Source organism: Streptantibioticus parmotrematis (genome assembly GCF_019890615.1).
Classification (GTDB): Bacteria; Actinomycetota; Actinomycetes; order Streptomycetales; family Streptomycetaceae; genus Streptantibioticus_D; species Streptantibioticus_D parmotrematis.
On record NZ_JAINVZ010000013.1, the window covers coordinates 115,344 to 173,014 of the forward strand.

Genomic DNA, 57,671 nt, shown 5'->3' on the forward strand with positions numbered 1-57,671 from the left:
CTTGATAGTCGATCAGCCGCCCCACAGAGAAGAATCCCGCGGCGCCGCACGCGGATCGACACCGGGACACAGTCGCGTCGGCGAGGACATCGGCGGTCACCTTGGCAAGCGCTGAGGCGCGCATCGCCGTGGCGGAGGGGCGGGTGCCGCACCCACCTCCCGGTGGTATGTGCCAGCAGTTCCGGGTCGCGCGGCGGGCTACGACGGTCGCCGCCAGCGCGTCCGCTGCGGCGCCGAACAGCAGTCGCTGCTGGCCGAGGAGGCGGATGGATGGGAGAGCGCCGCCGAGCCGGTCGAACGTTGTGCGGCGTTGCACGTACGGAAGGGCGAGGGCGACGCTCGCCCGTGCCACGGCCGCGAGCCCCGCCGTGACGGCGCCCCAGGCGAAGCGACTCATCCCGAGACTGCGCTGGGTTCGGGCAGTAGGTCCGTCCAGCGGATCGTGGAAGGAGCCGTCCTTCGTGATGAAGGCGCCGTCGTTGAGCCAGCGCCGATAAGGCACCCTGACGTGTTCGAAGCGGACCGCCGCGTAATCCATTGGAAGCAGCGAGGTATGCGGGTATGGATCGATCAGGACTCCGGGGCGGGGGCCGGCGTCGTCTCGCAGGGGGACGAGGAAGAGGGCCGTCCCACGATCCGCTCCGCCGACCCGCAGCCGCGCGCTGACCACGCCGACTCTGGCCACACCCTCCAGACCGACACTCGCAGGGTGCTTGGCCGCTTCATGGGTAGGGGTGTGCAGGATGAATTCGCGGGCCTCAGGGTCGAAGTGAGCCTCGGTGCGAACAGCGTTGCTGCTGTTGCCGTGCCCCAGTTCGGTCATCAGCGGGGTACCGATCCACCGCCCCGAGGAGAGTTCGGCCAGGTCGGACTCGTCGGCACCCTGGTCCAGTGCGGGCCCGATCGTCATGCAGTGGTGCAAGAACATCGCGTGGAACAGCCGTGGGTCGACCACTGCGCTCAGTTCCAGCAATGTGCGCAACCGGCCGTGGTCCGCCAGAAGGGGCTGGTCGTCGTTGAGCCGAGCCTGGAGGTGGCGTAGCCCCAGGTACGGGGAGGCCAGGTATGAAGGGTCGCCGACCGCGTTGGGCGGGACGAGGATGGGGTCGGTGAACATCTCAACGAACTCGTCGTAGTGGGTGGTGGTCACGGTCGTCGTCTACTCCTCGGTCCAAAGGTCCGTCCGGGTCTCAGGGGGCATGCCAGCTGGGCGTCGTCCGGCTCCCGGCTGGTCGGGGGCTCCGTCCGTGCCGGTGCCGTACCAGCGCCTGATCATCTCGGCCGGCACTGTCACGTGATCGGTCAGCATGGTGAAGTGGTTGCCGGGTATGCTGAGCTGGCGGTGCGGCAATTTCCATGGTCTGCTCTGCCAGTCCGTCGGGACCTCGGGCACTGGTTCCCGCGCCCGCAGCAGCAGGGTCGGAGTCCGGATCGGGCCGGGCTGCCACCCCGTGAAAAGCTGAAGGTAGCCACCGGACGCGGTGAGCCGTTCAGTACTGAGGCCGGACGTTGTGAGCGGCTGCCCCAGCGCTGCCGCGCTGCTCAGCAGTCGCGGCAGTAGTTGGGTCCATAGGAAGTCGTCGGGCCAGTAACTGTCGAGGAGGACCACACCGTTCGCAGGACGCCCCAGCTCTTCGAGGTGGGCCGCCACCGCGTGGGCGACCAGCCCGCCGGAGGAGTGCCCGCATAGCAGCAGCGGCCCTGAGCTCATGAATCGGTCCAGGACGGTGGTGTGTGCGGCCACCAGGGCGTCGAGGCCGCGTGGGAGGGAAGAGCCGACTGGGAAGCCTGGGTGGGGAAGGGCGAGCACCTGGCAGCTGTCGTGCAGGGAGCGCGCGAGCCGAACATATTCGTGTGGTCCGGCGGCCGGCAGCAGCGATGGGAAGAAGATCAGGGCCGGGCCCGTCTCCACCGTGCCCAAGCGCACCGGCTCGGACGCATGCTCGCAGGCGGCGTCGGCCGTGAAAGTCGGCCGAAGCCGCGCCGCTGCGCTGACCAGATCCAAGGCCGCTTCTCCGTGTCCGGTCCGGCAGGCGTGCTGGTAGAGGGCCGACAGCGTGTCGGGCAGCCCTGGTGAGCGCGGTAGTGGTAGGCAAGCTTCGGGCAGTGTCGGCTGTGTCGCCGAGCGATCCCTTGAGGAAGACGGGAGTTGTTCGTGAGTGCCGGTGCGTTCCTGCAGCAGTCTCCACAAGTGGGAGGCCAGTGCGCGGGGTGTGCCTTGATCGAGAACGACGGTGGCTGACAGTGGCATGCCGAGAGTTCGTGCCAGCCGGGTACGCAGTTCGGTGGCGGCCAGCGAGGCGGTTCCGAGTGTCAGGAAGGCCGCGTCGGCGTCGATGCCGGTGACGTCGCCGTGACCGAGGACTCGGGCAGTATGGGCGAGGACCAGGACGAGTAGACCTTCCACCGTCCTCGGAACCGAAGCGGGCTTGACCGGGGTCTCGGTGACCGGCGGCCCGGCCTCGGAGCCTGATGCTGGTCCGCCCGGCAGCCAGTAGTGCTTGTGCTGAAAGGGATAACAGGGCAACTCGACGTGACGGCTGGGAAGGCCGGCGAACGACTCCTGCCATGCGACGGGCACTCCGCTGGTGTAGGCCTCCGCAGCCGACAGCAGCAGACGTCGTCGGCCACCTTCGCCGCGCCGCAACGTGCCGACAGCGGTGACAGACCGGCCCGCCGTGTCGGCGGCCTCCTGGATGTGCTGGACCAAAGCGGGGTGTGGACTGATCTCGATGAAGGCGGTGTGCCCGAATTCCATCAAGGCGTGGACAGTCCTGTGAAACTCCACTGGCCGACGCAGATTCCGGTACCAGTACCGGGCGGTCAACTCCTGGGAGTCCAGTTGGCCGGCGACGACGGTGGAGAAGAATGGGATCTTGGCGGCTCCAGGCCGTATCCCGTCGAAGTCCCGCAGCAGCCGCTTCTTGATGCCGGACACCGAGGCACAGTGGGAGGCGTAGTCCACGTCCAGGGGCTTCGTGTATACGCCTCGTCCGCGTAGTTCGGCCACAAGCTCCGAGACCGCCTCCGCGGCGCCGGACACCACGGTGGAACTCGGACCGTTCTCCACTGCCAAGGACAACCGGCTTTCGAACCTGGCCAAATGGGGCGACAGCTCATCCCGGGAAAGGGCGACGGCCGCCATCCGTCCGCCCGCCAATTCGCGGACTGCGAGGGCCCGTCGCGCGACTACGAGGACGGCGTCCTGCAATGACAGGGCTCCCGACACATGGGCGGCTGCGATCTCCCCTTGGCTGTGGCCGACCACCGCGTCCGGGCACAGACCTAGCGAACGCCACACCTCGGCGAGGGCAACCATGACCGCGAACAACGAGCACTGCGCGACCTCGACCCTCTGCAGAGAGGGGTGCCCCGGCGCCCCTCTAAGAACCGCGGTGACGGAGAAGTCGACATGCGGGGCGAGAGCCTGTTCGGTCGCCGCGATCGAGCGCGCGAAGACCTCTGAATCACTGAGCAGTTCTCCAGCCATTCCCGCCCACTGCGCGCCTTGTCCGGGAAAGACGAAGACCACCTTGCCCGTGGGAAGCGCCGTACCGACCACTGCGTCATCGGACACGACACCTTTGGCGACCGCGTCGAGGCCTGCGCGCAGACCCGGTTCGTCCGGTGCCACGACAACCGCCCGGTGTTCGAATCGCGACCGGGAGGTGGTCAGCGCTCTGCCCACCTCCCGCGGGTCCGCTCTGCCCACACGGGTCACCAGCTTCGCCGCGAGCGCGCGCAGAGCCGACGCGCTGCGCGCGGAGAACACCCACGGCACTGGGCCGCCGACCGCCGAATCTGGTCTGGTCGGCGTAGGAGGGACCGGTGGAGCGGCGGGAGGTTCGCGGAGGATGACGTGGCCGTTGGTGCCACTGATCCCGAAAGCCGAGACTGCAGCGTACCGAGAGCGATCCGAACGAGGCCAAGGCCTGGCGCGTGTCAACAGTCTCAGTGGCCCTGGGGGATCCGCAGTCACCGGCGCGCGGGGCCGGCCGGTGTGCAGGCTGGCCGGCAGCATCTCGTTCTGCAACGCCAAGACGGTTTTGATGACTCCGGCGATGCCGGCTGCGGCCTGGGTGTGACCGATGTTCGACTTGAGCGAGCCCAGCCATACCGGCCATTCCACGTCACGGTCGGCACCGTAGACCGAGCGCAGCGCTTCGGCCTCGATCTGGTCCCCCAGCGGCGTGCCGGTCCCATGTGCCTCGATCACGTCGACCTGCCGGGCAGTGACGTGGGCGTCGGCCAGGGCCCGGCGCAGTACCTGCTGCTGCGCGATTCCGTTCGGTGCAGTCAGTCCGTTGCTCGCACCGTCCTGATTCACAGCGGAGCCGGCGACGATGGCGAGCACCGGACGGCCGTACCGTCGGGTGTCGGACAGTCGGCCCAATATCAGGACGCCGACGCCCTCGCCCCACGCCGCGCCATCCGCTTCAGAGGCGAACGCTTTGCAGCGGCCGTCGGGCGCCAGCACGCCCAACCGGCTGAAGTCGACGAACGGAGCCGCAGTGCCCATGATCGTCGCGCCTCCAGCCACAGCCAGGGAGCACTCTCCGCGACGCAGCGCTTGTACGGCGAGGTGCAGGGCGACGAGGGAGGAGGAGCAGGCCGTGTCGACCGTTAGGGCGGGACCGGTCAGGCCCAGTGTGTAGGAGATTCGGCCGGAGGCGACACTTCCCGCATTCCCGGTCATCAGCAAGCCGTCGTAGGCCGCGGGCGCCTCGGTGAGGCGAGGCGCGTAGTCGGATGCCATCTGACCGATGAAGACACCGGTGTCGGAGTCCCGCAGAGAGGTGGGATCGATGCCTGCCTGTTCCAGCGCCTCCCAGGTGGTCTCCAGCAGCAGTCGCTGCTGAGGATCCATGGCCAGCGCCTCACGTGGTGGGATGCCGAAGAAGCGCGCGTCGAAACCGGCCGCCTCGGCCAGGAAGTGGCCGAGACGGGTGACGGAGCGGCCTGGACGAGAGGGGTCCGGATGAACCAGGGCGTCGATGTCCCAGCCACGGTCGGTGGGGAGCGGGCCGACCGTTTCCCTGCCCTCGTCAAGCAACCGCCACAGGTCCTGTGGGCTGTGTACACCGCCTGGCAGCCGACAGCCCATCCCGACGACAACGACCGGGTCGTCGTCGCCCGGACCAGCCGCAACGACGGCCTCGGCTGGCCGGTCGGCGGTGATCGGCCGACTCGTACAGGACCCCATGGCTAGCTCTACCAGATGGCGACCCAGCGCCTCGGGTGTGGGATGGTCGAACACTGCGGTTGTCGGCAACGGCAGACCAGTCGTCGCGGACAACTCGATAGCCAACCGCACGGCGCCCATTGAGTCGAGGCCCAGTTCGCGGAACCTTCGTCCGGCAGCTGCCTCCTGTTTGACGTGGAGTATCGCGGTGAGCTTGTCTCGAATCAACGCCAATGCAGTCAGGTGCCGTTGGGCAGCAGGCTCGGCGATGACCCGCTCTCGCCAACTTCCGTCCTGTGGCAAGGCATGCGATGTGTTGCGTTCGAGGAGTTCGAGGAGTTCGAGTAGTCGACCGCGGGCTACTTTGCCACTGGGAGTGAACGGCACCTCGTCGACGAGGACCAGTTCCACCGGCAACATGTAGCCCGACACGCCCTTCGCTTGGAGGTGCGCCCGGACGGTTGCCAGGTCGAGGACGGCGCCGGAACGCGTCGCGGCGATAAGGCACGGGTACTGCCCGAGCCTCGCGTCCGGTCGGCCCACGAGGGCCGCCGCCGCGAGTTGCGGCATGTCATCGAGTAGCCCTTCGACTTCCGGCGCGCTGAACTTGACGCCACCGACGTTGATAACCTCGGCTGTCCGCCCTCGGAGGCTGAAGGTGCCGTCCGGGTTTCGCGTGGCCAGATCACCGGTGCGGAGCCAGCCGTCCGGCGTGAAAGCCGCCCGGGTGAGATCCGGTTGGCCCAGGTAACCACGGAACAGGTGCGGTCCACGGTATTGCAGTTCTCCAGGATGGCCGTCACAGCGAACCCGACCGTCGTCGTCCACGACGCGTGCGCTGCTTCCAGTTAGCGGACGGCCGACGCTGCCGACTGCGACTTCGGGCGGATCGTCGGCGCGGGTCACCATCCCTGCGCCTAGTTCGGACATTCCCCACTGAACGACAGTGGCCGCGCCTGTCAACCTCCGTACGTCGGTCACGAGCGAGCCTGACACCGGTGCGCCGCCCGTCCGTACCTCTCGCAGTCCGAGACGTCCGGGTTTCGGTTCGTAGTCCAACTCCCTTGTCAAATCCCGCAACTGGGCAGGCACCGCGAAGAGCACGCTGGCACCGGTGCGAACCATGAGGTCACGGCAGAGTTCGGCATCCCAGCGCGGGAGCAGGGCTTGGCGACTTCCGGTGAGCAGGGACAGATGGACGGACAGCAGCCCGAACAGATGGGTGAACGGGCTGGCGCTCATCATCGTGTCGCCTTTGCCGGTCCCGCCCTCCAGTGCCACCTGCGCGGCGTTCGCCAACAGTGCACCGTGGTCGTGCATGCAAAGCTTCGGCTGTCCGGAGACGGTGCCCGATGACGGCAACAGAACGAACGGCGCGTCCGGAGCTAGAGCGGCCTCCTGAAGGCGGGCATCACGGTGACCTTCGACCAAGGAGGCGAACGTTCCCTCATCCGCGCCCGGTCCAGGCCCGGGGCTCGGCGAGCCAGGTCCGCCGACGGTCAACACGTGGTCCAAGGAGGAGGCCTTGAAGCGCAACCGGTCGCTCAAAAGCTCGCCGTCGACGGCTCGCCGTGCGGCCGGCAAAATGAGCAGGCGGGCCCTCGCGCGCTGTATCAGAGCAAGCAAATCGCGCTCCTGGTAGGCGAGGTGGAGAGGCATCAGTACCGCGCCTATTTCGGCGACGGCGACGTGAGCCACCAGGAACTCCCAGCAGTTCGGAAGGTGGACGGCGACTACGTCGCCGGTGTCGATACCCAGGTCTCGCAATCCTGCGGCCAGCGCGCGGGATTCGCCGCGCCAGTGGCTCCAGTTTCGCGGCTCACCGGAGCCCAGGACGGCCGGGGCGGCACCGAAGGTCTCCCGAGCTGACTCGAAGACCTCAGGCAGGGTCCGACCGTGTTGGTCCGACGGTGCCGCAAAATTTGAGAGATAGTCACGGACTGTGATCACCGCAAATCCTCGGTCTGTTGTAGTCGGCGCAGGGGAGGAGGCGAAGAGGCACAACGAGAAGTCGTGTCGCTTCGACGAGGCTCAGCTGTGTCTGCGATCAGCGCTAAGCGACGCAGGGTAGTTCGAGATGTGAGCTAACAAGCCATGATCTTCCGGTGGTCGGACACCCCCCCGGATACGAAAGGGCCTCGGAGCCTCGCAGTAGGCATGCGCCGACGGAGCTTGCCGATTTCCTGGGGCGCGGTGTTGTCCCGGGGCGATGTGATTAGGGAAGCGCGGAGCGGCCGACGGCGACCTGATCCTGGGCCCAGGCAATTTCCCACACCCCCTCGGAAGGAACCAGTGCCGCTTGGTACCCCATGACCAACCCAACAACCGACGGCCGGGAATAGGTCACCTCAAGAGCGGACCGCGACGAGAGCAGCGTTGGCGCCGGCAGCATCGAGTGGTATAAGCGAGGGCTCTTCGAACCCGGCCTCGGTCAGCCACGTCTCATAGTCTGTTTGGGAGTAGTTCTGGCCGCCATCGGTCAGGACGAGCATGTTCATCCCCATGAGCGCCGCACTGCGGGGTCCGGTACGTTCCGGGTTGAGAACGAGTTCGCACACCATAACGGTGCCACCTGGTCGCAGCGCCGTGTGGCATTTTGCCAGTATACGGCGGTTGGTGGTCTCGTCCCAGTTATGGAGGATCATGCTCAGGAGGATGAGGTCGTATCCAGTCGGCAGCGGCTCATCACTGTGAAAGTCCCCGGTGAAGGTGGTAACAGCATGGTCCATACCTGCGGCCGCGATTTTCTGCTGGGCGATATCGCACACATGTGGGAGGTCGAAGACTGTGCCTGACAGGTGAGGATGGCGGCGGCACAACTCTGTCAGGAATGCACCAGAACCTCCGCCGACGTCCAGCACCCGCGAATACCCCGTGAAGTCGCATGTGTCGCCAAGCACCTTTGCTGTGAAGGTGGACAGGGAATGCATCGCCTCCAAGAAGAGATCCCTCATGACCGGGTCCTGCGGGATAAATGGAGACTCTTGGGCTTCAGGATCCCATGCGGTAGGCTGATTCTTGCGCAGTGCGTCGACGATATGGTGCCAGGCCGGGTACTCGCGTTGGTCGCTGAATCGGACGAAGCTACCGAAGTAGAAAGGGCGGCCGATTACTAGAAATTTTTCCGCCAGGGCAGTGTTGCGATAGCGATCGCCTGACTTCTCCAGCAGCCCAAGGGACGCGCACGCGGCCAGCAGAGCGTCGGTCGGCCGACGTTCGAGCCTGAGGACGGTGCACACCGCTTCGCAGGTAGCGGGGCCGCGTCGTGAGAAGTGTGTGAACAACTCGAGTCCGATCGCGGCAGTGAGGGTTTTAAACCCCCAGAACCCGGTCACCAGTTCCATCAAAGGGATGGGCGTCAGATCGTTGTCTTTCCGTGCCGTAACTCGCGACTCTTCCACTGCTGTGGCCTCCATAAGCATCGGCATTCTTCAGTACCACGGGAATCGACAACGGTGTCGGTGAGATATTCGGTACACGATGGATTGTGTGGCTCCGCGGCCGTGGGGTGTACCACGGATGTCCAGTTGTCTTGATAGCACCGCGTGTGTCGACCCGCCAGCCCCTTGGCGTGGGCCGCGATAGACGTTGCTGAGACGGCGACACATGGCGTGTGATGGCTTGACAGGAGAAGGCACACCGCTGCTGAACTGCGGTAACACCGTTGACTTCTGGGGGCATGGGCAGGGGCTATCGCGTGTGCGTGCCATTACGGGTCGTCAAGACGGGTACGCAGAGGCGGACAGATCGGGGACGTGGTCCCTGTACCAGCCGCAGGGTGATACTGCGAAGATGCCGACCGATGGTCACCAAAGCGCCGATCATGCTTGTCGCGTCGCTGTTTGAGTGGCCTCCGGCTGGGCTTGCGCGCCGATCTGTGTGCGCCGTTCATGGGAAATACGGAAACGCATGGTTAGCTCCGCTGGATCTACTCGCCGGCCAGCGAGACGGACTATCCGAGTCCGGGGGAGCGGGAAGGGAGTGCAGGATGGTTCGGACCCACGAGTCGCTCGTAGCCAAGTGGGCGGAGAACACTGTGGTCGGCGACGACGGATTCCGCGCGAGTGAAGCCGAGGCGGTGGTGCCGGCGCTCGGTGCCACCGAGGTGAAGATTGTCACCCCGCGAGAGACGCCGACCGCCTGGTGGATCGGCCATCACGTGGTCGAAGAACGGCAACCGGGTGTGAGTGCCCGCCGTGGGCTCTCCGTTGCGGAGCTGCTGAGCCACCTCGGTTGACGGCCGCGCCCAGGATTCCACTACCACCCCACCTGCGGTGCCGGGGTCTTGGGCGTGCATGCACCCATGCGAGAGGGACCGCCCAGCCCCAGCCTTCACCACCTCGGGAGACACTTATGGGCTTCGGCGACGACCTCGACGCCGTGCTGCGCAAGGCGGAAGTGCTCACCTCCGTAGGTCAATTGATCGGAGCCCTTGAGCAGCTTTCGGCGCCCGTGGAACTGGCGCCGGGTGGTTTCCTCGCATGGGACGTCGGCCGGTACGCTCTTCCACGCTCCTGGGCACCCGCGGTGCCGGCCTTGGATCGCCTCTTCGGCCATCCCCAGGTGCTGGGCCTTGTCGTTGCGCGGGGCGCCGCCGCGCTGGGGCTTCTGGCACCCCGTATCGGCCGCCCGGCCAGGGCAGCGCTATCGTCCGCGATGTGTCTGACGTCGTACGGCCTGCAGGCCCGCACTCGATACGGGTTCGACGGGTCCGACCCTCTGGCCTTCGTTACCTACGCCTGCGCGGCGTTGGAGAAGGCGAGTGGCGGTGACCGGCGAGCCAGGGAGGCAGTGGTGGCCTTCCTAGCGGCCCAGGCTTGCCTGTCCTACGCCACGTCCGGGGCGGCGAAGCTGGCTTCCCCGGTGTGGCGGGACGGGTCAGCCATTCCGCGGATCTTCCGCACTGAGGCCCTCGGCGACGCCTTTCTCCACCGGGCGGTACGTGATCGACCGTGGCTCGCGAAGACGCTCTCCTGGTCGACCATCGCCGGCGAACTGGCCTTTCCTCTCGTGCTTGTGGCGCCCCGCCCGGTCGCCCGAGCCATCCTCGCTGCCGGCCTGGCGTTTCACCTCGGCAACGCGCGCTTCATGGGACTCAACCGTTTCGTCTGGTCTTATTGCGCGACGTACCCGGCCATCGCGCATGTGTCGCGTTCGCTTGGACCTCCAGGCAGCAGGCGGAGGTGGGAAATTGCGCCAGCCGTCGGTCTCGCGGTACGGGCAGGACGTCCCGTAGGCGTAGCGGAGGCCTCGTCACGCGGTATGCCGCCCTGCGGTGCCGTTGCCGCGCTCGCCCTTCTGACATGTGCGGGGGCCGGCGCCGCCGCGATACGGCTGGCGCGGACACAACGGATCGCCCGGGCGCATTCAGCGCCCGGCAGGATGGTGCGCTTCGGTCACCGCGACGTACATGTTCTCGCGGACACGGGCTCGGACGGTCCGACTGTGGTGTTCGAGAGTGGGATGGCCTGCCCCGTCACAGCCTGGTCGTGGGTGCTCCGCGGTCTCGGCCCCGATGTCAACTATGTGGCCTACGACCGGCCCGGCCTTGGCTGGAGCGCACCGGCCCGTTGGGCGCGGGACGCTGAGTGGAACACTGAGGCGCTGGTCGCGTTGCTCGCTCGGGTGGGAGCGAAGCCGCCCTTTCTCCTGGTGGGGCATTCGGTAGGCGGAGTATTGATTCGCTGCTTTGCGCGTCGTCACCTGGAGTTGGTTTGCGGCCTGGTGTTCGTCGACTCCTCACACCCCGAGCAACTTCACCGTTCCGCCGGACAGCGGGAGACGCTCCCCTGGGTTCGGCAGCGGTTAACCACCCAGTGGATTCAAGCAGTTATCGGCGCATCGACTGCGGGTCAAGCCGACGCATCAGTAACTGGTCCCTTCAGCTACCTGCCGGGCGAGACCGCAGGGATGACCGAAGCGCGCATGTCTGTGCCCGCAACTTGGTGGTCCGCCGGCCGGGAATTGCGCCAATGGAGCCGCTCCTGGTCGCACGACGCCTCGCGGCTCAAGACATTGTCGTCGACTCCGGTAGCGGTGCTGACGGCGGGGCGAACGGCCCTTTCGGATCCGGCTCACCTGGGGCTTCAGCGAGAACTGGTCGAGTTGTCGACGTTGGGACGGCACGACATCGTAGCCGGCGCAGGGCACAACACCCTGGTGACTCGTAAGGAGTACGCCGAACGTGTGGTTGCCAGCATCAAGTGGGCTCTGGCCCAGAACACGGCGGACATCCATGCTTGACCCGGACGGACCTCCTGTCCTCAGCCCCCAGCCGACGCGCCCCTTCGCCGGTACGGGCTGTACGGGTTGCTGCTCATCTGGTTCGGGTTCACGGTGGCGCAGCAGTTTCGTAAGCAGCCACAGTGGCTCGGTGCGGTCGACCCGGGGCACGCCCTGTTTCCGGTCTCTACGTACTTCGCTCCCAATCCGGCGGCCGAGGACATCCACCTCCTCGTCAGACACCAGTTGACAGACGGCGCCACCACCCCGTGGCGCGAATACCCGGTGATCCAGCGGCGGTCGCTGCGGCAAATGGTCTGGCATCCCGGCCGACGGGCCGAAAAGGCCCTCCTCGACTTGTCCTCCGACCTCACGTCGGTATTGCGTGGTGAGCGGCGTGAGGAGTTCGTGCAGACCTCGATCCCGTATCTCACGCTGTTGAGTGTCGTCTCTCACCGCTGTCCGGCTCCCGAGGGCGCCGAACGCGTGCAGTTCCAACTCGTGGCGTCCCCCGGTCGGGAAAGGACCGAGGAGCCTCGCAGTATCTTGGCATCTACGTTCCACAACCTACCGAAGTAGGCGGATGCGCGAAGCGCGACTCAAAGGCAGGCCCGAGGCCTTTGGCGTAGAAGACGGACGAAGTCGGCCCTGAGCTGCTCACCGCTTTCCGATGACCGAAAACGTCGTGAATCAGGTCTCCGCCTCGCCGTCGCCCCAACCCGACGCCACGTCTTTGTCCCGTACTTGAGACGCTTCTCGCGAGCGGAGCCCCGAGCACACCAAACGATCGCCGCAGGAGGCCGGAACGGCCGGGTACGTACGGTGACGGAACGCTCTCGTTCACCCTGGCCCTGGCCCGAACTCAGTTCGGCGAAGAGGCAGATGCCTTTAGACCGTGTCCTACGTGGTGAGGCGGCCGTTTGGTCTCGGCATGGGGCGGGGTACGTGGAGTTGGATTGTTCCGGACGGGCTGTGGGAGATCGCGAAGCCGCTGATCCCGCCGTCGAAGGTGCGGCCACAAGGCAGCGGAACACAGGACACCCCTGATGAGACGCTGTTCGCGGCCATCATCTACGTGCTGGTCAGCGGCTGCGCCTGGCGCCAACTACCTCCCTGTTTCGGCATATCGAAGTCGACTGCCCACCGTCGGTTCCTCATCTGGTCGCGAGCCGGCCTCTGGGGACGACTACACGAGGCCGTGCTGCATCGGCTCGACGATGCCAGCCTCATCGACGTCACCCGCGTCGTCCTGGACATCGTCCACGTAAGGGCTAAAAAAGGGGCGAACACACAGGCCCGAGCCCCGTGGACCGGGGCAAGCCGGGTTCCAAGATGCACATCCTGTCGGACGCGAACGGACTGCCCCTGGTCGTCGGCGTCTCGGCCGGCAACACCCACGACAGCGAAAGGCTGAAGCCCATGGTCGAAGGTCACCAAACGAGACACGACCCCCACCGCGGCCGCCACTTCAAGCCCCAGCGCCTCCACGCGGAGAAAGCCTATAACCGCGCCGACCTGCGGAAATGGTTACGTGGCAAACGCATCGGAGTACGGATCGCTCGCAAAGGCACCGAATCCAGCGAACGATTGGGCCGCCGCCGTTGGGTCATCGAGCGAACAATGTCCTGGCTATCCGGCTACCCAAGCTTGAGCCCTCGTTACGAGCGCGATCCCCGCAACTACCTGGCCTTTCTCGGCCTCGCTGCCGCCCTGTGCTGCTCCAAACGACTCGTCCGCCTCACCACGTAGGACACGGTCTTATTCAGTACACCCCTTCGATGACCGGCTCTTCCTCAAACCGTTCAACCGGAGCGATGTCGGCGACCGAGTCTCCGGTCTGACCGCGAGGTGGACGCACTCGCGTCGCCAAATCCCGTTCCAAATTGTTCGGCAGGAACGCGCTCTTGCTCACGTGGCTCATGACCACCTGGCCGCGCTCCCCGTAGGGCACCACTTCACGTGTTGCCGGGTCCACCACAGAGAGGGAGACAAAGGGCGAGTTGGTGTCGAACACACACGGATCCTGGACACCGAGGCCGTGGCGCTCGTCACTGGCACCAAGGATCATGGTGTTTCCGTAGGTGCCGTGCAGCACGATATCCCGGAGTGTCTCGGTCTTGTAGCGCTTGCGTGTCTCCGTGTCCATGTGGGTTCCCACCCAGACGATCGCCCGCACACTCCGGGTCAGGAGTTCGTGAGTCCGCGGATCACCAACCAGGCGCTCCAAGATGGGAGGCGTGGTCATGAGTACCCCGATACGCTGGCTGCTGAGCAGGGTCACGACCTGATCGACGAGATGATCCACGTAGGCGTCAGCCTCGGTTCCACCCCTGCTGATCAGCTTCTTCACCCAGCGAGGGTCGACATCGATGGTGAAGCAATGACCGCCGCGTTCCATAGCCTGCCTGTGCGCGAAGTGGCCGACGCCGTGCGGACCGCTTGGTGCGGTGCTGAGCCAGTTGACACCGCGTGGCACTCCCTGAGCGTCAAGATTCGCGTGAGTCCACGCCAAGTTCTGCCGCGCCCAGTCTTCGGAGTACGGGATCCGCTTCGGGGCGCCGACTGTGCCGCCGGTTTCAAAGATTCCGACGATGTCGTTCACGCTGTCGTAACCCCGGGGAATCAAGTCCTCTGCCGCGACATCCCGCAGCTCCGCCGTCACATTCGGGAAGAGTGTGAGATGGTCATACGACGTGATGTCGACCAGTGGATCGAACGAAAGCCGTTTTGCACGGTCGAGCCAGAAGCGGGAACCTGTCTCTTCGGAGAAGTGCCACCGCATCGCGGTCTTGAGGAATTCGTCCGGTTCGGGGTGCAGATCCGAAAGAATGTCAAACAGCATCTTCAGTCTCCCAGCACTCCGTGACGATTTCGGTCAGCTGATTTCCACGTAGGAGGATCAGCAGCGAGTTTATGTCGTTTTCCATCGCCCGATCTTCTCCGACGAACGGAACTCTTTCGCGGACAGTCGCATGCACCTTGTGAATCATAGGTGCGGAACGTTCCGCCCCTCGAAGGTCCAGTGCCTGACACAACGCCAGTAGATGGATCGCCACCACTTCTTCCACCAGTTGAGCCAAATAAAAGGCGTCTCTGGCCGCGATGGCGGACATGCTTACCTTGTCCTGATTGTGTGCTTCGGTGGAGCGTGAGAATATGCCTGCCGGAGCGCTTTGTTTCAAAGCTTCCGCAGTTATGGCGGAGCATGCTATCTGCATGCCCTTGAATCCGTGATGCAGGCCGGCCCGCCATTCATCTGATTCGAACGCCGGTACGAGGTTGGGTGTGAGCCCGTTGTTGAACTTCTCGTCCACAACGTGGGCCAATTGCCTGTCGAGCAGATCCGCTACGTTCGCGAGAGCCGTCTTGAGGGAGTCCATGGCCTGAGCTACATGGCCTCCGTAGAAATTTCCTCCGCTGTGTGCCAAGCCTGTCTGGGGCTCGAAAAGAGGATTGTCGTTCGAGGAATTCACCTCGATTTCCAACCAATTTGATACCCAGTCAAGGGTGTCGCGCAGTACGCCGGTGACGTGTGGGGCGCAACGAATCGAGTATCGATCTTGAATCGACCTCGGAAGCAGGGCGTAGTCGTGCCCATCGAGCCCCCCGGCCAACTCGGCCACCTGCTCCGAGGTCATAGAAAGACGTGACCCCTGCAGAAGACGGCGTATGGCGGCTGCAGACTCCCTCTGGCCCGCATGAGGCTTAGCGGTATGAATGAAGTCTGTAAAATGTCCGCGATTTCCCAGTACCGCCTCCGAGGTCATCGCAGAACAAATATCGGCCAGCTTCGCCAATTTCCTGGCCTTGATCACAGCCAATGTGGCGAACGCAGAGGAAAAGGAAGTTCCATTTATGAGAGCGAGGCCTTCCTTCGCTTCGAGGTCAATGGGGCTCAAACCGGAACGCGAAAGCAGTTCTGCTGCGCTCGTACGCTTCCCACGGTGGTCGACCTCCCCTTCTCCCAGAAGTGCTGACCCCACATAGCAAAGCGGAACGAGATCCCCGCTGGCGCCGACGGATCCGCGCTCTGGTATTCTCGGCAGGGCGTCGTTCGTCAAATGCCAGAGCAGCCTGGACACGACTTCCGGGCGAATCCCAGAATTGCCCTTAGCGAGGCAGTTCGCCCGTATGAGCAGAGTGCCGCGCACGACCTCGGGAGGCGTGTCATGGCCTGTACCGTTGACGTGATAACGGATCAAGTTGCGCTGGAGTTCTGCCGTCTTGCTTGCAGCGATGTGCCTGGTGACACTGTCTCCGAATCCCGTGCTGACGCCGTAGATGACTTGACCGCTGCTTACCAGCTTCTCCTTGAGGTCGCGCGACCTCATCATGGCCTGCATCGCGGCCTTGGAGATGGTGACGTCGGCCTTTCCGCAGGCCACGGTTTCGACATCGGATATGGTGAGGCTGCTACCGTCAAGTACAATCGACATGCGCCGATCCCCTTTCGTGTGAAGGACACAGGGCGGAGCGGTGGGGCCAGCGCTGCTGGATGGCGACTGGACGCATCCGTTATCGGGCCGGCGGCCACGCACCACTGCAAGGCTGAATGGCCCCCTCTGCCCCGTGGACATGCTCGAACTAGTGGCGCAGAGCTCATTTCTACGAGGGGGCGATCAAGCCGGGAACGGGTGTTTGTGAGGCGGCGAGCGGCGCAGTACTCCTCGCCATGGCGAAACGTTGCAGAATCTCGTTCTTGCGCGGGCTGAACCTCGCTTGAGTGGCCGCCATGACGTCAGCTAGGTACGCGGCACCATTACCGAACTTCTCGTGTTCTTGAGGGAGTTCAATGATGTCGGGTGCGTCACCTCTGTAGACATTCATTGGGTCGCGTCCCGCTGCCACCGCTTCTATCTGCTCAAAAATGATCTTTCGCAGAAGGATGACACCTGCGTCTACTGTTCCCAGGTGCTCTTTGGTGCGGTCGGCGATCTTTCCCTGCGTCATCCATGCCATGATGTCCTGGCCCTCGACATTGTTCAGCAGGAATTCTCCATCTGATGTGCGCCATGGCACCGGGTACGATGTCACTGGCTCCGGCCCAGGTGTCGCACGGTCTCCAGGCTTGTACGCCGTGTACCACAGTGCCCACGTGGTCTCATCGTCGATGGGCACTCTGATGTGAAAGCTGTAGCTCCCTCCTCCGCCGAGGCGCAGGAGGTTCGGGAAAACGAGCGGATGGCCGACGGCCCAGTCATCTGCCGTCGGGTTCTGCCCTTCGAGCATCCGGCGCAGAAGTATGCCGTAATCTGTCCGATCGAAGGCGGTCAGAGCGTTGATCTGGGTGAACATCTCGGGTATTTCGTCGGCGACGCCGCGCGAGGCCAGCCACTGGCTGTACCTTCCGTGCAACCATGCGACATGGTCGAGATCGACGGCGTTTTCGAGGACCTGTACGAAATTGCACGGTATGACGGCGTGCCCTACGTCACGGATCGCGTCGTCCCAGCAGAACAAGTCGTACCGGGGAAGCGCGGGTACTGGGTCCGGGCCGATGTATACGAAGATCAGGCCGCCCAGTTCCTGCGCGGAGTACGCCGTCGTTCGCACTCGCTCGCGGAACGTGGATTCGGCCGGCTCGCCCGGCTGATGAAGGCATCTGCCTTTTCCGTCGAAGAGCCACCCGTGGTAGGGGCATCGCAGGCCGTGATTCTCGACGATGCCCATCGACATGGAGGCGCCGCGATGCGGGCAGCTGTCGGACAGGACGTGCGTAGTACCGTCGCGATACCGAAAGATCGCGAGATCCTGTCCGAGGAGGCGGACCTTTCGCACGTCAGGGGACTTAAGGTCGTGGGAGAAGGCGACGGGCCACCAGTACCGGCGGAGCATTTCTCCCATAGGTGTACCCGAGCTGAAGCTTGTCAGGATGCGGTTGCGCTCTTCGGACAGCATTGCGAAACCCCCGGTCTCACACGCGGACTTAGTTGCACCGGCATTTCTGCTCGCGCGAGCTGCGACGTCGTCTCGACAGCGTCTGTCGCATGAACGAACCCGCTGTGCGCCTGTCATGTGCTCTTCGTCACATGGCGGTGCTGGATGTTCGAGAGGGTAGAGGGGGGCCTGGGACATGTCACGTCCCCTTTTCTCCATCATGTGGTCCCCTTTGAGGGATACGCGCAGTGGGCCCGAGCGCGGGCTCGGCTACGGCCCGCTTCCCGGCATACGGCCGCGGTGCCGTAACGAGCTCCCGCAAGGTGGGTGGTGAGGCGTTGAGGATGGCGGTGGGCTCGGTGTTCACTTCTGCCGTGCCGACGTCAGGTCCGCGGTCTGCTGGTGGGACAGCGGTCCAGCGTTGGCTTGGACGATGTTGCTCATGTGCTCGCGGCGGCTGTGATGGCGGGGCGAGGCGCGCCGGTCCTTCCTGTGCGTGATGCCGTGCTCGAGCCGGATGCGTCGTGAGGAATGAGCCTTGCGCTGTCGGTGAGCACCATGGCCTTGACGGCGTTCTGGTCGCTCTTGCCGCGGTCGACGACCTCACCCAGGGTCCGCAACCGTACGCCGGGACTGAGGGTGCAGCGTCGTTCGGGCGGCAGGGGCCGGAGATCGCCGACGGCGCGGGTGATGGTCGAGAGGTCGACGCCGAACCAGCACGCGAGCAACGTCGTGTGTGGCCCCGTGGCGCAGGTGCACGAGGGTGGCCAGGAGCCGGGTCGACGAGGACGCGGCGGCCGTGTGCGTCTGAGTGGGTCGCTCTGGCAGCGTCCGGTGCTCTTCCCGAAGTCCTCGAAGAAGGTGCCAAATCGTCCCTGAACGGGGACGTGTGAGCGGTGACGTGACGTGAAACTATGCCGCGCATGAAAGCAGAACCAGCCAATCCGGAAAGCGGAGAGGCTCTCCAGGAGCGTGTCTCTGACAGCGTCCTGACCACGGCTTGGCGGCACCGAGGCCGTACGGCAGTGGTGTGTGGCGAGGACCGGCTGACTTATGCGGAGTTCCTTTCGCTGGTGGCTGGGTTCCGTGCCGAGCTGGACGAAGGACGGGGAGCGCGTGTCGGGGTGTTCGGGTACCGTACGGTGGCGCTCCCCGCCTGGTTGGTCGCCATCCAGCTTTCGGGGTGCTCGTTCGTCGTCCTTGATCCCAGCGCCTCGGAGTCCTTCGTCGAGTGGGTCCGCGAAGCGGCTGGTCTCAGTCGGGTGGTGGATCCGCGCACATGGCAGCGCCCGTCCGGCGCCGTCGCCACGACGGACCGACCTTCCGTCGGTACCCTCGACGACGAGGCGTACGTGCTCTACACGTCAGGGAGCACGGGCCGGCCCAAGGGCGTGTCTGTCACGCACCGCAACCTTGCGAGTTCCAACGCGGCACGGTTGGCGGTGTATAGGGAGTTCGGCGCCCCGACCTTTCTGGCTCTCTCCGCCTTCTTCTTCGACTCGTCCATGGCCGGCTTGTGGGCCACGCTGACTTCGGGTGGAACCCTGGTCATCGCGAGAGAGGACGAGCGTCGCGACCCCTGGGACGTGGCGAGGCTGATCAGTCGTCACCGAATCACTCACGTCTTGTCGATTCCCGGGTTCTACGCGGAGGTGCTGCGCGCCATCCGGGCGCAGCGCGAGGTTGACCTGGAGACCTCGCTGAAGGTGGCCATCTGCGCCGGGGAGACGCTGCCGTCATCGGTGGTGGACTTGCATTTTGAAACTTTTGGACGAGTTCCTCTGATCAACGAGTACGGCCCCACCGAGTGCACAGTGTGGTCGACCTGGAAGCGGATGGATGCCCCGGGCATGGCGACGATCGGGACACCAATTCCCGGAACGACCGTTCATTTGCTCGATAGCCGTCTTATCGCTGTCCCGGCAGGCCATATTGGGCATATCGGCATATCTGGCCCGGGCGTGGCGAACGGCTACCTCGCAGACCCTGAGGAGACCAGGAGGAGGTTCGTTCAACGTGAAGGCCCACGCGGCACGCGCGTGCGCGTCTATCTCACGGGGGACCTGGGCCGTATCCGCCCTGACGGGGAACTCGAGTATCTAGGGAGGCTCGACCGGCAGGTCAAGGTGCGGGGGGTGCGAGTCAACCTGGAGAGCGTTGAGAGAGTCCTGTCGGACCATCAGGGCTTGCGGGAGGCGGCTTTGGTGTACGACGAACGGAATCAACGCTGCCACGCGTTCGCCGTCCGGGAGGAGCTGTCGGATGTCGCTGAGGCGGAAGTGCGCGCGGTGGTCGCGGACGCTCTGGGAGCCGGTCACGTCCCGGACGGGGTGACGTTCCTCGCCGATCTGCCGAGGACCAATCGAGGCAAGGTCGACAGTGCCGCCCTGTTGGATCTCGTGCTGCCCGGCGTCGCCAGGCAGCGGGACACCGTGACGCCGAACCCGCCGAAGGCGGAGCAGGATATGCAGGTCCTGGTCGAGCAAGCGTGGGAATCCGTGCTCGGCGTGTCGTTGGGGGAGCAGACACGCCAGACCAGTTTCTTCGATCTCGGTGGCAACTCGATGTCCGTGCTGCGGCTGGCACGTGCCCTCTCTGAGGTCGCGGGCCGTCCGGTCTCGGCAGCGACGGTCTACCGCAACGACACCGTGGAACGGCAGGCGAAGTTGCTCGATGGGCTCGCCGCCTCACCCCTTTGACGACACGAGGTATTACCTATGCGTGTGGGTGGATCATTCCAGCCTCTTGCTCTCGCCACCCCGGTCCCCTGCCAGGGGCGGCTGTGCGTCTGCTTCGCCCCCCGGCTGTCCTCAAAAGCATCGCCGCTCGCTTTCCCTCGCACGGGACGCTGACATGGGATCCCAGAAAGAGATCGGGGCCGCCGCGCTTGTCGACGGGGCCACGTATCGCGCAGGCGACCCATTCGCCATCTGGAAGGAGATGCGCGAGCACGAACCCGTGTGCTGGCAGGAGACCCCTGACTTCGGTGACTTCTGGTCACTCACCAGATACGAGGAGATCGACCGGGTGCTTCGTGACGCCGATGCCTTCAGTTCGGCGGCGGGTATCCTGCTGCGTCCTACCGGGCAGGGGCCGGACCCGGGCAGTGGCCGGACCATGGCCCTGTCAGACTCCGAGAGGCATCGCGACTTGAGGACGGCGATCGCGGGATGGTTCGCCCCGCGGAACCTGCGGAGGCTGGCTGACGCGTTGGACGTAGTGGCGACTGCCATCGTGACTGAGGCGTTGGAGAAACCTGTCGCCGAATTCGTGGCCGAAGTCGCCGCACGGTTGCCCCTCGAAGTGGTGTGGACGTTACTGGACATCCCCCGCGCCGACCGCGGTGACCTGACCCGTTGGTCGATGGACGCGTTCTGCTCGGACACTGCAGCCGCGCGCAGCATCGGGCACCTGGAGATTCTCGATTACTTCACCGGGCTCGCGGCCGAGCGTCGCCGGCACCCGGGGGAGGACCTCGTCAGTGTCCTTTCGGGAGTGCGAGTGGCCGGACGGGTTCTGACGGTCGAGGAAACGGTGCTCAACTGTGACAACCTGCTAGTCGGGGGGACTGAGAATGTGCGCCTGGCCATGGCCGGCGGCGTGGCGGCGCTGATAGACAACCCCCGGCAGTGGCTGGCGCTTCAAGACGACTTCGAACGGGTCGCGCCGACCGCCGTGGACGAGATCCTGCGTTGGACCTCCAGTGCCACCCACCTCATGCGCACCGCTCGACATGACGTCCGGCTCAGAGGCAGACACATCCGCAAAGGGGACCGTGTCGTGATGTGGCTCCCCTCGGGCAATCGGGACGGCGAGCGGTTCCGAGACCCTGAGATCCTCGACCTTTCGAGGACCCCGAACCGACATGTGTCGCTCGGAGCCGGTCCGCACATCTGCGTCGGCGTGCAACTGGCCAAGCTGGAACTCGGCGTTGTGCTGCGTCACCTCACCCAACGCGTCCGCAGTATCGAACGGCGCGGCACGGCCGAACGGCTGGAGTCCATCGTCGTCAATGGCTTCCGCACCCTTCCCGTCCGTCTCGAAGCCCGGGGGGACTCATGAGCAACATCACCTACGCGATCGGAGCACCAAAGCCGGGGGCCCCGCTCGAGACTATGGCCATCGAGCGGCGTGGACTCGGTCCGGACGACGTGGCCATCGACATTGCCTATGTGGGCCTTTGCCACAGCGACATCCATACCGTTCGGGGAGAGTGGGGAGACGCCCAGTTCCCCATGGTGCCCGGCCACGAGATCACGGGCGTGGTGGCCGCCATCGGACCAGAGGTGACCCGGCATCAGGTAGGCGATCGTGTCGCGGTGGGGTACATGGTCGACTCGTGCGGCGTGTGCCGCCACTGCCTGGCGGGCACAGAGCAGTTCTGCCTGAGGGGGCATGTCACCACCTATAACGGTCTGGGGTATGACGGCCGGCCGACGCACGGCGGCTACAGCCGCCGGATCGTCGTGCGCGACCGCTTCGTCTGCCGTGTCCCGGACGGTCTCGCTCTCGACGTCGCAGCCCCCCTGCTGTGCGCCGGGATCACCACGTACGCACCCCTTCGACGGTGGGGTGTGGAGCCGGGGACCCGGGTAGCTGTGGTCGGCCTCGGCGGCCTCGGCCATATGGCCGTCAAACTCGCGGTGGCCATGGGGGCGGATGTCTCAGTGCTCAGCCGTACGACGGCGAAGATGGCCGACGCGCTGTGGCTCGGCGCCCATGAGTTCCACGCGACCTGCGCCCCTTCAGTATTCGACGGGCTACGTGGTCGCTTCGAGTTGGTACTGCTCACTGTCCCCGCGCGGCTGCCGCTCGACCCCTACCTCGAAACACTGCGCGTCGGCGGAGTACTCGTACTCGTCGGCCTGCCGGGCGAGCCGCTGAGCTTCGATCCGTTCTCACTGGTGGACAACAACGCGGTGGTCGCGGGCTCCCTGGTCGGTGGAATCGCTGAGACGCAACAGTTGCTGGATTTTTGTGCTGAACACCGTGTGGGGGCGGAGATCGAGACGATATCGGCAGACCAGATCAACGCCGCCTACGCACGGGTACTGGACGGCGAGGTTCGATACCGCTTCGTCATGGATGCATCAACCATAGGCGATGAACGACTCACATGACCCCTCGTCACACGCGTGGCCGCGCCGTCATCGACCTCAGGTCCGATACCGTGACGCGCCCCGACGCAGAGATGCGGGCCGCCATGGCGGCGGCAGAGGTGGCCGACGACATCCTCGACGGTGACCCGACGACGCGCGCTCTGGAAGAACGCGGCGCCGAGATGCTGGCTGTCGAAGCGGCATTGTGGGTCCCGAGCGGGTCGATGGGTAACGCGATCGCCCTTGCCGTACACCTGAGACCGGGCGATCGCTTCGTCGCTCCCCGCCTATCCCATGTCGTCGAGTACGAGCTCGGAGCAGTTAGCTGGCTCACCGGTGCCCTGCCACGCGAACTGCCCTGGTCCGTCCGACCTGGCTGCATCGAAGCCGCGGTGATCTCCCGGACAGTGTCGAGCGACCGGCCCTACGACGCCTTACGCGACCGGTTGCTGTGCCTGGAGAACACGCACAACGCGGCAGGTGGCACGGTCACGTCACCACAGGAGCACCGTGAGGTGGTGACAGCCGCGCGAGAGGCGGGGATGCTCGTACACCTCGACGGCGCCCGTCTGTGGAACGCGGCCGTGGCAGCGAAGACGTCCCTACCCAAACTGACCTCTGGTGTCGACTCTGTACAGGTCTGCCTGAGCAAAGGGCTGGGGGCCCCGATGGGGTCGCTCGTCTGCGGATCCGCTGACTTCGTCAGGCAAGCCCGAAGGGTGCGCAAGATGCTTGGCGGAGCGGTCCGGCAAAGCGGTGTGGTGGCCGCCGCAGGACTGGTGGCACTCGGCCGGGTCGACCGCCTGGAAGAAGATCACCGAAAGGCATCGCTGCTCGCCGCAGGGGTACGGGACCTCGGCTGGGAGGTCCCTGAACCGGAAACCAACATTGTTATGGCGAAGGTGCCCGACGCCGATGGTCTCGTTCGGAACCTCGATCGAATCGGGGTCGGCGTCACGGTCCTCGCCGGGAAGGTCCGCATGGTCACGCATTGCGATCTTTCCGAAGGCGATGTGCGTGACGCCCTCGTTCGCATCAAGCGCTTGGCGACCTTTGGAGAAGAAGCCTGATGCCCATCACCCTGTCACCAGACGAATACGCCGCCGCCTGGCGCCTGATCACCGATTCGACCTGGCACGACAAAAACATCGAGGAGGTACTGGTCAGCAAGGTGCTTCCTGGACTGCGCGAAAGACCCACCCTCCTCGACGTGGGTGCCGGATCAGGCATCGTAGCGCGCAGACTTGCCCCGCACTTCGGGCGGATCACCCTGGTCGAACAGAACCCTAGCCAGATCGAGCCGAACAGGGAGGAGTTGAAGAGAGCCGGCGTGAGGATCTTCGACGGTCCTTTCGGCGAATTCGACGATCCCGAGCGCTACGACGTCGTTTTGTGTTCACACGTGCTGTATCACGTGCCGCGTGCTCGCTGGACGGACTTCATTGGCCGCATGCTCTCCTTCGTCCGCCCTGGCGGTGTGTGTGTCGTGGTCCTGGTTGGCGGCCCGACCGCCGGGCACGGCCGATACACGACACACCACGCGATGCGGCAGGACTTCACCGACGCCGCCGTCAATAGTCAAATGCTTACCGGCGAACTCGGCGCCATGGGCTTGGCGTACACGGTGGTATCCACCGAGAACCCGTGGTCCACCAGCACCCTCGACGATATGTATGCCGTCTGTCGCTTTGTCGTGTACGAGGACTGCTTGACTCCCGAGCAACTCGAGCAAATGTCGGAGCGTCAGCTCATGACGTTGGAACTCAGAATACGAGAGCACGCACAAGACTGTCCAAGGGTGGGCGGGCGGTACCAGCTGGAAATGGAGGACAGCATTGTCCTCGTGCCCAGGCCCCGATGACCGGACGTCTTCCAGGAATCCCGAAGTATTCGCCTCCCTATCGGGGGCGGTCGGACCCACGCCGACTGACAGTGACCCAGGACCCAGGGAAACGTGGCCGGTGCCTCAGGCCACGCCGCTTATTGGAATGTCGGAAGGCAGAAGCCAGTGACATCGAACACCGCCTCTCCCGCGGGGACCATCCCGAATGCTCCCGGGGCTCTTCCTTTCATAGGCCACAGCGCTGCACTTGCTCGCCATCCGCTGCGCTTCCTGTCCTCGATGGCCAACGCGGGGGACTTGCTGCAGGTCCGACTCGGGCCGTTCAGGACTATCGCGGTCTGCAACCCGGACATCGCCCGGCAGGTGTTCCGTAACGATCGTGTCTTCGACAAGGGCGGTCCGATGTTCGACCTCATCAAGGAGGTGACGGGGCATCGGGCGATGGTGGTGATGGAGCATGCCGAGCACAGGCCGCGCAGGCGGATGGTGCAGCCGGCGTTTCACCACGCCCGGTTCCCCGCCTACGCGGAGGTGATACTCGACCAGGTCGACGCAGTGATGGGCTCATGGCGAGAGGGGGAATCGATCGACCTCTACGAACAATCGAAGCTGATCACGTCCAGGGTCGGTCTCCTGACCATGTTCTCGTACATGCAGCCTGACTGGCTGCTCAAGCGGGCACTGCGCGACTCCATCACGATCATGGAGGGCGTCTTTCGGCGGATTATCACGCCGTCTGCTCTGAACCGGATTCCCACCTTGGGTAATCTTCGTTACAACCGAGCGAACGCCCGCCTCCGGGCCGTGGTCGACGAGATCATAGACGAGTACCGTCGGCACGACGTGGATCGCGGAGACATGCTGTCGGTACTCCTCAAGGCCGAGTCCGAGCAGCAGGCAGGCGTCCAGGGCCGTACGGCGGTGAGCAACACCGACGTACATGACGAGGTCACGGTCTTTTTCCTGGCGGCCATGGACACGACTGCGGCCTCACTGGCGTGGACGCTGACCGAGATGATGCGCCGACCCGAGGTGTACCAGCGCCTGCGAAGCGAGCTCGCCGCCGAGCTCGGTGGCGAGCGCGTCAGCCTGGCCGACCTGCCCAGACTGAAGTACATGGCTCAGGTGGCGGCCGAGAGCCTGCGGCTGCACCCGCCGGTGTGGTTGCTGACCAGAAACGTCACAGCGGACACCGAACTCGCCGGCCACACCGTCAAAGCAGGTTCCGCGATCCTGTTGAGCCCTTATGTCCTCCACCAGCGCGAAGACATGTTCCCCGACGCTGGACGGTTCGATCCGGATCGATGGGCGGAGCCCGGTATGACCAGCCGGATACGCGATGCCCTGATGCCCTTCGGCTCCGGTCCACGCAAATGCATAGGGGAGGTGTTCGGGATGACCGAGTTGCTGCTGGCCCTGGCTCGCATCGTGCCGACGTGGGAGCTGGGGTCCCGCGGTAGCGAACCGCGCTCTTCCGTCTCCTTCGTCCTGAGCCCTCGCAACTCCAGGGCGACGCTGAGAAGGATCGCCTGATATGCGCCCAGTTCGCCAGCACTCCACCACAGGGTCCTCAGGGCTCGAACGGGCACAGGCCTATCTGGAGCACATGGCCCGTGGTGCCGAAGACGCCGCCGAGCGCTTCTCGGTCCAGGCTGCCCTGGACACCGAGTTCCGCAGCGTCATCCCCAGACCGTCGATCAGGCAGGCTGTAAGGCAACTCACCGGAACTGACCCAGGCTTCGACTTCAGCGCTGACGGGTTCACTGCCATGATCGGCCTCGTTCTGGCGGAGCGTGCTGAAGCAGCGATGCCGCGTGCGCTACTCGACACCTTCGCGAGCCTGGTCGCGGCTTGCCGTCACCGCTACAGATACAACTACTTCCTGGACAGCCCGCAATTCGCCCCCGACACCGACTGCACCGCACTGTCGGCCGCCGCGCTGTACGAGCATGGCCGCCTGACGCTGCCAGAGCTACGGCGTACGGCCCAGGACTTGTTGTCCGCCGCAGCATGCGACGCCGCAGGTTCGGAGCACGGCGGCAGCAGGTCCGGCTCCCGGCCGCAGTCCGGTGTGATCATGGTCTACTGGGAGGATGCGGAGTCCGCTCCAGCCCCACCCAGAGGCCGCAAGCATGATCCCGTGGCGTGCGCGAACGCCTTGTACACCATCTCGCTTGCTCAGCTGAACGGCTCGCGCGGAGAGTGGACGAAGGTGCTTGACGCGACGTGCAGTTACGTTGCCACTCAGCTCACCTCGGCCGCCTATCTCTCCGGAACCCGCTACTACCCTGATCCCCATGCTCTGCTTTTCGCCGTATCGCGGCTCTGTGACAGGTTCCCCGCATACATGCGGTCGCTGGGAGATCTCTTACGGCACCGGCTGACCGAGCGACCTGTCGGCGGCGTCCCCCAAAACCCCCTATCGCTGGCCCTTTGGGTCATTGCCGGGCAGACGGCTGGGGTTCCGGCCGTTCGGCTCGACGAGGCACGGGATCTGCTTCTGCGCTGCCAGCGCCCGGACGGCTCCTGGCCCGCCGCGCCGTACTACCGCATGGGAAGGTTCGCCGTTCATTTCGGGTCCCCCCTCCTCACCACGCTCTTCGCGGTTCGAGCGTTGAATGACCCGAGGACGTAGGCCGGGACGGACGCGCACCAGAGCCCAGGTACCCACGACGATGGAGACAGCCATATGAACGATGACGCGATCGCGGTGGGGGCCGCTGCCGCTGAGGGGCACGGGTACGAATTCGCCGGTGTCACCGACAGGCGACTGTTCGAACAATTGCATGCGTGGTCGAACGCGAACTGCACGTGTCCTCAAGATGCGGCAGGGCACAGATCCCAGTGCTACGTGGCAGCTGTCTTCAGCGCCTTCTGCGCGCCGGAGCAGGCGACGCCTGATGAGGTCTTCATCTCGGCCAAGTGCGCGTTGCTGTTCTTCCTGGTCGACGACGGTCTGCCCGGTCAACTCACCGAGTTCGATCGCCTTCTCGCAACAGGCGGTGATCCGCAGGCCAACGAGCCGACCGCCTGCCTGGCCTCCGTGCTGGAGGACCTCCACGCTCGTGGTTGTGAGACCAGGTGGTTTCACACCACGGTTCGCGCGTGGGCGTCGAGCATGCGCCACGAGCAGACGTTGGACATCCGCGACGTGACGCCTGAGGAGTACCACGTTCTGCGCCGGGAGACGATCTTCGTGTCCTGCATGGTGGCGTGCTGGATGTCTTTGGCACGTATCAGCACCCCGGCGAAACTCCTCGCTGCCCGTGCCGAGTTGCTTGAACTTGCCATACGCATCGTCACTATCGTCAACGACCTCGGGTCCTTGCAGGCGGACGCCGCACTTGCCGAAGTGACCGAAGCAGCGCGGGGAGGCCTTGTTGCCATCAACACCATTCTGCTCCGCGAACGCGTGCTGGGCTCACGGGAACGAGCGGTATCCGAAGCGATGAACCACCATGGTGCCCTTGTCGAAGGCTTTCGAACCCGCGGGCACGACCTCGCGGGGGACCGTCACGCGGGTCAGCAGGTCCCCGACCTGCTGACCGTGCTGCGCGCTGTGATCAACGGGAACCTGCAGGGCACGCGGCACCTGACCGCGGAGCGCTACCCTGGCGGCGCACAGCTACTGCAACGGCTTGAGTTCGTGTAGGCGCTCGCTGTGAGTTCGATGGTCTTGCCGCGCCAGTGGCCCGCCGGCCTCGTGAGCGTCTCGATTCGCGACGGCTACATCGGGACGGGAAAGCGCAACACCACCAATCCGAGCAGAGTTACCCCGAGGCGGGGTTCGTAGGCACGAGCTCAACGCCCTCCAGCCCGGCGGGATCAACCAGCCCGGTGGGCGCACGCGACCTCTTTACACGGGTAACACCGTGAACAGCACAGTGATCCACCTGAGGCTGAGCGGGCCTACCCAGCGGCAACACTCCCCTTGACGCGCCACCATCGGTGACGGTTGTAAGCGGGGAGGGGTGGCGATTCCACCGCTCGAGTGAAACCCTGGTGCATCACGCAAACTCCGGTTAAACTCAGGTGTATCGGCCGGAACCAACTCGGAATTTCCGGAGCCCTCCAAGTTCCGCTGGAACACCACTTGACGCGGGGGTGTCAGCGGTATGCGTGTAACGCGGCATCGGTTATAGGGACGGGCGGCTCCTGAGTCCGAGAGGCGAAGGGTCCGCCGTGGTGGGTCGGCCGTGACGAAGCTCAATTGGTCGGCCAGAGTGTAATTGCGTGTGGCGCGCCGCCCCAGCAGGTTGGATCTTCGAGGAGGCGCTTCCTCGTGAGCGAGTCTGCGTCGCAAGCATCACTGCTGTGCGACCCTGAGCCTTTCGACAGGTGGAGTCGTTGGAGCACCTCGAAGGGGAGCTGCTGCTCTCACTGTTCGAAGAGCCGGGCCGTCCGGTGCCCGCTCCCAACATCTGTTGATTGCGTCCGCTGTGCCCTGCTTCCTGTTCCGTGGACTCGTGCAGTGGCCAGTGATGCCGTCCAGGGCAGCGCCCCGAGTGACTTGTTCGCAGAAGCTATGGGTGCCGGGGTGAGCGGTATTCAGGCCGCGCGCCCCTGCACGAAAACACATAGCCATTCGTTCGGAGTTCTGTTCTCCCGCATGAGGGGGTAATGTTCATGTCGCCGACCGGTGTCATCGTTGCAAAACCTGAGGAATTCACCTACTCATGGCCCCGACGGGCCGAGACCGACACTCCTTTGCGGCGTCTCGACATGAAGCTGGGGTCACGGCGGATGTCGTTGTGGCTCAAACTCGAATGCTTCAATCCCACTGGATCCGTGAAGTTTCGAACGGCATTGGCGCTTCTGCGTGCTCTTGATCATCAACGTCCGCTAGTTCCGGGAACGACCGTCGTAGAGTCAACCTCCGGGAATTTGGGACTGGCGCTCGCACACCTTTGTGCTGAACTCGACTGTCATTTCGTTGCTGTCGTCGACCCGCGCCTGCCCTCCCACCTGTGCCGTGCCATGAGTTCAGCTGGCGCGGAGGTGATCACCGTACACGATCTAGACGAACGCGGCGGCTATCTCTTGTCCAGGCTGCGGACGGTTCGGGAGATGTGCGAGTCGCGTGGCACACGTTGGACCAATCAGTACGGCGCTCCGGCCAACCCGCACGTGCACCGCGACATGACCGGTGTGGAGATCGTACGTCAGACAGGCGGTCTCCTGGATGCCTTGTTCGTGGCGGTCAGTACAGGAGGGACTCTCGCAGGTATCAGCGAACGACTGAGGGCCGACGCTCCGGGCGCCCGGCTTGTCGCCGTCGACGTGGCGGGCTCACACGCCATCGCACCGGACGGCCACTCACCCCAATTGCTCACCGGTATTGGCGCTACGCGGGCCTCGTCGTTTCTGCGACCCCATCACTACGACGACTTTGCCCGTGTGTCCGAAGTCGAAGCGATCGCCCTGTGCCGGATCCTCGCCGAAGACACCGGGCTCGCGCTGGGTGGTTCAAGCGGCGCGGTGCTTTCGGCCTTCGTAGCCGATGCACGGCGTCGACTACGACCATTCCGCTGTCCCGTACTTCTGTGCCCCGACGGCGCGATTCGATATCGGGACACGGTGTACAGCGACAGATGGCTCAAGTCCAAGGCACGGCTCGGCGCCGTGACCGCGGCCATGGCCAGTTCCCGCAGAGCGGGGCTAGAGTTCGCACTCGCCAAGGAGGAGCGGGATGTCAGCCCTTGAGCACACATCCGAGGTTCCATTGCGCTACCTGACACGTGCGGACGTCGTGACGGCCTGTGCGCAATTCGATCCGGTCCAAGTCGTCCACGAGGCCCTGGAGCTTCACGGGCTGAGACGTACGACGCTGCCGGCGGAAGCCTACCTGGGCTGGGAGACGTCCGAGGGCGAACGAGCCCGAAGCCTGGCCTTGCCCGGGGCCCTGTGGGGAACCGATCCAGTCGTCGGCCTCAAGATCATCAATGGCAGCCTGGGGAACACCCGCCGCGGCATCGCGCGCGCGCAGGGCCTGACGTTCCTTTTTGACCTCGATACTGCGTGGCCGTTGGTCATGATGGAGGCCGCCTACCTCAGCGCACTGCGTACGGCGGCCTATACGGCATTGTCGATCGACCACCTGGCCTCCTCCGCCTCCCGCATCGCGATCATCGGCTGCGGCGCCCTTGGTGAGGCCCACGTTCAGTTGCTCTCCCAGCGCCTGCCCGGCAGTCGGTTCCTGATACACGACATCGATGGCCATCGCCGCGACCAAATGGCATCGCGATTGGCCGAAAGCGGTGTGCAGGCTGACGGCGTGAGTAGCGCGCGTGCCGCGGTCGAAGGGGCGGACGTCGTCGTGACCGTCACGACAGCCGACGCCTCCTATCTTGAGTTCGGATGGCTGCGTCCGGGAACGCTCATCGCCCACGTCTCGCTCGATGACGTCACCCCCGAGGTGGTCGAACGCGCAGATCTCGTGGTCGTGGACGACTGGGAGCTGGTGCGCAATGACAACCAGCGGCTGCTGGGACGGATGTATCGTGCCGCTCGCGTCACCGGCCCCGCGGACGTCAACCAATCGCCGCGAGGTCGTCGGGTGGACGCCACCATGGCTCAGATACTCACGGCTGAGCACCCCGGCCGTACCAGCGTGGAACAAATCATCCTCAGTAATCCCTTCGGTATGGGAATACTTGACGTCGCGTTCGCCCACCAAGTGTGGCAAGTGGCGCAAGCGACGGGCCTTGGAATGAAGCTACCGATTTGAGTGCGAGTCCATAAGGAATGGAGGAAGTAGAGTGGTGAGCACACTGATCGAGGTCGGGGATCATCGCTTCCATCCTCTGTGGCTGCGGGACAACTGCCTGTGCCCCGAATGCCGCGAACCGGCGAGTTTCCAGAAGCTACTGGACCTCGGGCGACTTCCCGGTCTGCCGACGGCCCGGCGTTGGGAAGTGACGGATGGGACCCTTGTGGTGGACTGGGTGGGGACGCCCGAACACAGGAGTGTCTTCCCTCTCGAATGGCTGTCGGTACACGCTCACGACCAGCCGGCGAGTCGTGGGGATAAGTCAATGGAGCCCTGGGATGCCACGACATGGCTGACCAGTCCGCCTGCTTGGCATGAGATCCAGGACTGTGATCCGGAAGGGGGACCGTGGGCTGATGATCTGGTCCGGTTCGGCATCGCCTTCCTCGCGAACGTGACTTCCGAGGAGCTCGACGCGTTCGCGACAAAGGTAGGGCCGCCATTCGTGACCGAGTTCGGCCGCGTGGTCGCCGTCGAGGCGGTGCGCGACGCTGATGACCTAGCTCTCAGCGGGGCCGAACTGAGTGTCCACACGGACTTTTCCGCGCACATGCACTCACCGCCCTTGCTGCAATTCATGCTCTGTGAAGCACAAGACCCCGGTGGGGGTGAATCGGTGTTCGTCGACGGTTTCCAGGTCGCGGAGCGCTTCCGATCCAAAAATCCACGGTACTTTGAGATGCTGGTGCGCACTCCGATCAACTTCCAGCAATTCTACGGGGACCACCATCTCTTCCACCAGCGCAGGCGCCCTGTGCTGGAGCTTGGCGAGGACGGCTCGGTCTCCGGAGTCTTCTTCGGTCATTCCCATGCCTGCAACTGGCGGATTGCGCCAGACGACGTGGAACTGTACTACGCCGCCTACCACGCGTTCTTCGGTTGTTTGAAGAACCCTGCGAACCAGCTCCGACTACAGCTCGAAGCGGGCCAATGCGTGCTTCTCCGCAATGGCCGCCTGCTGCACGGCCGGGGCGCCTACGACCCGCGGGCCGGACGCAAGCTCATCACTCAGTGGACGAGTTGGGAGTACTTCGCGTCACGCCGCAGGTATCACCGGTACAAGCATCTCTATCAATGAACGACTGGGTATACCCAGTGCCAAGGAGGACTCAGATGATCATCCGCAGCCTGTCCGAGGCGAAGAGCGTCGAGTGGGGCAGTGGGGTCAGCCGTCGGCTCCTGCTCGCCGCCGACGGCATGGGATTCACCGTCGCCGACACGACCGCGCGCCCCGGTACCGTCTCGAAGATGGAATATTCCCGCCATCTGGAGGCGGTGTACTGCCTGGAAGGACGAGCCGAACTCATCGACAGCGAAGGCCGCACTCACGTGATCGAGCCCGGGGTGATGTACGCACTTGACAAGAACGACGCCCACACCATCGTCGCCGATGCTGAGAAGGGCCTACGCGCTATCTGCGTGTTCACACCGGCACTTGAAGGACCGGAGCGCCACGATCTCGACGAGTCGACGTTCTCCCACTACTGAGTCCGGCCCGCTGACCCCGCCCCGATGGGAGCTTGAGATGGACGACTACCTACGGGAGCCGCGTATCAGTCCCGCGACGACCGACCACCTACCGGCGATCGTGGAATTGGCGGATCGGTGGCAACTGCGCCCAGGAGCTGGCGTTGTCACCGATCAGGGATTCTTGATGGCCGGGTGGGGGCGACGCGACTACGAGTTGTTCCTGAGCGAGGCGGAGCTGTTCTTCGTTGCCATTCATGAGGACGAACTCGCTGGCTTCTTCATCGGCTACAGCTGCGAGCGACGCCACTTTGAGCCATGGCTGCATGCCGAGCTTGCCCGACATCTCGACGCGTACATGCTGTTTGAACAGATGTGCATCGCTCCTGAGTGGGCACATCGAGGCGTGGGCAGCCGAATGATGTCCTCGATGCTCGCTCTCGACCGTTCGGCCCCCGTAATCAGCGAGTCCGCTCGGGTGCCGCTGAACACGGCCAGTACGAATTTGCACCGGAAGTTCGACTTCACACCGCTGGTCGAGCTGACACGTCCGAGCGGCTTGCAGACCACAGTCTGGATCCACGAGTAGGAGAGGAGCGCCAAATCGGGGAGGCGGGGCCCGCATGCGGCCGAGCAGTCGGGGCCCCGTGAGTTCGTTAGTCCGTCTCCCCGACGAGGCGCGCCACCTCCCGGCGAGACGTGATCCGCAGCTTGGCGAGGATGTGCGACACGTGTGTCTCGACCGTGCGCCGCGAAAGCATCAGTTGTCCGGCGATGTCGGGGTTGGACCATCCCTTTGCCACCAGTTCCGCGATGCGCAGTTCACTGTCGGTCAGGGCCTGCCAGCCTGTTGTGGGTCGCTGCCGCATGCCCCGCACACCCGGCCGTACTCCGTGTACGCGCAGCCGGGCCATCGCCCGGCGCACCGTCCAGATGGCACCGAGATTCGAGTAGATGCCCAGGGCTTCGGCCAGCAGAGGGCGAGCCTTGTCGTGCTCACCTGTCGCGGCCCAGGATTCGGCGGCGTCCTCTAGAACGAACCCCAGCATCGCCGTGCGCCCGCTCCTCCGATAGTAAGCGGCCGCACCCTCGATGGCTTCCGGGGTCCTGTCGAGCAGCCCCCGGCACCAAAGGGCGACTGCGGCCCCCTGAGGAGTCGAGGAGAAGTCGTCCTCGCATTCCGCCACTTCGACTGCGGCATGGGCCGTACCTGAGTCCTGGATACTTGTCGCCAACCGAGTCAAGGCGGGAAGGAAAGATCCACGTTCGAGCGTCGCCGCATCGCTGTCCGGTGCTAGTAGCGGCCGTAGTTCCTCGACGCCGAGGTCGGGCCGCCCCGATCTCTCCGCCTGCGCGGCCTGTGCCGCCCGCACCATGATCTCCGGTCCCAGTTTAGCCGCCCCTGCTTTGACGCGGGCCAACATCTCCACCTGTCGGGCCGCTTCAGCACCGTCGTCCCGGTGAGCGGCAATCAGTGCCAGGTGGCTGCACCTGATGATCCCCATCATCGACCCCGCGGGCACCTCCGAAGCCAGCTCGAGGTCGGTGAGGGCGTCGTCCCATCTACCCTGGGGGTAGGAGATCACCGAGGCGGCCTGTACCCGGAGATCGTCCAGGCGCGGGATGTTGCCAATACGTTCCGCCAAGGCCAAGGCCTGCCGTGCACCCTCCGTGGCCTCCGGCAACCTGTCCAGATCGGTGAGCATGGTGAACCGGTTGCCGAGCATCTGCAGGTGCAGGTCCGCCAGGTCGTCGTGGCCGGCCGAGACCGCCAGAGCGCGGTCCACATACGCGAGGCCAGCCTCGAGATCGGAGGCCGTGACACGCTGCATGGAGAGCGAATGGAGCGCGAAGGCCATGCCCACAGGGTCGGTTGTGCGCTCGGCGGTGTCCAGCGCATTGAGAGCGACCATCTCTGCCTCGTCCACCTGCAACCGCGCGCGCAGGGAACTCGACCGTAGCGCGTTGAGCCGGGCGAGCCATGCGGGTGGCCTACCAGGTTCCGTGACCGCGGCTGTGAGGGCCTCCAACGCCTCGGAGCTTCGGCCCATGCGCTGAAGGCTTCGTCCCAGTAGCCAGTCGGCGCGGCAGAGCCGCTCAGGATCGCCCATCGCGCGCACCCTCGCCAGCCGAGCGAGTCTTTCGGCCTGATCCCACCTGCCCAGCAGGTAGGCCACCACGCCCAGTTGGTCCTCCAACACCGCATACCGCGGGTCAGACTCACGCAGTTGACGCAACGCCCGTTCCAGCAGCTCGGACGTGATGCCGGGGGAGCGGTGGGTGAGCGCGACCGCGTTCTCAGCGATCCAGTCCAACTCCCAGCCGTCCGCCTCTTCGGGAATGTTGAGTACCAACTGCGCTACCCGCTCGACAGAGGCACCGCCACGGAACAGGACCTGCGCGGCATGGCGGTACATCGCTGAACGCACGGCTGTTGGCATCGCCTCGTACAGCGTCTGTCGCAACAAGCCGTGTCGGAAGCGTAGCCTTCGCCGGTACGGTTCCACCACGCCCACCGCGATCGCGCCCTCCAAAACAGGGACCAACTCGGGCACCGGCCGCCCCACGATCGCTGCCAGGTCCGTCACGGAGAAGTCCGGTCCCAGCAGTGCCGCGGTGCGTAGCACGTCGCGGACCTCACCGGACAAGAAGTCCAGCCGGTCGGCGATCACCCCGGCCAGCGACACGATGGCGACCGGCGCGGCGCCGGTCCGCAACTCCGCGCGACCGGCGACGAGATGGACGGCATCAGCCCGTCTCAGGGCGTCCAGCAACTCCCTGACATACAGGGGGTTTCCCGACGCAAGTCGAAGCTGCTCCGTCAGAGCGATACCGGGCTCGGCCCCGAGGATGTCGGATGCCATCGTCGTTACGCAGCTCGGCGGCAGAGGGTGCAGGGGGATCACCAGACCTCCGGTTTCCAGCACAACCCTGCGCACCTGCTCAATTGTCGTGAGTCCAGCCGTGGGCCGGTATGAGCCGACCAGCAGCAATGGCGACTGGGTCGCCGCGCGGCACATGCCGCGCCACAGGATGACGCTGGCCTCGTCCAGCCAGTGCAGGTCCTCGACGATCAGGACCAGCGGGCCGTCCGCCGTGAGCCGGTCCACCAGACCGAGCACTCTTTCCACCGCGGCCATTACCGGGTCGCCGGCGACGCCCCACGCTCCGGCTTCCACGGAGCTGGAGAGCGCCGTGGCAGCAGCGGCGCGCCGTGGGTCCGAGGACCCCTCGTCTATGCCCAGAGCTTCCTTCATCACCGACAATGGGAAGCGCTGACCGAGCGCGTCGCACACACCGTGAAGCACCACGCAACCCGCGTCCACCGCTCGTGCCAGGCCCGCCGCCAGCAGCGCCGATTTGCCGATCCCCGGCTCGCCCTCGACGAGAAGCGCGCGGCCGCGCCCCGCGGCGACGTCCGCCACCGCCTTGCGCAGCAAGACCACTTCCTCGTCGCGGCCCACGAACAAGACTGATCCCCCTGTCATGCTAAGACGATATCCAGACACTTGGCTTGAAGGCGACAGCTAGGACCAAAGACAAAGAAACACGAAGTCGCCGCGGCAATACGGGTGAGCTGTGGGCCGTTGTGGTCGACCACGGTGAACCACGCTGCCGATGGCGCCGGGTGAAGACCATACCGCCAAGGGGTCCTCCAGGTCCGCTTCCAGCTGTTGTGTGAACCCATCAGCGTCCAGTGCGTCGGATCGCGGTTCGGGGCAGTCACTCGCCGACGTCAGCATGGGTAGTGGAGGGCGACGGGGCGGGCAAGACCGAACTGCAGCCGGGCCTCGTACCTCCAGTCCTCCAGCCACTTGAGCCGCGAGCGGTCGAGCAGGATGGAGGGCACCTCGTCCGCCGCCCGGATCGTGATGTGTCCGGATCGTGCTGACCAGATTGGTCACCCGCTCGCGGCGTCGGATTCGGCGCGGGCGATCCGCAGGGAGAGCGGCCCGACTCCATCTGCGCGGTCGTACCAGTCTGGGCGCGCGACACACCATCACCTGCGCCATCGGCGAGCTGCGGCCGCTGCTCGCCGAGCGAGGCTCCACCGTCAGTCCCGGAGTGCGGTTGCGGACCCTGGGTGAGGTCGTCGACCACGGCAAGAGCAATCAGAACGCCGCCAAGACCATGGTGCTCTCGTTAGTCATGGCCTCCGGGTGGTGAGCAGGCGTGCCCGTCCACGACTGACCGGACTCTCGTCCCCGGTCCACCGACTGCTCTCGCGGAGGAGGGGACAGTAGTGTCCTGCTGACCAGTCAGAGCCGGCTGACGGCGGTGGCGCTCAGCGCGCTGGAGAACACTTCAACGTGCCCGATACGGCCGGGAAACCAGTCCGCCGGCCGGCCGTCGTACTGGCCCCGACCGATGACGAAGTCGCCTCCAGTGGCGTACGGCGTGGCAGCGACGGATTCACCCTCCAACCGTCCGTCGACGTACAACGAAAGACGCTCGGCGGCAAAGTCGTAGACGCCGACCAAGTGTGTCCAGTGGTTGAGAACGGGACGGCTGGTGGACAGCGCCCTGCTGCTGGCGGGGTCGGCGGAGTCGCTCGCTACCCTGGAGAACGCCCAGCGTTGGTCGACGACGGAATACTGCAGGTAGAACCCGCTGTTCATCGACCCGTCCTGGCTGACGGCAGTGGCGAACGCATACGTGCTGGACAAGGACACCCAGGCGGAGACGGTAAAGCTGGAGCCTGGGCCGGTGGCGAGGTCGGGGCCAGAGGTGGTGACCGCGCTGTTCTTACCGTTGAAGGATCCGCCCATGTCGGCGGAGAACGCCACGCCGCAGGCCTGTCCGCTGTGACGTCCCGTGCTGTCCCCCGGGCCCCAGGCCGCGTTGAGTTGCCAGGAGCCGGTGGGGGCCGGACCGGCGTACGCGCTCGGGTTGTCATGGCCGACGGACGACAGGTGGTCAGTCGGCCGGGGATCGACCGCACGCGTCAAGTGGGTCGATGGCTGTGCGGACGACAGGGACGCGGAGGCAGTCGGTGACGGGGGCGTCGGCGACCCGTCGCCCGGTAACGCGCCGGCCGCCGCCCGAGACGCCGCCGCACCGGAGGCGGCTCGTGCGTGGTGGTCTAACCCGCCATTCGCAAACAGGAACGGAGCCGCGATGAGCGCCGAACCGATGATCGCCATCGTGGCCAGTAGCGGGGCTCGACGAAGTGAAGGACGAGCCGTGGGCGGGGGCGGGATCACGGGCACGGGCACGGCGAGTGTGGGTGGATCGTCCTCAGCCGTGGGGTCCGGATCGGCCCCCGCCCTGCCCCTTTCAGCCCCTGGCGTCCGAACGGCGGTCCGGTCGTTGACCTCGGAGGCGGGTACGGCCGACGGCACGAGGGGCGCCCCGGCTGCGAACTGGACATCAGACATGGCGATGGCTTTGCGGATCACCGGTTCCACCGGCTCCGTGGGCTGCGGATCGTCCTCGTGCGAGGCTTTCACGGGTGTCCTCCGTCGGTTCCGGTACGTCGTCGTGGCCCTGACGAGGTACGGGCCTCGGTGCGGTTGGGTTCAATGAGGGGGCCGGAAGAACCAGGCCGCCGCGGCATAGAACCGAGTGGCGATGCCGTCCGTATCTCTATGGGGGACGGTGGCTGCACGCCCCTCGCCCAGCCCTCAAGGACTGGCAGTGGCTGGCTTGTACAGGAGGCGAGATGAAGCTCATGGTCGGTCGTTGTGGCCCCGCACCCGATCATGGATCTAGGCAGTTTCGCTTAGATCAGCTGGTCGTTGTTCCGGTTGTGCCGTTGACTGATGCGCAGTGGGCGCGGATCGAGCCGTTGCTCCCGGACCGGACACCGAGGCGGGGTGGCCGGTGGCGTAGCCATCGAGTGGTGATCGACGCGATCGCTTTCAAGTTTCAGAGCGGAACCCAGTGGGTTCACCTGCCCGAGAGGTACGGCAACTGGCGGGGCGTCTACAACCGGCGCGGATGTGGGCCGTCGACGGCACCTGGGAGCGGGTGTTCACCGCTCTGATGGCCCAGGCCGACGCCGACGAGGACCTCAACTGGGCCGTATCGGTGGACTCCACGATCGTGCGGGCGCACCAGCACGCGGCGGGAGCCCGCAAAAAGGGGCCCCGGCGGGCGAACCCGACGACCACGCCATCGGCCGGTCCCGCGGCGGACTGACCACGAAGATCCATCTTGCCGCCGACGACCGCTGCCGGCCGCTGGCCTTCCATCTCACCGCTGGGCAGGCGGGGGACGCGCCCGCCTTCACGGACGTCATGGCCCGCCTGCGCGTCCCCCGACCGCGGGGTCGACCCCGCACCAGGCCGGACGTGGTCCTGGCCGACAAGGCCTATTCGTCCCGCGCGATCCGCGACCATCTGCGCAAGCGAGGCATCCGAGCGGTGATCCCCGTTCCGGCGGACCAACGCGGTCATCGACTGCGGCGCGGGAGCCGGGGCGGCAGGCCACCGGCCTTCGACCGCGAGACCTACAAGCAGCGCAACACCGTCGAGCGGTGCATCAACCGCCTCAAGCAATGGCGAGGGATCGCCACCCGCTATGAGAAGACCGCCACCATCTACCTGGCCGGACTACACATTGCAGGGATCTTCCTGTGGTCAGCCAGCTGATCCAAACGAAACCACCTAGCCTTCAGGCCCTCCCTGGCGTTGCTCCTCTGCGGTGTGAAAGGGGACCATAACCGGCGCCGCCGTGTCGTCCAGGAGGGACGAGGGAGGGCGACGGAATGCGCTGTCCAGTATGTGGTGAACCTGCCTCACTGGCCGGGCGCCCCAACGCACTCGCCGTGGTGATTTCATTCAGCTGATAAGTGCTTCTCTTCGCGCAGCCATGAACGGAAACTCTGCCACCGGAAGGTATTTTTCCCCGACCATCTGCCATCGCGGTCGTGGAACAGTTCAAGTGGTCATGGCGTGACCTGAGGAAGTGTCACCAAGAAGCGTTGTGGCCATCGACGAGAGCGGCTGGCGGGTGCGACGGTCTTCCCCGAACGCGCGTAAGCGATCACTAGGTCGTTGATCGTCACTGCCTGGAGTCTGCGCAGGTGGGCTGAGTGAGCAAACGCATAGTGGGTGTCGTTTGAGCTCGCCAGCGAAGTCCGCGCCCCTGAACTCAAGTATGGCTGGCGATCGAGTCCGTGCTGCGGTCGACCTTTCGCAGCGAACTATGCCTCATGGCGGTCCATAAGTCAGCCCGTCAACTCACCTCGATTGCATCGAATTTGGGCTTGACCGCAGCGATCGGGATCGACAAAATTGCGTGCCGCGGTGCTGCTCGCTCAGTGCTGGCCGACCAGATGAGCAGAGTGAGTATTTGATAATGCCAACCAACGGCTAAGGGGCAGGCATGTCTTCCTTGCTCAGCAGTCTGAGTCTTGACGCGACGCTCACGATGGAGATGCTCGAGCGCGCCGCTCAGCCCATCGAAGTGCTGATACCCGATGCCATGATGGCGCAGGTGGAGCGTGGCCACGCGTTCGTCCAGAAGATTCTGGCCGAGGGCGGCCAGCCGGTGTATGGGGCCACGACCGGGTTCGGGCCGCTGGTGGACTTTCACGGCCGGACGGCCCAGGAAGACCAGTGCGACAACGCCTTGCAGCATCTCACCGCCGGCCAGGGCCCCGACCTGCCGCTGCCCGTCGTACGGGCGGCCATGTTGATCCGTCTTCGGTCCCTCTCATGCGGTCTGTCCGGCATCTCGCCCGCCGCCATCGAGGCGTTGCGTGCGGCCCTGGCAACCGCCTTCACTCCGGCAGTACCGACGCTGGGATCGGTGGGTGCCAGCGGTGACTTGGTGCCGTTGGCCTATGTGGCGCAGAGCCTGCGCGGGGTTGGCGACGCCTATGTGGGTGGCGAGCGAATGCCCGCGGCCCGGGCGCTGGCCGCGGTCGGGCTGAGCTCTCTTGTCTTCACCGGCCGGGACGCGCTCTCCCTGGTCAACGGCACATCGGTGACCAGTGCCGCCGGCGGCCTGGCGGTGGCGTCGCTGCAGCGTTCACATGAAGTCGCCATCGCTCTGAGCGCTTTGCTCACCGACCTGCTCGGCGCGGCGCCGGCGTTCCTGCTCCCGCCGCTGCTGGCAGCCTATGGGCATCCGGCAGTCCGACAGGTCGGGCAGGGGCTGACAAGTTGGCTCGAGGGCAGCGTTCCGTCGGGTACCCGCTCGCTGCAGGAGCCGTACAGTGTGCGGTGCGTCCCGCAGCTGCTGGGGGCCGCGCGTTCCGCGGTGGACTGGGCCGGCCAGGTGGTGCAGTACGACCTCGAAGGCGTCAGCGACAACCCGCTGTTCTTCGCCGACGAGGACTTGGTCGCCCATGGTGGCAACTTCTTCGGCCAGCCGACCGCGTTCGCCGCCGACCTGCTCTCGATGGTCGCCACGCAGCTCGGCAACCTGGCCGAGCGGCAGCTGGACCTACTGGTGGACCCGCACCGCAACGCTGGCCTGCCACCCATGCTCACCCCTCTGGCGGGTGAGCACCACGGGGTCCAGGGCGTCCAGCTCGCCGCCACCGCGACGGTCGTCTCGATGCGCCGCCATTGCGTCCCCGCGAGCACGCAGAGCGTGCCGACGAACCTGCACAACCAAGACGTGATCCCGTTCGGCACGCAGGCCGCCTTGACAGCGCTGCACCAGGCGAAGTCGCTGCGGATACTGCATGGCAGCCTAGCCGTCGCTCTGCGGCAGGCGGCGTACTTGAAACCCGGTGGGGCATCGGCTCCTCGGTGTGCCGAACTTGTCGCCGCACTGGCTGACCTGGTCACGCCGATCGCTGAGGATCGCCCTCTGGACGCCGATGTTCGCGCCGCCGCCGATGTCCTGGACCGGGTCGTGCGAGAGGCCTGACGTGACGGAAACGACCACGCGAAGATCCGGACCGTCCGCCATCGGTTCAGGGGGCGATCTGGCCGTACTGCGGCTGCCCATGCCGGAGGAACCGTTGGCTGAGTGTGATGGATTCGCCTGCCGACATTCGGGGGACAGGGCGGGAGCCCGTGCCTCAGCGCCCGAACCTGGTACCACGACGGCCGAGGGGCACGCTTGGTACCGCTGGCTGCTCGGTCACCATGTGTCGTTCGGGGTGTGGCGCCTGATCTGCGGGTCACTGTCCGGCGCGCTGGCGGGAGCCGACCTCGCTGCGGAGCTGTTCGACGTGTACTCCGCGCTTCTGCTCTACTCGGGGTCCTGCACGTCTCAGGTGTACGCGGATGCGATCCGGCCGCGCATGATGTCGTGCCACTCTGCCTTCAGCGGTACCTGGTCGCGGGACTACGAACTGGTTCGGACGTTGCTCGGTCCGCCCTTGTCGCGCAACCGTGGCACGCGGCTCGCCGTCGCCGTCCAGTTCAACAGGCTGGTGCACATGTCGGTCGCCAAGCGGCTTGTGCCCACTGGCAATTCGCTTCTGCGTGACTCGGGAAAGGCCGGCGTCCCCCCGACCGACGACGAGCGCGCTCTCTTCGACTTGTTCTTCAGCACACGTCGGGTCAGCACCTGCTCCGTCGACTTCCGCACGCAGATGATCGAGCGCACTGATCTGATCCTCTCCGACCTGGCCGCACAACCGGTCACCACTCGACACGGGCGAGCCGACCTCGACCGGTTCCAGATGGGCCTGCGCGGCAAGTTCGAACGCCTTGTCAGCATCACCCGGCAACTAACCCACGAGGAAGGGCTGTGCGGTATGACCGAGCAAGAGCAGGCGGTATTCACGGCGGACGCGATGAAAGCCGTGCCGGTCTCCCCCGAACTCATCGACTACGTCCAGCAGCAGGCCGGGCCGCTGTCGCCGACGCAGCGCTGGTTGATCGATCGGACGCGTGCGTTGGGCCAAGCGTTCGAGATGCAGATTCCCCCGGAGCAGGGCCAGTTTCTCACCCTGCTGGCCCGGTCGATCGGGGCCAGCAGGATCGTCGAAGTCGGCACCTTCACTGGCTACTCGACGCTCGCGTTGGCAGCTGGGCTCGGCCCGGAGGGGCAGGTGCTGACCTGCGACCTGTCCGACGAGTGGACCGCGGTCGCGCAGGAGGCATGGAGAGAGGCGGGGGTGGCCGACCGGATAGAGCTGAAGCTGGGGCGGGCTGCGGACACCTTGCGCGCACTGCCGACGGAACCGACCATTGACTTGGCCTTCATTGACGCGGACAAGGTCGGCTACGTCGAATACTGGGAGCTGCTGGTGCCCCGGATCCGGCCAGGCGGGCTATTGCTCGTCGACAACGTTCTTTACTACGGCGACGCTGTCTCCCCGGACGCCGTGGGCAACGCCCGGGCAATCCGGGAGTTTAATGCACATGTCCTGGCGGACGACCGGGTTGAATCGGTGCTGCTGACCATCGCCGACGGTCTCACCGTCGCCCGCAAGAAGTTCTGACCGGCATGACCTCCCAGCCGCCCCGTGCGGCAGCCGAACCGGACGTGAGGGTTTTCCGCCCGTCGTTCGACGACCCGGGCGACATGGGGTTGTCCGAGTACGTACTCGGACGAGCGTCCGCCGGGGGAGACCGGCTCGCCGTCGTGGATCGGTCCCGCGGCGGCCGCCCACGCGAATGGACTTACCAGGCACTGAAGTCGGCTGTGCACGGCCTGGCCGGACACCTGAGGGACATCGGGTTGCGTCAGGACGACGTTGTGGCCGTCCTGACCGAAACCAGTTCGGAGTTCGTGATCGCCTACTACGGCGTGCTGGCAGCCGGTGGGGTCGTACTGTGCCTTGACCCCCGGGGTACCGAAACCGGTTGGAAGGCGGAACTGGCCTTGTGCCGTGCACAAGTGCTCGTGGTGGAGACCGCGCTCTGGCCCTGTCCGCCCCGCTCGCCCAAAGGCGACGTCCACATAGGCCAGTGCGGGAAGGAGGTACCGACCTGGTCGGAGGTGATCGCGCCGCGGGACGCGGCCGGGTACGCCCCGGGGGGCCACCGCCGCGCAGTGCTGATGTCCTCGAGCGGCACCCAGGGACTGCCGAAGAAGGTCGTTCTGACCCATCGCAACCTGACGGCCGGACTGGCGCAGATCGCGAGTGTCCACCGCGTCGGCGACGGAGAAGCGGTGACGTGCGTCGGACCGCTGCGGCACATATACGGCATGCAGATGGCCATGAACCCGGTTCTTCGGGCCGGCGGCACCCTCGTCATCACCGCGGCGCGTTTCCATCTCACCGAGCTGCTCGATGCCATCCGCGAGCATCATGTGGCCGTTGCCTACCTGGTGCCCAGCGTCATCGTCGAACTCGCCGACCTGCCCTCGCTCCCGGACCTGCCGGGACTCCGCTTGATCGTGTCGGGGGGCGGCCCGTTGGCAGCGTCGGCGGCGACCGAATGCAGTCGGCGCACGCGGACCCCCATGGTGCAAGGATTCGGCATGACCGAGGCAGGGTGTGTGTCCTTCACCCCAGACAGCCAACCGGGGCCTGTGGGATCCATCGGGGTTGTACTACCGGGGACGGAAGCGCGCTTCGCGGATCCGGGGACCGGTGAACCTCTCGCACCCGGCCAGGCCGGAGAGCTGTGGGTCCGGGGTCCGCAGATCACCCCCGGCTACCTAGAGGACCCTGGCCCTTCCGCGTGGGATCGCGACGGCTGGTTCCGTACGGGAGACCTCGCAATCCAAGACTCCCGCGGATACCTGCGGATCGTGGGCAGAGTCAAGTCGCTGATCAAGTACAAGGGGCACCAAGTGGCCCCTGCTGAGCTCGAGGCGCTCCTGCTGGCCCATCCCGCCGTGGTGGACGCGATGGTGATCGGCGAACCCGACAGCGCTGTTGGCGAACTGCCCAAGGCGTTCGTCGTGGCCTCTCGGGACGTTTCACTCCGTGAGATCGCCGCATACGTCGCCGCCAGAGTCGCTGCGCACAAACGGATCCGGCGTATTGAGCGGGTCCGCGAGATCCCACGCTCAGCCATGGGCAAGCCGGCTCGTCCCGCGCCGCTTCGGGTGATCGTCACTGCTGGTTCGACAGGTCCTTGGCGGCACGTCGCCGCCGAGCTGGTTGGAGCGGGCGCATACGTGCTGATCACCGGAGAGGAGGAGATCAGCCTGGCTGAGGTCACCGGGCAGCTGCGCGGCGCACCGGGCTTGATCGCCTCGACCGTGGTCGACACCGGCAGCGCGGGGTCATGGGCGGATACCGCTTACGCGACGTTCGGCGGCATCGATGTCTTCATCGATACCGCGCACACAGGACTCCTCCGCGCGATGGCGTCGAGAATGGCCGCAGCGGGCTGGGGCCGCCTCATCACACCAGATACCGAAACGGCCGCTGACGTGGCCCGAGAACTCACCGGCACCGACGTGAGCGTGGTCGCCTACCACCCGGGACACCTACCCAGCCGACCCGCGGCTCTCATGGCCCTCGCCACTGGTGCCGTGGACCACCTCTCCGGTTCGTGTTCCACCGCGGAAGATCTGGAGTGCCCATGACCGACGCAACATTGGACTACCCGTTCAATGATCCACGCACCCTGACCGTCTCGGGGAAGTACGACCAGCTTCGCGGCTCCCGGCAGCTGCCGAAGGTCCGGCTTCCGTTCGGCGAACCCGCCTGGCTGATCACCGAGTACGCACAGGCCCGGTTCGTCCTGGGAGATTCTCGCTTCAGCCGGGCCGCCGCGAGAGGCCGGGACATCCCGCGGCAGTCTGACTCGCCGAATGAAGCGGGTCTGCTGGCGATCGATCCGCCTGATCACAGCCGGCTGCGCTCCCTGATCGCCAAGGCGTTTACCGTAGGGGCGGGTTGAAGGGCTTAGGCCGCGGATCCGCGCGCTCGCCGAGGAGCTCATCAACGCGATGAAGGGCGCTGGCCCCCCAGCGGATCTGGTCGAAGATTTCGCGCTGCCACTCACCTTGGGTGTTATATCCGATCTCCTGGGAGTTCCGGAGGAAGACCGCGGGCGGTTTCGTGTCTGGAGCGGCTCGCACCTGTCGACCAGTGTGCTGTCCGCCACGGAGACGACCGCGCAGTCCCGAGCGCTGCACGCCTACATCACGGGTCTGACGGACCGGCGGCGTGCGGATCCGGCTGACGACCTGTTGAGCGACCTCATAGAGGCCAGGACCAGGATGACCGACTGTCCGGAGACGAACTTGTGCAGGTGGTGATCACGCTCCTGTTCGCCGGCTACGAAGCCACCTCCACGCAGATTCCCAGCTTCACGCGCTTTCTTCTGGAGCGGCGCGGGTGGTGGGCTGAGCTGGTCACTCATCCAGAGAAGATCCCGGTCGCGGTGGAGAAACTACTCAGGTTCGTGCCCTTGATGGCTGGCGCCGGAACGATGCCGCGTTACGCGCTGCACGGCGGTAGGCGAGACTGTCATCGCCGAGGGCGAGCCGGTGATCGTGTCGCTGGGCGCGTGCAACAGGGACACCGGGGTCTTCGAGAACCCCGGTGAGTTCTGCATCGACCGACGGCCCAAGTGCCATTTGGCCTTCGGGCACGGCCCGCATCACTGCGTGGGGATGTCGCTGGCCCGCGTCGAACTGCAGGAGTCGATTGGTGCCCTCCTGCGTGCGCTCCCTGGCCTCCGGTCGGCCGGGGAAGTCAAGTGGAAGGACCAGGTGATGCGCGGCTTCCGCACGATGCCGGTTCGCTGGTGAACCGCCGGTCCTTGAGTACAGAGAGGTCGATATGGAACTTGCACAGCAGCAAGGGGTCCCCGAGCACCTGGGCCGTATCAGGATGGTGGACCTGATGGCCGAGCCGTACGGCACGCTGGCCGGGATCCGGGAGGCCACGCCGGCGTTCGCGATCGAGAACAACGGTTACCGGATGTGGGCCATCACCCGGTATCGAGACGTCCGCAAGGTTCTGGCAGAGCCCACGGTGCTCCGGGACCTCGTCGAGAACCGCCATGCGATCAACGCGCACTGTATCGTCCGCCCCTTGCCAAGAGCACACCTCCCACACGGATCTAGACGCAGCTTCTTCGACCGCGACGGCGAGAACCATCATCGGCTTCCGGATGCGTGCTGATCTTGTTCCGGATGACCTGTGGGAGCGGGTGGCGCCGCTTCTGCCGCCCGCTTCCGAACGGCGTCACCGCCACCCGGGCCGACTGCGTGTTCCGGACCGAGCGGCCTTCGCGGGTGTCATGTACGTCTTGCGCACCGGTGTCGCCTGGCGCGATGTCCCGGCCGAGACCGTGGGCTGCTCTGGCGTAACGGCCTGGCGCCGGCTGCGGGACTGGACCGATGCTGGCGTCTGGCCACGTTTGCACGCCGCCCTGCTGACCGAACTGCGCCGCGCCGACCTGCTGGACCTGGATGACTGTGCCGTGGACGGTTCTCACGTCCGGGCCTTCAAAGGGGGGATCACGCCGGCCCCTCTCCCGTTGACCGTCCCCGTCCCGGCCCAAGCACCATCTGATCGTCGACCGCCATGGCACCCCGCTCGTCGTCACGCTCACCGGTGGCAACCGCCATGACGTCACCCAGCTCCTGCCACTGCTGGACGCAATCCCAGCGATTAGGGGTCTGCGAGGCCGTCCACGCCGCAGCCCCCGGCGTCTGTATGCCGATCGGGGCTACGACTTCGACAAGTACCGTCGTCTGCTGTGGAAGCGCGGCATCAAGCCGATGATCGCCCGGCGCGGCGTCGCGCACGGCTCCGGGCTGGGCAAGGTGCGCTGGGTGGTCGAGCGCGCCTTCGCCTGGCTGCACCAGTTCAAGCGGCTCCGCATCCGCTACGAACGACGTGCGGATCTTCACCAGGGCCTGCTCGAACTGGCTTGTAGCTTCATATGCCTTCGCCGCCTCCGAACTTCATTCTCCAAAGTTCAGTAAGGTTGCTCGCCAGCTGGGTAGCAGTGTCGTCGCCTCGTACAGGGCCTCAGCGAGTCGAACTTCGATGCCGGGCCCCTCTGTGGGTCTTCGCTCCGATTGTGGCCGGCGTGATCCCGCTCGCTGCCTTCGTGTGGGGGCAGAGCCACGCGGCTAGCCGGCTGCACCCTGGGCGGCACCGACGAACAGATGCTCCGGCTCCTGGAGCCATACGCCGCGGGTAGCCCGGCTTATCCTGTCGTCGCCTGCCCCGCCGCAGGGCACTTCGGGCGCCGCACAGTCTCATCACTCATCTCCGACACGACCGAGGCGGCTGCAGGGAGAAGGGTTAGGCGTTGGCGGTGTCGATCGGCTGTCTCCAGACGAGCACGGCGACGGTGCCCGCGAGTATGACCGCGGTGAGGGCGAAGGGGACGGGGATCAGGGGGTCGATCAGGATCAGGAGGCCGGCCAGGGGCAGGATGGTGTTGACGACGCGGTCGGCGTGCGGCCTGATCGCCAGGGCCCAGATGCCAAGGACGAACACTGCCAGAGGGATCGTGTAGGCGAGCGATGCCCAGGGCTGGTGGAGGTCGCTGTGCCCGGTGAGCACATCGATTTCGACCTCGATGCCCGCGGAGAATGCACCGGCGGCGGCGAAGATGAAGAAGTGTCCGTACCCGTAGGCCAGGGAGCTGGAGAAGCTTGAGATGGCGTGGTGGTGCGGCGGCCAGAAGTAGATCCACCACAGGGCGGCGGTGGCAACCAGCGTCAGTGCGGCGACGCCGATCAGAGGTGTGAGGTGGTCGGTCTCGTGGAGAGCCTCGATGATCGCGTTGGCCGACGCGAGCAGGCTTTCACCGAGCAGGATGAGAGTGAACAGGCCGTAGCGCTCGGTGATGTGGTGCGGGTGCCACGGGGTGGAGCCGGTGCGCTCGGCGACGATCGGCACGGCAAGTTCGGCGCCCACCAGGACGACGAGGGCGATGAAGAACGTCGATTCCGGCAGCAGCAGGGAGGCCAGCCACAGTAGTTGGACGCCGGTGATGCCGCTGGCGTAGATGAGCGTGGCGCGCCGCGCCGGTCCGGCGGAGCGGGAGGCGCGCAGCCACTGGGCGACCAGGGCCAGGCGCATGACGACGTAGGCGAGGATCAGCACCGAGTAGTTGTGGTCCTCGAAGGCCGGTTTGATCCCGGAGGCGAGGACGAGCACGCCGCCCATCTGCACGATGGTGAGCACTCGGTAGAGCCAGTCGTCGGTGTCGAAGGAGGTGGCGAACCAGGTGAAGTTCATCCAGGCCCACCAGATCCCGAAGAACACGATCCCTTAGTTGAGGAGCCCTTCGAGGACGTGCCCGCCCGTAGAGCGTGGTGCAGCGACACCGCGGCGATGCTGACGGCGACGACGAAGACGAGGTCGAAGAACAGTTCGAGGGTGGAGGCGGTGCGGCCCTCCTCGTCGGGGTCGCGCGGCCGCATCGGGACCAGCCGGAATCGGGATTCGATGGTCATGACGGGGATGCCTCCGTGTCCTGGTCATGAGAGGTCCGGGACCAGGGGTGGGGTGCCCGGTCCCGGATGCTTGCCGTAGACGGTGGCGACGACGGGGATGACGTGACCGTTCGCACCGGCAGACCGGACTGGTGATGGCGGGCAGAACAGGCCGTGCGGTCCGGGGCGTCACCCGCCACGGACCGCTGCACGCATCCGGGGCGTCAGTCCTCGGGGACCACCTCGAGGGTGTTGCGGCGTACGGGCTCGGTCGACATCGTCACCGAGTACTCGCTGTCCGCATACTTCTCCAGGTAGGAGGCGTCGACGGCCCGGTTGGTCTCCTCGTCGTCGGAGTCGACGGGTACGAAGCGCACCGGCTTTTCGACCCCGCCGGCCGAGATCCGGCCCCGGCCGGACTTCAGGGCCGGCCCGTACCACTTCCCCTGCGTGCCGTTGTAGGAGCGGATGAAGATCCGGTTCCCGACGGGCACGGACCAGATGTCGACGGTCTTGGGGGTGGTTCCGTCGGGCAGGGTCGCCCCGACGGTGAAGTAGGTCTCGGCGTTGATGCGGTCAAGCTCATCCGGGGTCCAAGCGGTCATGGCCGGTCTTCCTCTCGCGTCTGCGGTCAGGCTGCCCCGCATGAGCGGTGCGGGGCAGCGACGACTGCCTGGGTCAGAGCTTGTCGGCGAAGAAGGGGCCGAGCTTGCTGACAGCCTCGCCGACCTCCTTCTCGCCGTCGTAGAGCTCCATGTGGTTCGATCCCTCGACGACGTGGAAGGACTTGTCCTTGCTCGCGGCGCGCGCGAACAGGTCATCGCTCATCCACTTCGATCCGGCCTCGCTGCCCGCGATCACGAGCAGCGGCTGCGTGAGGAACGCCTCGGCCTTGTGGAAGGCGTCGTAGGTGATGATCTGGCTCAGGCTGCGCGTGGTCATGAAGCCGGGTGCGTTGGGGTGCTCGCAACGCGGCGTGTGGTAGTACTCCCACGCCTGGCGAAGCTCCTCGTTCGGCGCGTCTTCCTCGCGCATCGGTGCGAGCGGGAAGGGGTTGTCCTTGCCCTGGACATCGGTGGTGCGGGCCTCCGCGCCCATCGCGAGCAGGGGGGCGGCGTCGGCGTCGGCGACGTCGTTCGTCCAGCCGTTGCGGAACATCTGGCCGATGTTGACGAGGCTCACGGTGCCCACGGCCTTGATGCGGGGGTCGTTGATCGCGGCGTTCGCGGTGTAGCCGGCCCCGGCACAGATGCCCATCGCGCCGATGCGGCTGCTGTCCACGTAGTCGAGCGTGGTCAGGTAGTCGACCACGGCGCTGACGTCCTCGGTGCGGATGTGCGGGTTCTCCAGCTGTCGCGGCTCCCCGGTGCTCGCGCCCTGGAACGAGGCGTCGTAGGCGACGGTCACGAAGCCGTGCTCGGCGAGCTTGCCCGCGTACAGGCCGGCTGCCTGCTCCTTCACGCCGCCGCCCGGGTGGGAGACGACGATCGCCGGGTAGGTCTTCGACGCGTCGAAGCCTTCCGGGAGGTTGATCACCGCGGCGAGGGTGGTGCCGTAGCCGTTGAGGGTCTTGATGCTGATGTTCTTGCGCATGACTTTCCTCGGGTTGATGTCCGAATGGGTGTCTCTGGGTGGGCCGGGCTCACAGGTGGGTGCCGAAGAACTCCGTCGCGGCTTCGATGGCCTGGCGCGTCGGGTCCGGCTGGTCGTAGAGGTCGTAGTGCGAGGTGTCCTCCACGACGAGGAGGCGCTTGTCCTTCGAGGTGGCGCGGCCGTAGATCTCCTGGCCGTCGCGGTAGGCGCCGAACCCGCCGGGCTTGTCGCCGATCACGACCAGCAGCGGCCGGGTGAGCAGCTGTTCCGCGTCGAAGAACGCGTCCCAGCCGATCGCCGCCGCGCGACGCGACAGCACCGCGCTCGTGGCACCGCCCGCGCTCTGTCCCCGGCCGGTCTTGTAGTAGTCCGTGGCCTCCAGCACGTCGATGTCCGTCAGCCCCGCTTCCCGTCCGGCCTCGACCGAGAGGGGCAGAAGGTCGTCGACCCGCGGATCCGCGCCGCGCGCCTCGGCGGTGCGCTGCGCCGCCATCTGCTCCAGAGCGCCGATCGGGTCGTAGCCGCTGAACGACTCGCGGCTGAGGCGCCCGAAGTTCACGCCGGTGATGCTGGTGACGGTCTTGATCCGGCGGTCGGTCATGGTCGCGTTGATGACGTAGCCGCCACCCCCGCAGACCCCGATCCCGCCGATGCGGTCCGCATCGACGTACGGCAAGGTCACGAGGTGGTCGACCGCGACGCGGACGTCCTCCACGCGCTGCGCGGGATCCTCGATCAGACGCGGCTGCCCGCCGCTCTCACCCTGGTAACTGGCGTCGAAGACCAGCACCACGTAGCCAGCCTCCGCCAGCGCCTTCGCGTACACGTTGCCGGCTGTCTGTTCCTTGCAGCTGCCGATCGGGTGAACGCTCACGATCGCCGGATAGGAGCCGTTCTCGTCGAAATCCGCGGGGAGGTGGAGGATTCCCGCCAGGTCCCAGGCCATCCCCGGGGAACGGAAGCTCACGCGCTCGGTCCGTTCAGTCATGTTTCCTCCTGGCTGTCCCACTCATCGTCGTCCGGGCCGCGGGCCGGCGCCCGTCGGCTCTCACGACATCAACTGTGGTCGCCCTCGACCGAGGGCGGAAGGTTGCGATGGAACCCCCCTCAGAGGGGGGTCTGGCAGAACCTGGCCCCTGGCCCCGATCGCCCATAGCGTGAGGTCATGGCACCGAAGGACGAGCGCGTACGGGACTTCCTGGCCACCCGCCGCGCGAAGATCACCCCCGACATGGCCGGCATCCCGAAGGGCAGCGGAGCGCGCCGCGTCCCCGGACTGCGCCGGGAGGAGGTCGCGATGCTCTCCGGCGTCTCGGTCGACTACTACACCCGGATCGAGAAAGGCGACCTGACAGGGGTCTCCGACGAGGTCCTCGACGCCCTGGCCCGTGCCCTGCAGCTGACCGAGGACGAGAGCGCCTACCTCTACGACCTTGCCCGCACCGCGCGCCGCCCCTCGCGGGCGAGGAGACAGCCGAAGGCCGCGGCGGGGGTGCCGCAGCAGGTACAGCTGCTCATCGACACGATGAGCGCCACCCCCGTCATCGCCCTGAGCAAGAGGCTCGACGTCCTCGCGTCGAACCCGCTCGGCCGGGCCCTGTTCGACATGGCCTTCACCAGCCCGACTCGACGCTCGTCATCCTCCCCGCCGAACCTGGCCTCCGTCGTCTTCCTCGACCCCGCCGCGGCCAGGTTCTACGACGACCTCGACGATGCGGCAGCCGCGTGCGTGCGCATCCTCCGTGCCCAGGCCGGCGCGACACCGCACGACAAGCAGCTGATACAGCTCGTCGGCGAGCTGTCCACGCGAAGCACCGACTTCAGATCCCGCTGGGCCGCTCACGACGTCGGCGTCCACCGCGCGGGCAGGAAGACCCTCCACCACCACCAGGTCGGAGAGCTCATCCTGGGCTTCGAGGAACTGACCCTCGAATCCTCTCCCTCCATCACCTTGTCCGCGTACATCTCCGAGCCCGCCTCGCCCACCGCCGAGCGCCTGCAACTGCTTGCCAGCTGGGCAGCGACGACCGCGGCGGCGCACCCGTGAATCAGGCTGACCGCACGCCGAAGCGGGTCGTCTCGATGCCGCCGATCTTACGGAGCACGGTCAGCAGGGCGGCGTCCAGGCGTGGCCAGACGCCAGCCCCGGTCCAACCCCGCAGCCAGCTCCAGGCCGTCACGCCGAAACAGCCCCGGGACGTCCCGCCAGGTTCGAGACGATCAGTTACGGGGAGCTGTGGGAGCGGGCCGGCGCGGTCGCCGCCGATTGGCACCACGACTCCCTACGCGCCGGGGAGTTCGTCTGCATCCTCGGCTTCACCAGTCGTGACTTCACGACCATCGACCTGGCCTGTCTCCGTTCCGGAGCGACTTCTGTCGCGCTGCAGTCCAGCGCGTCGGCCGCCCAACTGAGACTCATCATCGGGGAGACCGAGCCGTGTACCCTCGCGTCCAGTGTTGAACTGCTCGATACCGCCCTGGACGCCGCGGCCGAGAGTAGTTCGCTGCGCCGCATCCTCGTTTTCGACTACCTGGCGCAGATTGACGAGCAGCGGGAGGTTCGACGCTGCCCGCCGGCGCCTGGCGGAATGGGGCCGCCCGATCACGCTCGACTCACTGAGCGACGTCATCGAGCGCGGGTCGGTCCTTCCGCCCGCTCCCGATTTCGAGGCCACGTCTGACGACGACCGGCCGGCGACCCTGCTGTACACCTCCGGCAGCACCGGTACCCCCAAAGGCGCCGTACTGACCCACAAACTGATCAGGTATCTATGGACGGAATACTGGCCATACGCTCGAGGTTTGCCGATCATCGGTATCAACTACCTGCCTATGAGCCACGCGGTCGGCCGGGCCGTGCTGATGGAAACCTTGGTCAGCGGTGGTGTCGGCTATTTCGCGGCCAGGAGCGACCTGTCGACGCTCCTGGAGGACATCGCGCTGGTCCGCCCGACCGAACTGCTGGTGGTTCCACGTGTCTGCGAGATGCTGCTGCAGCTGTATCAAGGCGAGCTCGATCGTCGGAGTCGCATGGTCGGGGTCGATGAGGATGAGGTGCAGGCGGAGCTGCGGGAGAGGGTCCTCGCCGGCCGCGTGGTCCGGGCGGGCACCACATCCGCACCGCTGGCCGACGATACCGCGGAGTTCATCCAGTCGTGCCTGGAGGTTCCCCTGCGTGACGGCTACGGATCGACGGAGGCTGGTCGTGTCATGTACGACGGGCACATATCGCGGCCGCCGGAATCGCCTACAAGCTCGTCGACGTTCCCGAACTCGGCTACTTCCGCGCTGACAAGCCGTACCCGCGAGGTGAGCTTCTGATCAGGTCCGAGACTCTGATCCCGGGCTATTACAAGAGGCCGGAGCTCACGGCGGAGATCTTCGATGAGGACGGTTACTACCGGACCGGCGACATCATGAGCGAGCTCGGACCGGATCAGCTAGCGTTCGTCGATCGCAGCAATAACGTGCTGAAGCTGGCGCACGGCGAGTTCGTCGCTGTCTCGGGCTGGAAGTGCTCTTCTCCACGAGTCCGCTGATCCGGCAGATCTTCATCCACGGCAGCAGCGAGCGAGCCTTTCTCCTCGCAGTGATCGTCCCGACCCCAGCGGCGATCGATCGCGCGAGGACCACGTGCGAAGATCTCAAGCCGATCATCAGCGAGTCGCTTCGGCGGATCGCGCGGGACGCGGACTTGAAGTCCTACGAGTGCCCGCGTGACTTCTTGCTGGAGACCACGCCCTTCAGCCCAGAGAACAATTTGCTTTCCGACCTCCGCAAGCCGTCGCGACCCAGGCTCCTTGCCCACTACGGTGCTCGTCTGGAGCGGATGTACACCGAATTGGCTGAGAAGGAATCGCGTGAGCTGCACGAACTGCGGCACACCGGTAAGCGCGGCCCGGTCATCGACATCGTCGTTCGGGCGGCCCGGGCGCTGCTCGGATGCCCCGCCGGCCCCGAGGACCATTTCACCGAGCTGAGCGGCGACTCTCTGTCAGCGCTGGCCTTCTCCCGATTGCTCGGGGAGATCTTCGACACGGAGATATCGGCCGGCGTCGTCCTCAGCCCCGTCAACAACCTCAGGCGACTGGCGAACCACATCAAGACCGCACTGGACGAGGGGGCGGCGACGCACACCTTCGCGGAGATCCACGGCACCAGTGAACGGCAGGTCCGTGCCAGCGACCTCGCGCTGGACAAACTCATCGACGTGAAGACGCTCGCTGAGGCCGAGACGCTACCGTGCCGGCGTGGCCCCGTGCGCACCGTACTGGTGACCGGCGCGACCGGATACCTCGGCCGGTTCCTGTGTCTGGAGTGGCTCAAGCGAATGGAGTTGGCCGGAGGTAAGGTGCTGTGCCTGGTCCGGGGTGAATCCGACGATCAAGCGCGCAAGCGGCTCGAAGCGGTCTTCGACAGCGGCGACGCTGAGCTGGTCGAGCACTTCCGGGGCTTGGCCACCGACCGTCTGGAGAGGTCATAGCAGGAGACCTTCAGAAGCCCGCCTTTGGGCTTGACCGCCCGACGTGGCTGCGACTGGCCGACACGGTCGACCTGATCGTGCACCCTGCGGCCCTGGTCAACCACGCCCTGCCCTATGACGAGATGTTCGGAACCAACGTCGCAGGAACGGCCGAGTTGATCCGGCTGGCCATGACCCGGCGACTCAAGGCGTTCACGTACATCTCGACCTTCGCGGTGGTCTCCTCCCAATCGTCAACCGCGGACGAGGATGCCGACATCCGACTGTCCAGTCCGGTCCGGAGGCTCGACCAGAGCTATGCCAACGGCTACATCACAAGCAAGTGGGCAGGTGAGGTTCTCCTGCGCGAAGCGCATGAGCAATGCGGACTGCCCGTGGTCGTCCTCAGGCCGGGCATGATCATGGCCCACCGCCGGTATGCCGGGCAGCTCAACGTGCCTGACGTGTTCACCCGCCTGCTGATCAGTGTCGTCGTCACCTGCACCGCCCCTCGTTCGTTCTACCGATCACGTGGTGCCCACTACGACGGGCTTCCCGTGGACTTCCTCGCCGAAGCTGTGGTGGCACTCGGCCAGCGGAAGGCGGACGGGTATCACACGTTCAACGCCCTCAATCCCCACGACGACGGCATCTCGCTCGACGTCGTCATCGACTGGCTGATCGAAGCGCGTTGTGCCATAGAACGGATCGACGACTACAAGGAGTGGTTCACCCGCCTGGAAACCGCGGTCCGGGTACTGCCGCAGAGACAGCGGCAGCACTCGCTGCTGCCGCTGCTGCACGCCTACGCCGAGCCGCAGGAGGCTGTCGGCGGGCTGGGCCTCCCGCCTTCGGACCGGGTCCGCGCGGCCGTGCGCGAGGCCAGGACAGGAGTGTCCGGAGGCATCCCCCCTTTCAGCTTCCCTGATCCGAAAGTATGTCGCCGATCTGCGTCTGCTGGGTCTGATCGAGACGGGGGATCCGGCAGACGGCCTCGCCCACATCCCGGAACGAGACGAAGGCCACCGATGACCTGGCGTCGACTTCCGGCCTGCGGTCGACCGCCGAACGTCGGTGCTGGCGAAGACGTCGGTGCCCGCGAAGAGTTATGACTCCAAGCGCAGCGAGATGTCCGGTCACGGGGACGGTGCACCGCGCCCGGTAGGCGCTCCCCTTCGGTCGCCTACGGGCTGGGAGCTCTCGGTGAGCCAGGCCGCCAGATATCTGGAGGCCCCTTCGCTACAGCCCGCGGCCGAGGCGGTCCGCCACCCGCTTGGTAAAGCCCGAGGGGTCGGAGGGCATCCCGCCCTCCGCCAACAGCGCCAGGTCACGAACAAGTTCCGCGAGATCGCCCAGATCGGCGTCCGCTGTGTCCCGATGCTCTCCGAACGCCGCGTTGAGGCCCGTGACGAGGGGATGGCCCGGATTGAGTTCCAGGACGCGTAGTGAGCGAGGTACGTCCTGCCTCATCGCCCGGTACACGCTCTCTAGCGCAGGGGTGAGACCGCCCTCGTCCGAGACCAGGCAGGCGGGGGAGGTCGTCAGCCGGGTGGAGAGCCGTACCTGCTTGACGTCGCCACCCAGCTGTTGTGTCATCCATGCCAGCAGCTCGGAGAACTCCTCCTGCCGCTCGTGGGCGCGACCGGCTTTGTCATCGCTGTCAGAAGACTCCTCGGCGTCACTGTGGGCGGCAGACCGAAGCCGCCTTCCCTCGAATTCGTTCACTTGGTCGACCCACACCGCGTCTATCGGGTCGGACAACAGCAGGACCTCGATCCCTCTCTCGCGGAATGACTCCAGGTGCGGGGAGTTCTCGATGGCCTGTCGGGAGTCGCCAGTCAAGTAGTAGATGTGCTCCTGACCCGCTGCCATGCGCTCGATGTATTCTCGCAGGCCAGTCGGACTATGCGTGTCGTGGGTAGACGGGAACGCACTGACGGCGAGGATCGCCTCCCGGTTAGGCGGATCGGTGATAAGCCCCTCCTTTACGGCTCGTCCGAACTCCCCCCAGAAGGTGAAGTAGCGCTCGGGATCTCGCGACATCATGTCCTTGACGGTCGCCAGGACTCTCTTGGTCAGCCGACGGTGCATCATGGCGATTCGGCGGTCTTGTTGGAGGATCTCGCGCGAGACGTTCAGCGACAAGTCCTGTGCGTCGACGATGCCCCTCACGAACCGCAGATACGTGGGGAGAAGCGCCTCGCAGTCGTCCATCACGAAGACCCGCTTGACGTACAGATGCAATCCGGCGCGGTAGCCTTGGGTGAACAGGTCATGCGGGGCGCGGGACGGGAAGAACAACAGGGCCTGGTATTCGAACGTGCCCTCGGCCTGAAGGCGGATCGTCTCGAGCGGGTCGCTCCAGTCGTGGCTCATGTGCCGGTAAAGCTCGGCGTATTCGGCCTCGGACACCTCTTCGCGAGGACGAGCCCACAGTGCCTTCATGGAATTCAGTGTCTCCGGCTCCGTGGCGGCCTCCGCGTCACCGTCGACCGGGTCCGTGCCATCGTCGGGCTCCAGTCCCGCGTCCTTCATGCGGATCGGCCACGCGACGAAGTCGGAGTACTGCTTCACGACCTCGCGGATCTTCCAGGCCGCGCTGTAATCGTGCAGCTGGTCGTCACTGTCCACCGCCTTGAGGCGGAGGGTGACCGCGGTACCTTGTTGGGGCGTGACCGCGGTGTCGATGGTGTATGTGCCCTCGCCGGTCGATGTCCAACGGGTGCCGTCGCGCTCACCGGCCCTGCGGGTGACCAAAGTGACTTCGTCGGCGACCATGAAGGCGGAATAGAAGCCCACACCGAACCGCCCGATCAGACTCTCCGCCCCGAGGGCGTTTTCACCCTGCCGCCATTCGCGGAGAAAGGATGCCGTGCCGGAATTGGCGATGGTGCCGATCAGTTCGGTCACCTCGGAGCGCGACATACCGATTC

41 protein-coding genes and 3 pseudogenes (2 of these 44 cut by a window edge) are annotated in these 57,671 nt (G+C 65.7%); 30 read left to right on the forward strand and 14 right to left on the reverse strand.

The genetic code is table 11. The features are described from left to right. From K7472_RS33480 to K7472_RS19405, 3 genes are all read right to left on the reverse strand, one after another. A protein-coding gene (locus tag K7472_RS33480; protein WP_222979763.1) for an acyl-CoA dehydrogenase crosses the window boundary here: on the reverse strand, window positions 1-1,150 show its 5' portion. Its footprint begins 548 nt before the window's first position; the window shows 1,150 of its 1,698 coding nt (coding positions 1-1,150); its start codon is at window positions 1,148-1,150; the stop codon falls past the left edge of the window. Between the two features lie 9 nt (window positions 1,151-1,159). Beyond that, the gene (locus K7472_RS19400) at window positions 1,160-7,132 is read right to left on the reverse strand and encodes a type I polyketide synthase (protein WP_222979764.1); all 5,973 of its coding nucleotides are present in this window, start codon (window positions 7,130-7,132) and stop codon (window positions 1,160-1,162) included. Between the two features lie 398 nt (window positions 7,133-7,530). Continuing rightward, window positions 7,531-8,526 carry a methyltransferase gene (locus K7472_RS19405; RefSeq protein WP_252395895.1) on the reverse strand — a complete coding sequence of 332 codons (996 nt, stop codon included), beginning with the start codon at window positions 8,524-8,526 and terminating at the stop codon, window positions 7,531-7,533. Between the two features lie 644 nt (window positions 8,527-9,170). Here K7472_RS19405 and K7472_RS19410 point away from each other — a divergent pair. The 4 genes from K7472_RS19410 (at window position 9,171) to K7472_RS19425 (ending at window position 13,153) form a co-directional block, all read left to right on the forward strand. Beyond that, window positions 9,171-9,419, forward strand: a complete 249-nt coding sequence (locus tag K7472_RS19410) for a hypothetical protein (RefSeq protein WP_222979766.1) — start codon at window positions 9,171-9,173, stop codon at window positions 9,417-9,419. 116 nt (window positions 9,420-9,535) lie between these two features. Next, entirely contained in the window at window positions 9,536-11,425 is a 1,890-nt protein-coding gene (locus K7472_RS19415; protein WP_222979767.1) for an alpha/beta fold hydrolase, read from the forward strand. Between the two features lie 66 nt (window positions 11,426-11,491). Next, the gene (locus K7472_RS19420; protein ID WP_252395896.1) at window positions 11,492-11,983 is read left to right on the forward strand and encodes a hypothetical protein; all 492 of its coding nucleotides are present in this window, start codon (window positions 11,492-11,494) and stop codon (window positions 11,981-11,983) included. A 352-nt stretch (window positions 11,984-12,335) separates the two neighbouring features. After that, window positions 12,336-13,153 (forward strand): IS5 family transposase gene (locus K7472_RS19425; protein WP_222979821.1). Its coding sequence is split into 2 segments (ribosomal slippage): window positions 12,336-12,684 and window positions 12,684-13,153, totalling 819 coding nucleotides; the frame shifts between segments, so codons are not numbered across the junction. Window positions 13,154-13,166: 13 nt separating this feature from the next. On the opposite strand, the gene K7472_RS19430 is transcribed toward K7472_RS19425, so the two are convergent. From K7472_RS19430 to K7472_RS19440, 3 genes are all read right to left on the reverse strand, one after another. Next, entirely contained in the window at window positions 13,167-14,246 is a 1,080-nt protein-coding gene (locus K7472_RS19430) for an AMP-binding protein (protein ID WP_222979768.1), read from the reverse strand. Further along, complete coding sequence (locus K7472_RS19435; protein WP_222979769.1) at window positions 14,236-15,840, reverse strand: aromatic amino acid ammonia-lyase; 1,605 nt, start codon at window positions 15,838-15,840, stop codon at window positions 14,236-14,238. The genes K7472_RS19430 and K7472_RS19435 overlap by 11 nt, the downstream gene beginning before the upstream one ends. A 169-nt stretch (window positions 15,841-16,009) precedes the next feature. After that, a complete protein-coding gene (locus K7472_RS19440) occupies window positions 16,010-17,302 on the reverse strand; it encodes a Rieske 2Fe-2S domain-containing protein (RefSeq protein ID WP_222979770.1) in 1,293 nt (430 codons plus the stop codon). Window positions 17,303-18,204: 902 nt separating this feature from the next. On the opposite strand from K7472_RS19440, the gene K7472_RS19445 reads away from it, so the two are divergent. From K7472_RS19445 to K7472_RS19505, 13 genes are all read left to right on the forward strand, one after another. Continuing rightward, window positions 18,205-19,980 (forward strand): non-ribosomal peptide synthetase, encoded by a 1,776-nt coding sequence (locus K7472_RS19445; RefSeq protein WP_222979771.1) that lies wholly within the window; start codon window positions 18,205-18,207, stop codon window positions 19,978-19,980. Window positions 19,981-20,134: 154 nt separating this feature from the next. Then, window positions 20,135-21,343 (forward strand): cytochrome P450, encoded by a 1,209-nt coding sequence (locus K7472_RS19450; RefSeq protein ID WP_222979772.1) that lies wholly within the window; start codon window positions 20,135-20,137, stop codon window positions 21,341-21,343. Then, window positions 21,340-22,401, forward strand: coding sequence for an NAD(P)-dependent alcohol dehydrogenase (locus K7472_RS19455; RefSeq protein WP_222979773.1), 1,062 nt, complete (start codon window positions 21,340-21,342; stop codon window positions 22,399-22,401). The genes K7472_RS19450 and K7472_RS19455 overlap by 4 nt, the downstream gene beginning before the upstream one ends. Then, window positions 22,398-23,450, forward strand: a complete 1,053-nt coding sequence (locus tag K7472_RS19460; protein WP_222979774.1) for a threonine aldolase family protein — start codon at window positions 22,398-22,400, stop codon at window positions 23,448-23,450. The genes K7472_RS19455 and K7472_RS19460 overlap by 4 nt, the downstream gene beginning before the upstream one ends. Further along, window positions 23,450-24,241 carry a class I SAM-dependent methyltransferase gene (locus K7472_RS19465; RefSeq protein WP_222979775.1) on the forward strand — a complete coding sequence of 264 codons (792 nt, stop codon included), beginning with the start codon at window positions 23,450-23,452 and terminating at the stop codon, window positions 24,239-24,241. Before K7472_RS19460 ends, K7472_RS19465 begins: the two co-directional genes overlap by 1 nt. Before the next feature lie 147 nt (window positions 24,242-24,388). Continuing rightward, the gene (locus tag K7472_RS19470; protein ID WP_222979776.1) at window positions 24,389-25,756 is read left to right on the forward strand and encodes a cytochrome P450; all 1,368 of its coding nucleotides are present in this window, start codon (window positions 24,389-24,391) and stop codon (window positions 25,754-25,756) included. Window position 25,757: 1 nt separating this feature from the next. Beyond that, window positions 25,758-26,858, forward strand: coding sequence for a hypothetical protein (locus K7472_RS19475; protein ID WP_222979777.1), 1,101 nt, complete (start codon window positions 25,758-25,760; stop codon window positions 26,856-26,858). Between the two features lie 54 nt (window positions 26,859-26,912). After that, on the forward strand, window positions 26,913-27,875 hold the full coding sequence (locus K7472_RS19480; RefSeq protein WP_222979778.1) for a terpene synthase family protein: 963 nt from the start codon (window positions 26,913-26,915) through the stop codon (window positions 27,873-27,875). Between the two features lie 968 nt (window positions 27,876-28,843). After that, the gene (locus tag K7472_RS19485) at window positions 28,844-29,926 is read left to right on the forward strand and encodes a pyridoxal-phosphate dependent enzyme (protein WP_222979779.1); all 1,083 of its coding nucleotides are present in this window, start codon (window positions 28,844-28,846) and stop codon (window positions 29,924-29,926) included. Further along, window positions 29,913-30,950 (forward strand): ornithine cyclodeaminase family protein, encoded by a 1,038-nt coding sequence (locus K7472_RS19490; RefSeq protein WP_222979780.1) that lies wholly within the window; start codon window positions 29,913-29,915, stop codon window positions 30,948-30,950. The genes K7472_RS19485 and K7472_RS19490 overlap by 14 nt, the downstream gene beginning before the upstream one ends. Window positions 30,951-30,984: 34 nt before the next feature. Beyond that, window positions 30,985-32,070 (forward strand): TauD/TfdA family dioxygenase, encoded by a 1,086-nt coding sequence (locus K7472_RS19495; RefSeq protein ID WP_222979781.1) that lies wholly within the window; start codon window positions 30,985-30,987, stop codon window positions 32,068-32,070. 35 nt (window positions 32,071-32,105) lie between these two features. Beyond that, entirely contained in the window at window positions 32,106-32,480 is a 375-nt protein-coding gene (locus K7472_RS19500) for an ectoine synthase (protein WP_222979782.1), read from the forward strand. A 37-nt stretch (window positions 32,481-32,517) separates the two neighbouring features. Next, on the forward strand, window positions 32,518-33,048 hold the full coding sequence (locus K7472_RS19505; protein ID WP_222979783.1) for a GNAT family N-acetyltransferase: 531 nt from the start codon (window positions 32,518-32,520) through the stop codon (window positions 33,046-33,048). Window positions 33,049-33,115: 67 nt separating this feature from the next. On the opposite strand, the gene K7472_RS19510 is transcribed toward K7472_RS19505, so the two are convergent. Then, complete coding sequence (locus K7472_RS19510; protein WP_222979784.1) at window positions 33,116-35,923, reverse strand: helix-turn-helix transcriptional regulator; 2,808 nt, start codon at window positions 35,921-35,923, stop codon at window positions 33,116-33,118. A 795-nt stretch (window positions 35,924-36,718) separates the two neighbouring features. Continuing rightward, complete coding sequence (locus K7472_RS19515) at window positions 36,719-37,246, reverse strand: LamG domain-containing protein (RefSeq protein ID WP_222979785.1); 528 nt, start codon at window positions 37,244-37,246, stop codon at window positions 36,719-36,721. Between the two features lie 884 nt (window positions 37,247-38,130). On the opposite strand from K7472_RS19515, the pseudogene K7472_RS19520 reads away from it, so the two are divergent. The 8 genes and pseudogenes from K7472_RS19520 (at window position 38,131) to K7472_RS19550 (ending at window position 47,216) form a co-directional block, all read left to right on the forward strand. Continuing rightward, window positions 38,131-39,052: pseudogene (locus K7472_RS19520) on the forward strand (IS5 family transposase). Between the two features lie 736 nt (window positions 39,053-39,788). Next, a complete protein-coding gene (locus tag K7472_RS19525) occupies window positions 39,789-41,285 on the forward strand; it encodes an HAL/PAL/TAL family ammonia-lyase (RefSeq protein ID WP_222979786.1) in 1,497 nt (498 codons plus the stop codon). Between the two features lie 79 nt (window positions 41,286-41,364). Then, entirely contained in the window at window positions 41,365-42,813 is a 1,449-nt protein-coding gene (locus K7472_RS33485) for an O-methyltransferase (RefSeq protein ID WP_504740133.1), read from the forward strand. A gap of 5 nt (window positions 42,814-42,818) precedes the next feature. After that, window positions 42,819-44,858 carry an AMP-binding protein gene (locus K7472_RS19535; RefSeq protein ID WP_222979787.1) on the forward strand — a complete coding sequence of 680 codons (2,040 nt, stop codon included), beginning with the start codon at window positions 42,819-42,821 and terminating at the stop codon, window positions 44,856-44,858. Beyond that, window positions 44,855-45,175 (forward strand): cytochrome P450 family protein, encoded by a 321-nt coding sequence (locus tag K7472_RS33490; protein WP_308013989.1) that lies wholly within the window; start codon window positions 44,855-44,857, stop codon window positions 45,173-45,175. The genes K7472_RS19535 and K7472_RS33490 overlap by 4 nt, the downstream gene beginning before the upstream one ends. A gap of 592 nt (window positions 45,176-45,767) precedes the next feature. Further along, window positions 45,768-46,031 carry a cytochrome P450 gene (locus tag K7472_RS33495; RefSeq protein WP_308013990.1) on the forward strand — a complete coding sequence of 88 codons (264 nt, stop codon included), beginning with the start codon at window positions 45,768-45,770 and terminating at the stop codon, window positions 46,029-46,031. Between the two features lie 31 nt (window positions 46,032-46,062). Next, on the forward strand, window positions 46,063-46,407 hold the full coding sequence (locus K7472_RS19545; RefSeq protein WP_222979788.1) for a cytochrome P450 family protein: 345 nt from the start codon (window positions 46,063-46,065) through the stop codon (window positions 46,405-46,407). Then, window positions 46,397-47,216, forward strand: a pseudogene (locus tag K7472_RS19550) (IS5 family transposase). The gene K7472_RS19545 and the pseudogene K7472_RS19550 overlap by 11 nt, the downstream one beginning before the upstream one ends. Window positions 47,217-47,541: 325 nt before the next feature. Here the strand turns inward: K7472_RS19550 and K7472_RS19555 are convergent. The 5 genes from K7472_RS19555 to K7472_RS19570 form a co-directional block, all read right to left on the reverse strand. After that, window positions 47,542-48,486 carry a low temperature requirement protein A gene (locus K7472_RS19555; protein WP_252395898.1) on the reverse strand — a complete coding sequence of 315 codons (945 nt, stop codon included), beginning with the start codon at window positions 48,484-48,486 and terminating at the stop codon, window positions 47,542-47,544. Then, the gene (locus K7472_RS32800; RefSeq protein ID WP_252395899.1) at window positions 48,483-48,704 is read right to left on the reverse strand and encodes a low temperature requirement protein A; all 222 of its coding nucleotides are present in this window, start codon (window positions 48,702-48,704) and stop codon (window positions 48,483-48,485) included. Before K7472_RS32800 ends, K7472_RS19555 begins: the two co-directional genes overlap by 4 nt. Before the next feature lie 203 nt (window positions 48,705-48,907). Beyond that, entirely contained in the window at window positions 48,908-49,288 is a 381-nt protein-coding gene (locus tag K7472_RS19560) for a DUF2255 family protein (RefSeq protein WP_222979789.1), read from the reverse strand. Window positions 49,289-49,361: 73 nt separating this feature from the next. Continuing rightward, the gene (locus tag K7472_RS19565) at window positions 49,362-50,276 is read right to left on the reverse strand and encodes an alpha/beta hydrolase (protein ID WP_222979790.1); all 915 of its coding nucleotides are present in this window, start codon (window positions 50,274-50,276) and stop codon (window positions 49,362-49,364) included. A gap of 49 nt (window positions 50,277-50,325) precedes the next feature. Next, window positions 50,326-51,264, reverse strand: coding sequence for an alpha/beta hydrolase (locus tag K7472_RS19570; RefSeq protein ID WP_222979791.1), 939 nt, complete (start codon window positions 51,262-51,264; stop codon window positions 50,326-50,328). Between the two features lie 177 nt (window positions 51,265-51,441). Here K7472_RS19570 and K7472_RS19575 point away from each other — a divergent pair, with 177 nt between their 5' ends. The 5 genes and pseudogenes from K7472_RS19575 to K7472_RS19595 all read left to right on the forward strand — a co-directional run bounded on the left by K7472_RS19575 (window position 51,442) and on the right by K7472_RS19595 (window position 55,850). Further along, complete coding sequence (locus K7472_RS19575) at window positions 51,442-52,323, forward strand: helix-turn-helix domain-containing protein (protein ID WP_222979792.1); 882 nt, start codon at window positions 51,442-51,444, stop codon at window positions 52,321-52,323. Between the two features lie 187 nt (window positions 52,324-52,510). Further along, window positions 52,511-52,765, forward strand: a pseudogene (locus tag K7472_RS33720) (hypothetical protein); the annotation flags it as partial. Window positions 52,766-52,817: 52 nt separating this feature from the next. Then, on the forward strand, window positions 52,818-53,597 hold the full coding sequence (locus K7472_RS32810; protein ID WP_252395900.1) for an AMP-binding protein: 780 nt from the start codon (window positions 52,818-52,820) through the stop codon (window positions 53,595-53,597). Between the two features lie 193 nt (window positions 53,598-53,790). After that, window positions 53,791-54,759, forward strand: coding sequence for an SDR family oxidoreductase (locus K7472_RS19590; RefSeq protein ID WP_222979793.1), 969 nt, complete (start codon window positions 53,791-53,793; stop codon window positions 54,757-54,759). Window positions 54,760-54,806: 47 nt separating this feature from the next. Beyond that, complete coding sequence (locus K7472_RS19595) at window positions 54,807-55,850, forward strand: SDR family oxidoreductase (protein ID WP_252395916.1); 1,044 nt, start codon at window positions 54,807-54,809, stop codon at window positions 55,848-55,850. Between the two features lie 127 nt (window positions 55,851-55,977). Here the strand turns inward: K7472_RS19595 and htpG are convergent, their stop codons facing one another. Further along, window positions 55,978-57,671, reverse strand: the 3' portion of a protein-coding gene (htpG, locus tag K7472_RS19600; protein ID WP_222979794.1) for a molecular chaperone HtpG. The gene runs 241 nt beyond the window's last position; 1,694 of the gene's 1,935 nt are visible here — the last part of the coding sequence; the start codon falls outside the window, past its right edge — the gene reads right to left on this strand; the stop codon is at window positions 55,978-55,980.

Coding starts and splice junctions, on each gene's coding strand:
- K7472_RS19535 (WP_222979787.1), top strand. CDS start 42,819: ATGACCTCCCAGCCGCCCCGTGCGGCAGCCGAACCGGACGTGAGGGTT.
- K7472_RS19525 (WP_222979786.1), top strand. CDS start 39,789: ATGTCTTCCTTGCTCAGCAGTCTGAGTCTTGACGCGACGCTCACGATG.
- K7472_RS19545 (WP_222979788.1), top strand. CDS start 46,063: ATGGAACTTGCACAGCAGCAAGGGGTCCCCGAGCACCTGGGCCGTATC.
- K7472_RS19575 (WP_222979792.1), top strand. CDS start 51,442: ATGGCACCGAAGGACGAGCGCGTACGGGACTTCCTGGCCACCCGCCGC.
- K7472_RS19555 (WP_252395898.1), bottom strand. CDS start 48,486: ATGAACTTCACCTGGTTCGCCACCTCCTTCGACACCGACGACTGGCTC.
- K7472_RS19410 (WP_222979766.1), top strand. CDS start 9,171: ATGGTTCGGACCCACGAGTCGCTCGTAGCCAAGTGGGCGGAGAACACT.
- K7472_RS19500 (WP_222979782.1), top strand. CDS start 32,106: ATGATCATCCGCAGCCTGTCCGAGGCGAAGAGCGTCGAGTGGGGCAGT.
- K7472_RS19405 (WP_252395895.1), bottom strand. CDS start 8,526: ATGGAACTGGTGACCGGGTTCTGGGGGTTTAAAACCCTCACTGCCGCG.
- K7472_RS32800 (WP_252395899.1), bottom strand. CDS start 48,704: ATGACCATCGAATCCCGATTCCGGCTGGTCCCGATGCGGCCGCGCGAC.
- K7472_RS19475 (WP_222979777.1), top strand. CDS start 25,758: ATGCGCCCAGTTCGCCAGCACTCCACCACAGGGTCCTCAGGGCTCGAA.
- K7472_RS19445 (WP_222979771.1), top strand. CDS start 18,205: ATGAAAGCAGAACCAGCCAATCCGGAAAGCGGAGAGGCTCTCCAGGAG.
- K7472_RS19480 (WP_222979778.1), top strand. CDS start 26,913: ATGAACGATGACGCGATCGCGGTGGGGGCCGCTGCCGCTGAGGGGCAC.
- K7472_RS33490 (WP_308013989.1), top strand. CDS start 44,855: ATGACCGACGCAACATTGGACTACCCGTTCAATGATCCACGCACCCTG.
- K7472_RS19570 (WP_222979791.1), bottom strand. CDS start 51,264: ATGACTGAACGGACCGAGCGCGTGAGCTTCCGTTCCCCGGGGATGGCC.
- K7472_RS19450 (WP_222979772.1), top strand. CDS start 20,135: ATGGGATCCCAGAAAGAGATCGGGGCCGCCGCGCTTGTCGACGGGGCC.
- K7472_RS33485 (WP_504740133.1), top strand. CDS start 41,365: ATGCCGGAGGAACCGTTGGCTGAGTGTGATGGATTCGCCTGCCGACAT.
- K7472_RS19565 (WP_222979790.1), bottom strand. CDS start 50,276: ATGCGCAAGAACATCAGCATCAAGACCCTCAACGGCTACGGCACCACC.
- K7472_RS19465 (WP_222979775.1), top strand. CDS start 23,450: ATGCCCATCACCCTGTCACCAGACGAATACGCCGCCGCCTGGCGCCTG.
- K7472_RS19490 (WP_222979780.1), top strand. CDS start 29,913: ATGTCAGCCCTTGAGCACACATCCGAGGTTCCATTGCGCTACCTGACA.
- K7472_RS19430 (WP_222979768.1), bottom strand. CDS start 14,246: ATGCTGTTTGACATTCTTTCGGATCTGCACCCCGAACCGGACGAATTC.
- K7472_RS19460 (WP_222979774.1), top strand. CDS start 22,398: ATGACCCCTCGTCACACGCGTGGCCGCGCCGTCATCGACCTCAGGTCC.
- K7472_RS19505 (WP_222979783.1), top strand. CDS start 32,518: ATGGACGACTACCTACGGGAGCCGCGTATCAGTCCCGCGACGACCGAC.
- K7472_RS19435 (WP_222979769.1), bottom strand. CDS start 15,840: ATGTCGATTGTACTTGACGGTAGCAGCCTCACCATATCCGATGTCGAA.
- K7472_RS19455 (WP_222979773.1), top strand. CDS start 21,340: ATGAGCAACATCACCTACGCGATCGGAGCACCAAAGCCGGGGGCCCCG.
- K7472_RS19485 (WP_222979779.1), top strand. CDS start 28,844: ATGTTCATGTCGCCGACCGGTGTCATCGTTGCAAAACCTGAGGAATTC.
- K7472_RS19560 (WP_222979789.1), bottom strand. CDS start 49,288: ATGACCGCTTGGACCCCGGATGAGCTTGACCGCATCAACGCCGAGACC.
- K7472_RS19415 (WP_222979767.1), top strand. CDS start 9,536: ATGGGCTTCGGCGACGACCTCGACGCCGTGCTGCGCAAGGCGGAAGTG.
- K7472_RS19440 (WP_222979770.1), bottom strand. CDS start 17,302: ATGCTGTCCGAAGAGCGCAACCGCATCCTGACAAGCTTCAGCTCGGGT.